This window comes from Micromonospora sp. SYSU B005, from assembly GCF_055362685.1.
Window position 1 is genome coordinate 1 of sequence record NZ_JAXCFU010000004.1, and the last position, 55,589, is coordinate 55,589.

The window sequence follows — 55,589 nt, forward strand, 5'->3', positions numbered from 1 at the left end:
CCACCACCAGCCGGATACCTCATGCCTCCGACCTACCGCCCACATCGACCCAGATCACGCAGACACGCCGACGGACGTCAGCCTTTCAACCTCTGTAGCTCAACTGGCAGAGCAGCGGACTCTTAATCCGCGGGTTCGGGGTTCGAGTCCCTGGCGGCGCACCAACGAGCAAGGCCCTGGCCTGGTGGTTCACACCGGGTCGGGGCCTTTTTCGCGTACGCCGAGAGTGGGTGGTGGCTCGGTGGGTGCTCGGGAGCCGTTGGACCGGGCCGGTGTTGCCCGGACTGAACGCGGGTCTCGTGTACGTCCGGCGCGCACCGCTGGTTCTTTTCCGGGCTTGATGGGGCCGGGCGTGTCCGGGGCGCGTCAGGCCAGAGCTTCCGGGGCGCGCCGCCGCCACCACGCGCTGAAGAAGGTGACCACGTGCGTCTTGATCTCGTCCGTGATGATCTCGTGCCCGTCGCCCATGAGCGGCCGGACGGCGTGCTTGTAGACCTCTGGATGGTGTTCGACCGAGGGGCAGGTGAAGATGGCCAGCATCCTCAAGACGCGCAGGGTGTCTGTTCCGAGGAGGGGAAAGTGAGCTTCCAGCAGCCTCGCCAGGGCTGACCACACCTTGTCCACGACAAGGCGGATGACGGCGTCGGTCACCAGCCGGGGCAGCCCCGAATCGAACCGCCGCGACAACGCGTCGGTGATGAACTGCTTGGCGGTATCCGTCAGCAGTTCGACGGTCTTGTTGATCTTTTCGATCAACTGGATCAGGGCCACCAGCAGGCCGCACCATGTGTGATCAGCCAGGCGCTTCTTGACCTCCCTGGCGTCAGCCTCATTCCGGACGAGGCTGTCTATGCCGGCTGAGATCTCGTCCCACGGGTTCTCCATGACCTGGTGGGCAAGGGTGTCCATCCGGCCAAGGTCTGATGACATCCATGTTGGCTCAACATCGCGTGGCAGTCGGCCGTTGATTCTGGTTCGGCCGTCGGCGGCCCACAGGTAGTCGGTGATGTCCAGGCGTGCGAGGTCAAAGTAGATTTCCCGGTTGTGGGCGTTGAACTTCTGGCGTCCGGATCGTCTGTCTTCCTCCACCTTCTCCTTGAGTTCACGCCGCCGGTCGTCACGCTTCTCTGGCCGGTCGGCGGCCAGAGATGTCCATCCTTGCCAGCCATGTTGGGAGCCCCCGCAGCCGGAGCATGTGCAGCCCGGCCTCTGGGCGTTTGCGCAGTTGGCTCTGTGGGTGTTGGTCATCATCCGCAAGTCGCCGCCCGGTCGTTTGCGCTCAATGTGACTAGCCAGTGACTCTATGTCAGGCAACGATGGATGCCAATGGATGTGTGACTGGGCCGGGGCAGCTCGACTCGAGGCCTCCACCCCTTGCGGGCGTTCTGCCTGGTGGGAGCCTATAGATCTGCTCCATCTGCTGGGCTGCGACGGATTATTGATAGACGGCTCTTCCCTCATCTGCATCACTCGCTTCCGTCCCAGACCGGCGACAAGGCTCGGGCTGGACAGGTCATGGCGCTCCGGAGCCTGCGCTGATCCCAGGAGGGGACACGCTGAGGGCTCATCGTGGGTCTTCCGGATGCCACCCCGAGCGTCGACTCTGGTTGGGCTGTCGACTCGACCGTCATTGACTTGATGTGTTGGCGCGGATGCGTTGTGCTGTCAGGTGGTCGTCGTCCGATCGGAGGTGGTCGTGGCCGCGCAGGTGGATCCCGAGTGGTGGAGTTCGGGGCTGTGGAACGGCCGACCGATCAGCGAGTTTCTTCAGCGGCGCGACATCACTGCGGTCTTCCGCTTCCTTCACTCCCGAGGCGTGTCCTACGGCAGGATCGCCGCTCTCGTAGGCCTCTCGCCTCACCGCGCTACGGAGATCGCCAAAGGCGTCCGGCAGGTCACGGCGTACGAGGTGCTGGAACGGATCGCCGTGGGTCTTCACATTCCGCGTCCGGCCATGGGGCTTGGCCGCGCCGAGGACAGCACTATGCCGCGTGACGTCAGCATCGAGACCGTGGCCGGTGAAGCGGATCGGTCGCCTGCCCGTATGGGGAGCAACGAGGCCGGAGGTCTGGTCAGACTCCGTCTGGGACTGGACGAGGCTCTGGCGGCGTCGAGTGTCGCCCCTCGGCAGCTTGAGCTGATCGAGCAAAGCGCTGGCGAGCACCTGCGGGTCTATCCCTCGGCTTCGCCACAGACGATGCTGGCGCTGCTGGCCGCCGACTGCCGAGAGGTGCAGATGCTGTCGCTTCGGCGCCAGCCGGCGGCGGTCCAGGCCCGGCTGTCCGGGGTGGCGGCGCTGCTGGCGACGATGTGCGCTGACGCGTTGATGAGGCTTGGGGATGTCGCCGAGGCTCGACGGTGGTACGGCACAGCGATCCACGCGGCGGACGACAGCGGGGAGGCTCGGTTCAGGGTGCTCGTGCGCGCCCAGGCGGCGATGCTGCCGTACTACTTCGGGGATCCCGCCCAGACCGTCGCTCTGGCTGATGCGGCTCTGGCGGCCACGTCGGTCGCGTCGTCGTCGGGTGCCCTGGCGGCTGCGGGCCGGGCTCGTGCCCTGGCCAGAATCGGTGCCACCGAGCAGGCGCGATCGGCCGTCGATCAGGCACGCCGGCTGTTCGATCAGGCCGGCGACGAGGACACCGACGTGGCGTTCAGGTTCCCGGCGAAGCGGCTGCTGTTCTACCTCTCCGGTGCGTACACCTGGCTCGGTGACACGGTGGAGGCGTACCGGGTCCAGGACGAGGCGTTGCGGCTCTACGGCACGGCTCCGGCCGTGCCGATCGATGCGGCGCTCATTGCCCTGGACCGGTCGATGTGCCTCGCGCGGGATCGGCGGGTGACCGAGGCACTGGTAACCGCGCGTGACGCCGTCGCGGACCTGCCCGAGACGCAGCGGACGGAGATCATCCTGACCCGGGCCAGCGACGTGACCACGGCGATTCCTGGAGAGAGCCAGCGGGGTGAGGTCGCCACCTTGACGGACTACATACGGGCCTGCCGCGAGCGCGCCCGTAGGCTGGGGGCCACAGCCGCACTCGGTCCCTAGGAGCCCCATGTTCGTCGAGGCGCGCACCCGACCGGTGCTCGCCGAGGTATGTCGTCTCCTCGGCTACGCCGACTCGAACGCGGCTCTGCTGCGGCACCACACCAACGCCGTCTACGCCGTCGGGGACGTCGTCATCAAGATCGCCCCTGGCGACCAGCACCTGGACCGGGTGCGCGCGATGGTGGCCGTGGTCGACTGGCTGGTGGACCGAGATTTCCCCACGGTCGGCCTTCACCCGAGCCTGTCCCAGCCGTTGGAGGTGGGCGGGCACGCCGTCACTGTCTGGCAGCGTCTGGACCCCGCACACGACCATCCCATCACCGTCTCCGAGCTCGGAAGCCTTCTCCGGGATCTGCATTCCCTGCCTCTTCCGCAGCTGCCATTGCCCGTGCTGCGGCCGATCCATGGCATCGAGCTATCCGTGACCCGTTCGGAGATCCTGAACGGCAAGGAACAGGATCTGCTGCTGGGCCGGCTCGAGGCGCTGGCCGCCGGCTGGGAGGCGATGCGGTTTCCCCGTGGCACGAGCCTGATCCAGTCAGATCCGCAGATTCGCAACGCGCTCCGGCGTTTCGACGGCACGCCCGTACTCGCCGACTGGGACGGCGCCGCCCTTGGGCCCCGCGAGTGGGACATCGCCACGGTCGCTGTCCACTGCCGCCGGTTCGATCCGCCCGGCTCCGATGCCTTCGCCGGCTTCACCGCCGCCTACGGCTGGGATGCCACCTGCTGGCCGGGGTTCGAGGAGCTGTGCCAGCTTCGCGAGCTGCAGATGATCGCTACCAACGCCCGAAAGTCCCGCCCCGGGACCGAGGCCGCCGACGAGGTGCACCACCGGATTGCAGGACTTGTCCACGGCGGGCCGGAACTCCGCCGCTGGCACATCCTCTGAAATGAATCTCGTAAGGACGGCGTAGTACCGCCTGTCTTCCTCGCATCGGTCGGGGCCGACCACAGTGAGGCCCACCGTGGCCCACCACGCTGGGTCTGTCTCGGGCCCGTGCCGCCCGCGATCGTGGACGTCAGGAACACGTCGGCGGAACGGTCCAGGACGATCCGGATCCCATGGCGTCGGCGGGTCAGCGGCAATGTCACGCCAGGGAGCCCTAGATGGACGTGTCGATCGGCGACAGGTCGGAATGCGACCCGACGCACCGGCAAGTGCTCGCGCCGGACACTCCGTCGACCGTACGGATGAATCCCCGTTCGCGTACCGCCATGAGGGCTGCGCGGGTGGGTGATCGGCGGTCTGCTCCCAGCCGCCGTGATGCGGCGGCGGGCTCGCCATTCCCCCGGCGAGCCCGCCGCTCATCGTCCCTGGTGGGGGTGGCGGCATGACGGTCTACGTCTCGCGTAACGCCATGGCCAGCCAGTCCCGGCACCCCGAGCCCAGGATGACGGCCTCGCCGGGGCAGGTGTGGCCCGCTGATCCGCCGCTGCTCACCTTCGTGTGGCGTCGGCGGTTCGAGCAGCAGGCCCGCGAGGGCGGTCGCCGATGACCGGGCCGCAGCGCCGTCTCGCGGTCAACCGGCTCGCGCCAGCCGAGGTGGAGCATCTGCCGATGCGCCCGCTATGGCTGTGCCGCCGGTGCGGGCAGCCGTGGCCCTGCGGCGCAGCGAAGCTCGCGCTCCTGGCCGAGTACCGCGAAGTGCCGGTGAGCCTGTTCCTCTACCTGGCCGGCTGCCTGCACGACGCGATCGACGATTTGCACCGGCTGAACCCGAGCGTCACGGGAAGCGCCGGGGACATGTTCGACCGGTTCCTCGGCTGGCCGGCCCGGCACGCCTACCGCGTCAGTACCCCCACGGACTTCAGGATCGAGGAGGCCCCCTCGTGAACGGCATCGGCCTCATCAAGCCCACCGGCCAACCGGCGATCGCCGGCGGCTTCCACACCCTGGTCGTGCAGCCGACGAGCTTCTGTAACCTCGACTGCACCTACTGCTACCTGCCCGACCGACGATCCCTCCGCCTGATGAGCGGCGCGGTCGCGCATGCCTGCGCCGAGTCGATAGCCCAGCAGGACAGCAGTCATCCAGTGAGTGTCGTGTGGCACGGGGGTGAACCCACCGCCACACCCATCGGGCTGTTCCGGGAGCTGCTGACTCCGTTCGAGGAGTTGCGGCGCGCGGGGCTGGTGCGTCACGAGATCCAGACGAACGCGACGCTGATCAACCGCCAGTGGTGCGAGCTGTTCACCGCTTACGGTTTCGAGGTCGGGGTCAGCATCGACGGACCGGGCGCGTTGAACCGTAACCGCCTCGACCGGGCCGGCAACCCGACGGACGCCCGGACTCTGCGCGGCATGCAGATGCTGGCCGACACGGGGCTGAGGTACTCGGTGATCTGTGTGGTCACCCCGGAAACCATCGACCACGCGGACGCCCTCGTCGATTTCTTCACCGGCCTGCCCGGCTGCGAGTCGGTGGGCTTCAACCTCGAAGAGCAGGAGGGTGCCGACCGGGCACCGGTGTCGGAGGACGCCGCGTACCGGTTCTGGCAGCGCCTCATCGCACGTCGCGTCGGCGGCAGCCCACTGCGGATCCGCGACGTGGACCGGCTCGCCGACTACCTCGCCGCCACCCGAGTCGGACACATCGACCAGGCGCCGTACGAGCCGATCCCGACCGTCTCTTGGGACGGGCAGGTGGTGCTGCTGTCACCGGAGCTGCTCGGCATCACCGAGCCGCGATACGGCGACTTCATCGCCGGCAACGTCCTCCATCAACCGATCACCGCCATGCTCGCCCGCGCCGCCGACCTGGACTACGTCGCCGAGTTCGTCACTGCCCTCAACGACTGCGCCGACCACTGCACCTTCTACGACTTCTGCCGTGGCGCCCAGGCCGGCAACCGCTACTTCGAGCACGCCACGTTCACCGCCCGAGAAACGACCTACTGCCGAACCACCCGCCAGGCCCTCGTCCGCGCCGCCGCAGATCACCTCACCCCTCAAGGAGGAGCACCATGACCAACGCACTCGCGGTTCTCGTCAACGCCGCACCCGAGCAACTCGCCCGCCTCGGCGTCGACCCGCAGCGGTCGATAGCGGCGATCGACGCGGCGAGGTTCGACAACCGCCCGACCTGGGCGAACAAGGGTAAGTTCGACAGTCGACCCGGCTGGGACAACTGGAACAAGAAAAAGTAGCCCCAGCCACGGGGCGCGCGGGGTGGCGTGCCCACCCCGCGCCCACACAGGTTGAGGACACATGCGCACCACCACGATCGGCGACCTGAAGATCCTGCTGCCGGACCTCGAACCGGACGACCTCGACACCACCACGGACCTGGCCGACGGCCTCATCGAGGCCCTCGTCAACGGCGCGGCGTGGCGCGGCTCGCACCTTGAGGACGCCAGTATCCGCAGCAGCCTGATCACCGGCGTAGACCTGAGCGAGAGCACCTGGGAAGCCGGCAGCCTCTACGGCTGCGAGATCACCCGCACCGACTTCTCCGGCGCGACCCTGACCGGCATCACCATCGAACGCTGCGCGATCACCGGCTCCCGGTTCACCGGCACCAGACTCACCGACGTACGCCTCAAGGATGTTCTGTTCGACGGCTGCCGCTTCGACTACGCCACACTTCAGCGCGTCACCGCCGCCGCCTCGGTCGCGTTCACCGACTGCGCTCTCACCAACGGCGCGTGGTCTTCCTGCCGACTACCGCGGATCGCGCTGCGGTCATGTGATCTTGCCGGTCTGGAACTGGATTCCTGCCTCCTCGACGGGGCCGACCTGCGGGGCAGCCGGCTCCACGGCCTCAAGGCGCCGCTGGACAACCTGCGCGGTGTCACGCTCGGCGAGGGCCAACTTCCTGACCTCGCCCAGCTGACCATCGCCGCCTTCAACCTCGCCGTCCGCAAAGACTGATGACGAAAGCCAGGGTCCGGCTACTCCGTACCAGGGCCTTTTCGTCGTGCCCGCTCTCCAGCGGCGGCGTGGCAGACCCCGGACCCATCGACGGCCGGACGGAATAGATCATATTCTGATCCGTCGAAGGAGGCCGTCGTGTCCACCACCCGGAGCGTGCTCACCCCGGCCACCTCGGCCGGTCCGGCCGGCCTGCGCCCCCGGGTCTGGACCGCCCTGATCGTGCTCGGCCTCGTCGGGCAGATGGCCTGGACCATCGAGAACATCTACCTGAACCTGTTCGTGTACGACACGATCACCGACGACCCCAACGTGATCGCCACGATGGTCGCCGCCAGCGCCGTGACCGCCACTGTCGCCACCCTGCTGCTCGGCGCCCTCTCCGACCGGACCGGCCGGCGCCGGTCGTTCATCGCCGGCGGCTACCTGCTGTGGGGCGTCTCCACCGCCGCCTTCGGCTTCCTCACAGTGGGTTTCGTGGAGGACATCGCGCCCGTGGCGAACGTCGTGCTGGTCACGGCGATCGCGGTCGTCACGCTGGACTGCCTGATGTCCTTCCTCGGCTCGGGGGCCAACGACGCGGCGTTCCAGGCGTGGGTCACCGACGTGACCGAGCCGGCGAACCGCGGCCGGGTCGAGTCGGTGCTCGCCGTCATGCCGCTGGTCTCGATGCTGGTGATCTTCGGCGGGTTCGACGGGCTGGCCCGCGCCGGGAACTGGCAGCTGTTCTTCGTGATCGTCGGCGCGATCATGGCGGTGGCCGGGGTGCTGGCCTGGTTCCTGGTCGAGGACAGCCCGTCAGTCGTGCGGCACGAGGGCGGGTACCTGCGCGCCGTCGTCCACGGTCTGCGCCCGGCCGCCGTCCGGGCCAACCCGGGGCTCTACCTCGCCCTGGCGGCCTGGTCGATCTGGGGGATCTCCACGCAGGTGTTCCTGCCGTATCTGATCATCTACCTCCAGCGGTACCTGCGGATCGAGGGGTACGCGATCGTCCTGGCCGTCGTCCTCGTCACGGCGTCGGCGGTGAGCGTGGTCGGCGGGCGGCTCATCGACCGCGTCGGCAAGGTGCGCTTCCTGCTGCCGGCGGTAGTGGTCTACGGCACCGGCCTGGCCCTGATGTTCTTCGCCCGCGGCATGGTTCCCGTGATCGCCGCCGGGATCGTGATGATGTCGGGCTTCATGCTGGTCCTCGCCCCGATCGGCGCCATCGTGCGCGACCACTCGCCACCGGACCGGGCCGGTCATGTGCAGGGGCTGCGGATGGTCTTCGCCATCCTCGTCCCGATGCTCATCGGCCCCTACCTCGGCGCCGCCGTGATCACCGGCGCCGGCGAGGTCTACGAGGATCTCGGCGTGGTGAAGCAGGTTCCGACGCCGGGCATCTTCCTCATGGCGCTCGCAGTGCTGGTCCTCATCGCGGTGCCGGCCGTGGCGCTGCGGCGGCGGGAGCGGGAGGCCCGGGCATGACGCTGCTGACCCCATGGGGTGCCACGCTCGACGCGGAGCGTGTCCTGCCCGAGTATCCCCGCCCGCAGTTCGCCCGGGACAGCTGTCTGAACCTCAACGGCCGGTGGGAGTACGCGATCACCGCTTCCCCCGCCGAGCCGGAACGCTACGACGGGGAGATCATCGTTCCGTTCTCCCCGGAGTCCGCGCTCTCCGGCGTCGGGCGGCAGCTCCAGCCGGGCGAGACGCTCTGGTACCGCCGTCCGCTGACCCTGCCGGCGGGCTTCCACGCTGCCGGCTCTCGGCTGCTGCTGCACTTCGGCGCGGTCGACCAGACCTGCCAGGTCTACCTGAACGACGTCCCGGTCGGCGGCCACACCGGCGGGTATCTGCCGTTCACCTGCGACATCACCGACGCGCTCCGCGAGGACGCCAACGTCCTGGTCGTGGCGGTCCAGGACGACAGCGACACCGGCCACCACTCCCGGGGCAAGCAGCGGCTGCGCCGCGGCGGCATCTGGTACACCGCCCAGTCCGGGATCTGGCAGACGGTGTGGGCCGAGAGCGTGCCCGCCGTACACCTGCGGCACCTCACCCTGACGCCGCTCCTCGACGAGGGGTGCGTCGAGGTGACGGCGCACGCGACGGCGGATGCCGGCGACGCCGGCATCCGGATCCTGGCCGACGGGATCGCGGTGGCCGAGGCCACCGCGCCGGTCGGCGTGGCGGTGCGCATCCCGATCCCCGAGGTACGGCAGTGGAGCCCCGAGGATCCGTTCCTCTACGACGTGACCGCCGAGCTGGGCGCGGACCGGGTCCGCAGCTACTTCGGCATGCGCTCGTTCGGTGTCGGACCGGACGGGGACGGCGTGCCCCGCCTGCTGCTCAACGGCCGGCCGTACTTCCACGCCGGGATCCTCGACCAGGGCTACTGGTCGGACGGCATGTACACGGCGCCCTCCGACGAGGCGATGATCGCCGACATCGCCACGATGAAGCGGCTCGGGTTCACCATGCTGCGCAAGCACATCAAGATCGAGCCGCTGCGCTGGTATTACCACTGCGACCGGCTGGGGATGCTGGTCTGGCAGGACATGGTCAACGGCGGCAGCGGTTACCACCCGCTGGTCGTCACCGCGCCCGCGGTGACGCCGCTGCGGCTGCCCGACCGGGGCCGGTGGCGGCGCTGGTTCGGCCGTGCCGACGCAGGCGGACGGGACCGGTTCCGGGCCGAGCTGCGCGACACCGTCGAGCATCTGCGCAACGTGGTGAGCCTCGCCGTGTGGGTGCCCTTCAACGAGGGCTGGGGGCAGTTCGACGCGGCCCGGATCGCCCGCGACGTCGCCGAACTCGACAGCACCCGTACTGTCGACCACGCCAGCGGCTGGCATGACCAGCGCGGGGGCGACCTGCGCAGCCTGCACGTCTACTTCCGCCGGTTCCGCGTGCCGCGGCGACGCGGTGACCGCCGGGTGCTGGTGCTGTCGGAGTACGGCGGCTACAACCTGCGCGTCGACGGGCACGCGTTCAGCCGCAAGGATTTCGGCTACCGGCGGTGCCGCAGCGCCGAGGAACTGGCGGAGGCGTTCACGCGGCTGCACACCGAGCAGATCGTGCCCGCGATCCGGGCCGGTCTGAGCGCGACCGTCTACACCCAGCTGTCCGACGTGGAGGACGAACTCAACGGTCTGCTCACCTACGACCGGCGCGTGGTCAAGCTTCCCGAGGACGTGGTGCGGCAGGTCAACGCCCAGCTGCGTCACCAGCGGTTCTGAGCTTCCTCCGCCCAGCCGACCAGGCCGTCCAGAGCCACCCGCTCGCCGTCGTCCGCCTGGGCCCAGCCGGAGAAGTGCCCGAAGCACTGGTGGGTCTCGCTGGCCACGACGCCGAGGTTGGTGCGGGAGACCTTCTCGTGGAACGGGTGGAACTCCACCTCGACCCGATCACCGCTGATCCGCCACGGCCGCAGCCAGTCGCTGCGGTCGTAGCTCCAGCGCAGTTCGGCGCCGAGCTTGTGCAGCCGGCCGCCGGTGAACAGCGCGTTCTCGGTCGAGCCGGTGCCGTCGGTCCACTTGCCGCCGAGCTGGATCGACACGTCCGGTCCGCTGCCCGCCGCCCAGTTCCACGTGATCGCGTACGGCCACTTGCCCCGGCCGTGGTCGAGCACGGCGAACGAGTCGTCCTCGGCCACGGTGTGCGTCGTGCCGTTCACCCGCAGCGAGCCGCGCACCGGGCGGCCGACGTCCTTGACCGTGTACTGGAACCGTCGCGTGCTCCACGGGACCACGACGCCGAGCGACTCGTGGCCGGGCGGGAGTGGCACCACGAGGTCGATCTCGATGCCCGGTGCGGTGGCACGGATCGTGCTGCCCTCGGCGGTCTGGCCGATGTCGATCGACAGGCCGTCCCCTCGTGCGCACACGGTGCCCGCGCCGCTGACCGGCGGCATGACGACGCCACGGGCGAACGGGACCACGACGACGTCCTTGCCGGTCTCGACCTTCGTGGCGCGGTCGAGCACGTAGACGCCGTGCACCCCGGCGTAGTCCAGCGACGACGCGACGAGGCCGACGATGTGGGTCGGCGTCACGATCCCCCAGTACTCCCAGCGCTTGGCTCTTCCCCAGCCGCGCAGGTTCGCCCGGTGCAGCGGCCGGCGGGTCCAGCCGATCGCGGCGGGGTTGAGTCGCCCGTCCGGCATGCACAGGTCGACCGGCTCGACGATCTCCTTCTCGTGCGTCATCGGGGGAGCGTAGCGACCGCCCGCGACGGTGGTCCGAGCCCGCCCTCAGTAGTCGATGTTGATGGCGGCGACCTGGCGGCTGCCGTTGAAGACGATCGCCGGGCCGGCGAAGCGGGAACTGGCGTACGTCAGCGCCGTCTTGTGCCCGGGGCTGTTGAACCAGGCCTCGATCATCTGCTCCGGCGAGGAGTTGCCCGACGAGGCGAACAGCACCTCGTGCCCGCAGTGCTTCAACCCGCTGCCGGCGTTCAGGTTCTGCCGTACGCAGGACTCCGCCTCGCGGTGCTGCGCCGCGCCGAGCTTGACCTCGTTCAGCCCGAGTGCGCGACGCCGCTCGTTGAGCAGCACCAGCAGCCGGCGTTCCGGGGCGGACAGGCCGGTGGACGTGGCGGCGGACCTGGAGGGCGACGACGACGGGGTCGGCTTGGGCGACTTGCTGGGCTTCGCCGACCTGCTGGGGGTGGGGCTCGGGCGGGCAGCGGTCGGGGACGGCTCCACCGCGGCCGGCGAGGGCGTGAGAGCCGGTGCGGCGGTCGCGGCCGAGGGCTGCGCGGCTGCCGCACTCGCCGGCTGCGTCTTCGGCTCGCTGTTGTGGTTGGCGAGGACGAGCGCGCCACCTCCGGCCACCGCGACGGCGGCGACGACGCCGACCAGGACCTTGGACAACGAGAGCCCCGACCGCGCTCCGGCGGTCACGGCGTGGAGGCCGGGCGAGGCGGCCTGCGAGCCGGCGACGGTGTGCATCGTGTGGGTGACGTCCGAGGCGAGTGCGGCCGGGGGCGGCGTGAGCGCCAGGCCGGCCAGCAGCCGCTCGGCGGGTACCAGGTCGTTCGTCGCGTCCGGGCAGTGCGGGCAGTCCCGGACGTGCCGGGCGAACCGCTTGCGCCACACCGGCGCCGGCTGACGGTCCCAGCCGGCGGCCGTGTCGGCCAGGGCGGCGCAACCGGGCCGGGCGGTGAGCGCCCGCACCACCAGCCGGGCGGTGTCCAGTTGCGCCTTCATCCGGGACACCCGGACGGTCACGTGGTGCGGCGCCAGGTTCAGGGCGTCGACCAGGTCGGCGCGGGTGAGGTGGCCGGCCTCGACCAGCCACCAGAGGGACAGCAGGTGACGGTGGTCGTCGTCCAGCCAGCGTGTGGCCAGGACGACCTCCCGGCGCTGGTCGGAGAGGCGGAGCTGGGTCAGGGTCAGGTCCTCGAAGTCCGCGCGCGGGTCGATCACGTTGTCGATGTCCTCCGGCGGCGCCGGTGCGGTGTGCCGGCGCTGCGTGTGGGTGCGGATCTCGTTCATGGTGACGGCGACCAGCCACGACCGGAAGAGCCGCGGCTCGCGTACGCCCGCCAGCCCGCGTACGACGTTCAGCATCGTGTTCTGCACCACGTCGTCGACGTCGGCCGACCGGTTCAGCGCCCGGCCCACGATGTTGTAGACCAGCGGCAGACAGTGCGAGACCAGCTCGTCCATCGCCGCCCGGTCGCCGCGGCGAGCCGCGTCCACCACCGCCGACATGCCGGCCCTGCTCGGGTACGCGTGATAGGACACGCTCACAACCTCGCCTTCGCGGAACGATCTCGTACACCGTGGAGACTGTCCGATACGCGCTCAGGTCACACAAATGCGTGCGCTGTCGGAGGAGAGCGCTATCTTCTCCGCCATGCCGATGATCACAATCGCCGATGAAGTGACCGGGGCGCCGAGCGGGCCGGTGTGGACCATGAAGGTCTTCGAGGACGAGGTACGTCTCGACGAGCTGATCCGCCGCCGGGTGTTCCTGGAGATCGCCGAGTCCGGCGTGGACGCCGATCCGGAGGAGCGCACCCGGACGACGCTCGACGCCTTCGGCCGCAACGCCTTCGTGGTGCTCGTCGACGACCGTCAGGTCACCGCCTTGGACGAGAAGGTCCGCCTGCACGCGGGATCCCGCGTCACCTTCCTCAAGCTCGTCCCGCTGGTGGGTGGCTGAATGACGACGTACGACCCCGAGTCGGCCCTGCGCGATGTGGCCGCCACCGCCAAGAAATGGTGGGGCCCGAGCGCCGAGAACCTCAACGAGACCGGCAAGCAGGAATTCGTCGACCGGGTGGTGGCGGTGTGCTGCTGGGCGCCGGCGGGGACGGCTCCGTCGCTGCTCGCTGCGCTCAAAGATCCGCACGGGCCCTACGATCTCGCTGCGCCGTTGGTCGAGCTGCTGCCGGAGGCCACCCGGAAGGTCGAGTCGGTCGCCGCCGCCGTGGCCGACCTGACCGGCGACGACGCGGATCACGACAGGCGGGTCGCTGCCGCCTCCACCCTGATCGACAGTCTGCCGGACCTGCCGTACCAGCACGAGAAGCCGTTGGACCGGGCCCGGGGCGAGGCGTGGCGCCGGACGACAGAACTCCTTGCCGCACAACCGGCGCCGGTGCGGCAGGTGGTGTTCGACGCGCTCACGGTGCCGGGGGAGAAGAGCGACGGCAGGGGCAAGCTGATCCGTGCCGCGCGCTCCGGCGGCGGGCTCGACGGCGCCGTCTGGCTCGATCGGCTCGGTGGTCAGGCCTGGCTGGGATTCGGTTACTGGAGCTCGCAGCTCCAGGGCTTCACCTGGGAGTCCATCAAGGCGACGGCGGCGGCCGGGCGTACGAATCCGGCGGCGCTGGCGACCTGGCGCCGGACCCGGCTCGAACGTTCGCTGAGCGACATCAGCGACGAGGCCGACCGGATGTGGCCGATCCCCAACGTCGGTGAGCAGTGGGCCGACCGCGCCGTCGCGGACATCGAGGCGATGCCGGCGGATCGCCGGTCCGCGTGGGAGGCGCTGCTGGCGCACTGTCGGGTCGAGGTGGACAAGGCGAAGCCGACGGCCGGTTGGCGCAAGCAGGCCCGGTCGCTGCTCGACGCGGTGGGCGTCGACGATTTCACCGCCCGGCTCGACGACTGGCTCCCGCTCGTCGGGCAGGCGCGCCGCCTGCCGCTGCGCATGACCACATGCTGCCCCGGCCACATCAAGGACATGCCACCACGGATGATCGACCGCTACAACGTCGGGCTGCTGTGGGGACTGATCTGGACGCGGACGATGTGCCCGCCGTCCGAGCAGACACTGCGCAGCCTCGGCCAGATCGCGGAACGGGCCGCCCGCAAGATCTCCGGCCACGGCCCGGCGAGCCCGAAACTGGCGAACGTCGCGGTGGCGGCGCTCGTCGACGCCGATCACCCGGCCGCGCTCGCCCAGCTGGCGCGGCTGTCCTCGCGGCTGACCTACAAGAGCACCCTGCGCCTGGTGGAGAAGGGGCTGACCCGGCACGCCGAGGCGCGCGGTGTCAGCCGGGAGGACGTCGAGGAGATGGCCCTGCCCGGCTTCGGGCTGCCGCTCGCGGACAAGCTGGGCGACTGCTCGTACGAGCTGGAGGTGCGCGGCGTCGACGCCCTACTGGTGTGGCGCAACGCCGACGGCAAGGTGGTCAAGGCCCCTCCGGCGCAGGTGCGCAAGGAACACGGCGACGAGGTGAAGGAGCTGAAGGCAACGGTCGCTGACGTCGCCGCCACGCTCGTCGCCACCCGCGACCGGCTGGAAGGGCTCCTGCGGCGCGACCGTTCGTGGACCGTCGAGCAGTGGCGCGAACGGTTCCTCGACCATCCGCTGGCCCGTACCCTGGCCCGGCGTCTCGTCTGGACCGTCGACGGCGTTGCCTGCTGCTGGGCCGGTGAGGCGCTGCGAACAGTGGACGACACAGTGGTCGAGCCGGCCGACGAGGCGACGGTCCGGCTGTGGCATCCGGTGCTCGACCCCGACGCGGTGGGGCCGTGGCGGGACTTCCTGGCCCGGCATGAGATCACCCAGCCGTTCAAGCAGGCACACCGGGAGCAGTACCTGCTCACCGACGCGGAGCGGGCCACGGGGACGTACTCCAACCGGTTCGCCGCGCACATCGTGCGTCAGCACCGGCTCAACGCGCTGCTGTCCCGGCGCGGCTGGTCGTACGTCCAGCACCGCAACGACGGGGCCTCGTACAACCTGCCCCGGCTGGCTCTCCCGGACTGGGGGTTGCGCGCCGAACTGGGTGTCGCCGGAATCGAGGACCGGGGCGACGACCTCGTGTTCGACACGATGGGGACCGACCAGCTGTTCTTCGTCCGGGGAGAGCGCCTGCCGGTTCCGCTGGCGGAGGTTCCGCCGGTCGTGCTGAGCGAGGTGATGCGCGACGTCGACCTGTTCGTGGCCGCGGCCGGGGTCGGATCCGACCCGGACTGGTACGACGGCGGCCCAGCGGGCCGGTACCGCGACTACTGGGCGCGGAACAGCTTCGGCGACCTCACTCCCACCGCCCGGACGCGCCGGGACGTGCTGGCCGACCTGATTCCCCGGCTGGCGATCGCCGATCGCTGCACGCTCACCGACAGGTTCCTGGAGGTACGCGGCGACCTGCACACGTACCGCATTCACTGCGGCTCGGGCAACATCCTGATCGCACCGGACGAGCGGTACCTGTGCATCATCCCGGACTCGGCGAAGGCGAAGGAGCCGGAGATGTACCTCCCCTTCGAGGGTGACAGCCGGCTCACCGAGATCATCAGCAAGGCGTTGCTGCTGGCCGCCGACAAGAAGATCAAGGATCCGGTGATCCTGCGCCAGCTGTGAGGCAGCCGGCGGGCGCCGGGCCCAGGGTCAGCCTGGTGCCCGCTTCGGCAGCAACAGCTCCTCGTGGTCGAGTTCGCGTTCCAGCACGCGCAGTTCCTCGTCCGGCAGCCGGCCGGAGTCGCGCCACCGCAGCAACTCCTCGCGCTGCGCTTCGAGGACGGTCCGGCGGACCCGCAGCGCCGTCTCGTACTCCGGTGAGGTGGGCAGCTCCGACGATCCGCTCTGCTGGATCAGGTCGAGCCGCCCTCGGTAGCGGGCCAGCCGGGTCTGCAACTGGGCCCGCGTGGTGTCGACGGCGACAGTGCTGTCCGGCTCCTCGGCGGCGACGGTGTCGAGCCGGGCCAGGGCGGCCTCGACCGCTGCGGAGCGGGCCTCGTTGCGTACCCGGGCCTGGTCGGCCTCGTTGGCGCGCAGGCCGAGCATCCGCACGAGCGGCGCGAACGTCAGGCCCTGCCCGACCAGCGTCACCAGGACGACCACGAACGTGCAGAACAACAGCAGGTCACGATCGGGGAAGGGGTCTCCGTTGCGGGTGGTCAACGGCAGCGTGAAGATCGCGGCGAGGCTGATCACGCCACGCGTACCGGACCAGCTCAGGGCCACCACCTCGCGGGCGGTCAGGCCGCGTTCCCTGCGGTCGACGCCGCCGAGCCGGTGTGCGGCGTCAGGGTCGTCGGTGTCGTCCTGTTCGGCGACGCCGCCGAGCCGGGTGTGCAGCGACCGGGGGAGCCACTGGGTCAGGATCAGCCAGGCGGGGCGCAGGAGCAGCACCACGCCGACCGACACGGCGACGGCGATGACGATTGTCGACGTCTCGTACTGGCGCAGGCCCCGCACGACGGCGGGGAGCTGCTGGCCGATCAGCAGGAAGACGAAGCCTTCGAGGAGGAAGTCGACGAGCCGCCACACGGCGTTGGTCTGGAGGCGGGCGGCCCCGGAGCCGAACTGCGGTGTCTGGTGGCCGACGATCAGGCCGGCGACCACCACGGCGAGCACGCCGGAGACGTGCAGCGCCTCGCCGAGCAGGTACGCCACGAACGGTGTCGCGAGCGAGATCGCGTTGGACAGCAGCGGGTCCGCGGTGAGCGGCCGGACCAGCCGTTTCGCCCGGGCGACGACCACGCCCACCGCGATGCCGCCTGCTGCCGCCAGCACGAACTTCCCGATCGCGGCGGGGAACGAGAACGTGCCGCCCACGGCGGCGGCCACCGCGACGCTGAGCATGGTCAGCGCGGTGGCGTCGTTCAGCAGCCCTTCGCCCTGGATGATCGTGACCATCTTCGGCGGCAGGTTGACTCGGCGGCCCACGGCCAGGGCGGCGACCGGGTCGGGCGGGGCGATCGCGGCGCCGACAGCGATGCCTGCGGCCAGCGTCGCGCCGGCCACGAACAGGTGGAACCCGACGCCCACGAGCAGTCCGGTGAGGAGCACCAGAACCACGGAGAGGCTGACCACGATCCGCAGGTTGCGGCGGATGTCCAGCAGGGAGGAGTCGAGCGCGGCGCTGTAGAGCAGCGGTGGCAGCACGACCATGAGCACGAGGTCGGGGTCGAGGCCGACGTTGGGGCCGGGGAGCAGCGCGTACGCGATGCCGATGAGTGGCAGCAGCGCGGCTGCCGGCAGACCGGTCCGGGAGGCCACCCACCGCACGGCGATGACGACCGCGACGGCGGCGAGCACGAACAGCAGTGTCGAATGGGTGCTCACCCCGACCGACAGTACCCGCGTCGAGATCATCATGCGACGCGGACGGCACCGTCAACCGAGGGTTGACGGCCCCGAGATCGTCAACCTATGGTTGACGCATGGAGGAGACCGAACCGCTCAAGATGACCCATCCGGTACGACTCGACGACCTCATCGACGGCATCAAGAAGGCGCACACCGACGCGCTCGACCAACTGGCCGGCGCCGTTCTCGTCGCCGACCACCTGGGCGACGTGGCCGACCACCTGATCGGGCACTTCGTCGACCAGGCGCGCCGCTCCGGCGCCTCGTGGACAGAGATCGGCCGCAGCATGGGCGTGACGAAGCAGGCTGCCCAGAAGCGTTCCGCCGCCAAGGCGGAGACCGCCGCCGCGCTCGACCCGAACTCGGGATTCGGCCGGTTCACCCCGCGCGCCCGCAACGTGGTCCTGGCCTCGCAGGAGGAGGCGCGGACCGCGGGCAACGCCGAGATCACCCCGGGACACGTCGCGCTCGGGCTGCTCGCCGAGCCGGAGGGGCTGGCCGCCGCGGCGATCGTGGCCAACGGCGTACCCCTGGAGCGGCTGCGGGAGGTCGTCACCGCGACGCTGCCGGCGAAGGCCGACCCGGTCCCGGACCTGATCCCCTACGACGCGCGGGCCAAGAAGGTCCTGGAGCTGACGTTCCGGGAGGCGCTGCGGATGGGGCACAACTACATCGGTACGGAGCACATCCTGCTCGCCCTGCTGGAGGAGGAGGGCGACGACGGCGTGCTGCGCGGTCTCGGTCTGGAGAAGTCCGCGCTGGAGTCGGCGTTCGAGGCGGCGCTCGCCGAGATCAGCCGGAAAGGGGCCTGACCCCGCGCCGGGCACGCGTCACGGGGGCGCGTGCCCGGCGTCCGGGCCGTCAGCCGGCGACGGGGAAGCCGTACCGGGCGGCGTGCTCCGGGTCGGCCGGGTCGACCTGGCGGATGCCGGCGTCGGCCAGGCGCTTGTTCACCTCGTCGAGGTGCTCCCGGACCAGCCGGGCCTCCTCCTCGGTGACCCGGCCGCGGTGCGGGCGCCCGGCGTGCTCGATGGTGCCGTAGTCGATCTTCTCGGTGGCGCGCCGGGCCTTGGGCGGCTTGACCCGCTCGGCGGTCCGCAGCAGCTGCGCCATCGGTACGTCGGTCGCCATCGCGTCGAACTCGCTGGCGGTCAGCACGACCCGGCGCGGCTCACCGTGGCCGTGCCGGTCGTAGATCTCCACCACCGCGACGTCGAGCGCCGCGTCGTCGATGCTCTCCACCTCGACCGCGGTGGCGTCCAGCTGCACGGGGCCGGCGACCAGGTCCGGGTGCTCCAGGACGACGACCTTGACCACCTCGTCGTCGGGGCTGAGCACCTGACCGGTGAAGTCGGAGACGTGGATCGTCTTCTTGCCCATGCGCGGAGCTTCTCCTGTCGTAGGCCGGAAATCGGACCACAAGACGCTACCGCACAGGTGTGCGAAGGCCGGTACGCCGCCCGGCCGGTGTGTCGCCGCCCGCCCTCAGAGCGTCGTGAGGCCACGCCAGGAGGCGGTGCCTGCCGGTTGCGCGTTCAGTTCGGCCCAGGAGAGTCCCCGGTCACGGGCCTCGCGGTACGCCGGCTGCGCCGGGAACCGTCCGGCGTCTGCGGCGGCCCGCCAGCCGCGCTCCGGGTCCTGCTGGAATCGGTCATTCGGTTCGTGAGGCATGACCACTACCGTCCCAGAGAAACTTGTCCATGTATGAAAATGAATATGACGCAGGGTCGATGCCTTCGGTTCCGTGAAGCGCCGGAGTTCCTGCGGCCGGTGGCGGAGGCAGGAATCGGCGTCCGTCGCTGGCGTGCCGACCCTCTACCCATCGGCCGCACGTCTCAACCCCGGCGCGATCGCGGAATTCGGCGGACACGGGCGCGGCTTCCCGGCGTACCATGATCACGTGCTCGACCGGCGGGTCTTCCTTCATCTGGCGACCTGGTTGGGGCAGTGGCCGGCGGGCCCCGGGCTGCACGTGGTCCGGTCCTACCGCCGCGCCCGCCCGGCCTGGGACGGGCGGCTGCGCCCGGCCGTCGCGGTGACAGCGGACGGCAGCACCGTCCTCTCGGTGGCCGCCGACCGGGTCGAGGCGGTCCGGACCCTGGTGCGCGACCGGCCGCTCGGGGAGTGGCTGCCCGACCTGCCGGGCGCGGTCGGCACGCCCGAGTTCATCGCGCACACCTCGGTCTTTCGCTGGTGCACCGACCCGGCGCCGCTGCCGGAGGTGGGGGAGTGGGTGCCGCCCACGCTGCCCGGGCTGCCGCCGTGGCTGCGGCTGTTCGACAGGGAGGTGCTGGTGGTCCGGGGCGCCGACGGTGCGTACCAGGCCGGCGTGGGGATCAAGCGGCACGACGCGTACGGGCACGAGCTGGCGGTGGGCACGGTGCCGGCGGCGCGCGGGCGCGGCCTGGCCCGGCGGCTGGTCGCGCAGGCGGCCCGCCGGGTGCTCGACGAGGGGGCGATCCCCACCTACCTGCACGACCCGGGCAACGCGGCGTCCGGCCGGGTGGCCGAGGCGGCCGGGTTCCCGGATCGCGGCCTCACCGCGTTCGGCGTGTTCCCCCGCTGAGCCGGCCTGGCGCGGACCGTGGATCCCGGGCCGGATCCACGGTCCGCTGCTCTCCCCCAGGCCCCGACATCGGTAACGCTATGTGTTAGTGCCGGTGGTCAACAAGGGGTGTGCCACTGTCCGGTTACGGACTCTGACCTGCGTAATCGCTGGCAGGCGCGGCGGCGAGGTCAGTGACGCAGCGTGTGGATCAGGGCGAGCGCCTGACGGGTGACGGGCCGCAGTACGCGCAGCCGGGACAGCCCCACCAGCCGGTCCACGAGCGGCACCACGCCGTCGATGAGCTGCCGGGTCTTCACCTGCCCCGCCGAGCGGTCGTGCACCCAGTAGAGCACCACCCCCATGTAGCCGAGCCAGAGCAGGTCGGGCAGTGCCTCGCGCAGCTCCTCGTCGAGCTTGACGGTGGACCCGGTGAGCGCCTCGCGGAACAGCGCGACGGACATGTCCCGGGGCTCCGACGACTCGGCGGAGAACGGGCTGAGCGGCGAGGTCGGCTCGGCCGCAGTCTTGAAGAAGGCACCAGCGAACGCGTGGTACGGGCTCAGCACGTCGATGCCCGCGTGCAGCACCCCGGCCAGTCGCGGGCCGAAGTCGCGCTCCCGGGCGAGCACCGGATCGGCCGCCTTCCGGTGCTCACGCTGGGTGCCCGCGTAGAACTCCTGGACCAGGTGCTCCTTGGAGCCGAAGTAGTAGTAGGCGTTGCCCACCGCCACGCCCGCCTCCTGGGCGACCGCGCGCATCGTCGTGCGGGCGTATCCGCGCTCGCGGAACAGCCGCATCGCGGTGTCCAGGATCAGCTGGCGGGTCTGCTCACCCCGGGCCGTCGACCCCTGCCCACCCGCAGCTGTCGTCGGCGCACTCTGCTCGGTCATCGTCGTCACCGTATCCCGGTTCCCGGATCCGCTCGCGGACCGCGGAGGCCGCCGCCACCACCTTGCGGGCCAGCGGCAGCAGGTGTGGACGGGCCAGCCGCTCGGCCGTACCGCGATGCTCGGTGAGCGCCCACAGGCAGGCGAACCAGGCGCCGTCGCCGCGGTAGACCGCGCCGGTGTCGGCCACCACCGTCAGGTCGCGCAACGTCGCGTCGTGGTCCAGCCCGGGGAAGCGCCGCCGGGCCTCGGCGGAGCCGGCCGGCACGAACTCCAGCGGTACGAGCTGGGCGCGCGAGGCGAGCCAGCGCCGGGCGGCCCGGCACATCGGGCAGTCCGCGTCGAACAGGACGGTGAACCCGCGGATCCCACCGGCCCCGTGCCCGGTGGGATCCTGCGGGTGCCCGCCCGGGGCGGACGTCACCGGGCCGGCGGGTTCGGGCTCGCCGGTACCGGTCCGCCCTGCGGCGGGAGCATCCTGACCGGCGGCAGCGGCGGGTGAGTGGCCTGCTGCCGCAGGCGGCCGCGCCGGTAGCGGCCGAGCGCGAAGACGTTGAAGAAGTGCAGCGCGCCGAGCACCAGCAGGACGAACCCCACCTTCATGGAGAGCTGCTCCAGCGCCTGGCTGGTGTCGCCGACCGGACCGGACTCCTTCATCGCCACCGTGACGTAGCCGAGGTTGAGCAGGTAGAAGCCGACCACCAGCAGGCTGTTGACGGCCTCGGCCAGCCGGCTGTCGGCGAACACGTCCTGCAGGAAAACCAGCCCGTTGCGGGACAGTGCCCGTGCCACCCAGACGGTGAGGCCGATGCTCACCGTCAGGTAGGCCAGGTACATCCAGACCTTCACGTCCATCCCCGTAGCCTCTCTTGAACGTGTTCAAATCACTGGCGCCCTGAGCGTACGACAGATTTTGAACGTGTTCAAGAGAGCGGCCCGCCGCCCTTCCGGGCAGCGGGCCGCGTGGAGGTGCGGGTCAGGCGGTCAGGCCGAGCGCGTCGGCGGCGGCCCGGCCGTTGGCGTGACTGGCGCCGTGGGTGGCGACGAACGCGCGCGCGCCCGCCGGCCGCCACGCGCCCGGCCAGCCCATCTCGACCACAGTCACCCGATGCGTGGCGGCCAGCGCCTCGACCAGCTCACGCGCGCCGGGCAGCCGGTGCAGGTGCCGCCCGACCAGCACGACCGGCCGGTCCCCGGCCAGCCGCCGCAACTGCTCCGGGTCGGTCTCGCCCGCCACCGCGCGAGCCTGCTCGACCCCGGCGGCCAGGTGCGGGCCGAGCCCCCACGGCACCCGCCCCTCGGCGATGGTGGAGGTGGCGTGCACCTGCACCACCAGCGGCGCGGTGTCGCGGACGAGGTCGCCCTCCACCCGTACCGCCCGCAGCGCGGCGGCGTAGCCGAGGCCGTCGGCGGCGGGCGGCGGGGCGTCGGCGGGGCCGGTGGTGGCGGCGAGCGCGGCGGTCCGGCCGGCCGCCTCCTCGACCCGCTCGCGCGCCAGCCGTCCGTCGGCCATCGCCGCGACGATCTCGGCGGCGACCGACTCGACCAGCTCGGCGTCCACCCGGGCGCCGATGCAGAGCAGGTCCGCGCCGGCGGCCAGGGCCCGGACCGCGCCCGCGCCGACCCCGCCCGCGGCGAGCACCGCACCCTTCATCTCCAGCGCGTCCGTGATCACCGCGCCGGTGAAGCCGTACTCGACGCGCAGCAGGTCGTGCAGGACCGCGCGGCTGAACGTGGCCGGGCCGTCGCCGGTCAGCGCCGGCACGCGGATGTGCGCGGTCATCACCGCGCGGACGCCCGCGTCCACCACGGCGGCGAACGGCGGCAGGTCGCGTTCCCGCAGGACGGCCGGCGGCACGTCGACAGTGGGCAGCTCGTGGTGCGAGTCCGCGACGGTGGCGCCGTGCCCGGGGAAGTGCTTGGCGCAGGCGGCCACACCTGTCGACTGGAGACCGGCGACGGCGGCGGCCGAGTGGACGGCGACCCGCTTCGGGTCCGCCCCGAACGAGCGGGTGCCGATCACCGGGTTCTCGTCGGCGGTGTTCACGTCGACGGTGGGGGCCAGGTCGACGGTGATGCCCAGCGCGGCCAGTTCCGCGCCGATCGCCGCGTACACCCGGCGGGTCAGGTCGGGGTCGTCCACCGCGCCGAGCGCGGCGTTCCCGGGGTACGGGCTGCCGGTGGCGTGCGCCAGCCGGGTGACGTCGCCGCCCTCCTCGTCGATCGCGACGATCACGTCGGGGCGGCCGGCGCGCAGTGCCGCCGTGGACGCCGCCACCTGGGCCGGGTCGTGGATGTTGGTGCCGAACAGGGTGTGCCCGGCGAGCCCCTCGGCGAGCAGGTCGACCGCCCAGTCCGGCGGGACCGGTCCCGGGTACGCCGCCAGCAGCGTGCCCAGCGCGAGCCGGCGCAGTCCTGGATCCAGACCCACGAGTATCCCCTTTCCCTGCCGGGTCGTCCGACCTCCGCGGATGGGGGTGGCCGATACGCTAACGGGCGCCCCTCGGCAGGCGTTTTGTGGTTAGAAAACTTTACTGAAAATTGAGGACGACGGCATGAGTGCGACCCGGCTGCCCGGCACCCCCCGACTCCTGCGGGCGCTCAACGATCGTGCGGCGCTGGAGCTGCTGCTCGAACGTGGCCCGCTGACCCGGGCCCGCATCGGTGAGCTGACCGGGCTGTCCAAGGTCACCGCGTCCCAGCTCGTCGAGCGGCTGGAGGAGCGCGGCCTGGTCGCCCGGGTCGGCGAGCAGGCCGGCGGGCGGGGCCCGAACGCCCAGCTCTACGCCGTCCGGCCGAGCAGCGCGTACGTGGTGGGCGTCGAGGTGGGCGCGGAGCGGGTGGTCGCCGCGTGCGCCGACATCACCGGCGCGGTGGCCGGCCGGGTCGAGCAGTCCACCAAGGACACCGACGACCCGGTCGGCGTGGTGCACAACGCCGTGGTCCAGGCGGCGGCCAGTGCCGGTGCGGAGCTGTCCGCCGTCCGGCGCGTCGTGCTCGGCACCCCCGGCCTGGTCGACCCGCAGACCGGCGACATCACGTTCGCGTTCAACCTGCCGCGCTGGCACAGCGGCCTGCTCGCCGCGCTGCGCGAGGACCTGGACACCCCCGTCGTGTTCGAGAACGACGTGAACCTCGCCGCGGTGGCCGAGGCGCAGTCCGGGGCGGCCCGTGGCACCGCCGACTTCGTGCTGGTCTGGGTGGACGCGGGCGTCGGCCTGGCCATCATGCTGGGCGGCCGGCTGCACCACGGCAGCAGCGGCGCGGCCGGCGAGATCGGCTACCTGCCGGTGCCCGGCGCGCCCATCCCGCGCGACGTGTCCAAGCGGGCCAAGCCGGCGTTCCAGCAGCTCGTCGGCGCCGACGCGGTACGCGCGGTGGCCGCCGAGCACGGTTTCGCCAGCCCGGACGCGGCGGAGCAGGGCGTGGCGGCGGCCCGGGCCGCCGAGGTGGTCCGCGCGGCCATCGCCGCCGGCACCGCCGGTGGGCCGATGCTCGACGAGCTGGCCCGGCGGCTGGCGCTCGGTGTGGCGAGCACCTGCGTGGTGCTGGACCCGCCGCTCGTGGTGCTCGCCGGGGCGGTCGGCCAGGCCGGCGGGGCGGCGCTGGCCGAGCGGGTGCAGCACGAGGTCGCCGCGATCACGCTGGTCCGGCCCCGGGTGGTGACCACCGGGCTGACCGAGGAGCCGATCCTGCGCGGCGCGCTGCGGACCGCGCTGGACGCGGTACGCGACGAGGTGTTCGGCTCGACGGTCGGCTGACCGCGTCGTGCACCCTGGCGCCATGTGAAGGAATCCTTCATCATGGCGCCAGGGTTCGCAAGGAGTTGCCGATATGCTGCTCCGGTCAGATCAGGTCGCGGCGACGGAACACCGTGAACGCCGCGGCCACCAGCGCGCCGGTGAGCCCGAACAGCACCACCACGCCCGACGTCCAGGTCAGCGTGTAGGAGCCGTCGCAGTAGCCGGAGATCCCGGGGCCGCAGGCGTTGTTGTCCCAGAGCCGTACCTCACCGGACAGCCAGGCCGCCAGATAGCTGGACAGCATGTACCGATCAGGCCGGCCGACCTCGAGGATCTGGAACACCAGCCGCGCACCCAGCTCCCACACCACCACGTACGCGGCCACCGTGCCCAGCGCCGCCGAGGTGTGCCGGCCCAGCGTGGCCACGGCGAACCCGAGCGCCGCGGCGAGCAGCACCAGCACCAGCCCGCGTACCCAGATCGCGCCAAGCGACGGCCAGAAGTCGCCACCGGTCCGCCCGACCAGGCCGGACGCCTGGCCGATCAACCAGAACGCCCCGAGGTACGCCGCCGACGCCAGCACCGACAGGCCGAGCAGCCCGCCCAGCAGCGTGCCGAGCTTCGCGGCCAGCACAGTGCGCCGCCGGGGCCGCCACAGCAGCAGGTTGACCACCCCGCCCGAGTTCAGGTCGGCCCCGATGTAGGAGGCGCCGACCAGGAACCCGAACAGCGTCAGGAACGCGATCAGGAAGTAGAGCAGTGGCTCGGCCTCCTTGGCGAAGACGAAGACACCGCTGAGGTAGTCGGCAGCGCTCGGCAGATCCTCGAGCTGGGCCGGATCGATCTGGGCGCAGTCGCGCGGCAGGTAGTCGCTCTCGCCCGGCGGGAGCGAGCCCTCCCGGATCCGCAGGCAGCGGTCGTACGTCATCTCCATCTGGCGCACGCTCTCCGCCGCCTGCGCCTGCGCCCGGCTCAGCTCCGCCGGGCTCGGCCGGTGCGAACCGGCGAGGGTGGTCACCACTGTCACCGCGAAGGCGACAGCCAGCAGCACCATCATGAGCTGCACGAAACGCCGGGCGGCCAGCCGCTCCAGCTCGGCACGGACCAGGTTCACGCGTCCACCTCCCGGGTCTCCCGGACGTCGAGGTCGATCACTCCGTCGCTCGGCGGCGCGCCGTCGACCTGCCGCGGCACCGCCACGTGCTCGTGGCCGCCGGTCAGCTCCAGGAAGACGCTCTCCAGGTCCGGCCGCAGCGGGACCAGCTCGCGTACCCACATGCCCTGCTCGCCGAGCGTCCGGCTGATCGTCTCCGGATCCTGCACACCGGTCACCACCAGGTGGTCCGGCGCGACGGCCACCGACAGGCCGGCTCGGCCCAGCAGCTCGCCGGCCCGCTCCGGGTCGGCCACCCGGACCCGCCACTGGTGCTGGTCGAAGCCGGCCAGCACGTCCTGCACCGGCCCGTACGCGACCCGCTGCCCCCGGCTCACGATCGTCACGTGGTCGCAGATCAACTGGATCTCGGCCAGGATGTGGCTGGACAGCAGCACCGTCACCCCGGCCTCGGCCAGCGACCGGGTCAGGTCGCGCATCTCCCGGATGCCGGCCGGGTCCAGCCCGTTCGCCGGCTCGTCCAGGATCAGCAGCTCCGGGTTCTTCAGCAGGGCCGACGCGACCGCCAGCCGCTGCTTCATGCCCAGCGAGTAGCCCTTGACCCGCTCGTCGCCCCGGTCGCGCAGCCCGACCTGCTCCAGCACCTCGTCCACCCGGCTGGTCGGCACACCGCCTGCGAGCGCCAGCAACCGCAGCGTCCGGTGCGCGGTGAAGTTGGCGAAGAACTGCGGGCTCTCCACGATCGCGCCGACCCGGCCGGCCACGTCCGGCAGGTGCTCGGGGGACTCGGCGCCCAGCACGCGCATCCGCCCGGAGTCCGGCCGGACCAGCCCCAGCAGCGCACGCAGCGTGGTGGTCTTCCCGGACCCGTTCGGCCCGAGGAAACCGTGCACCTGACCCGCCTCGACCAGCATGTCGAAGCCGTCGACGGCGACCCGGCGCCCCTGGCGCAGCGTGTGGAACGTCTTGCGGAGACCGGCGATCTCGATGACCGCGCTCATCCGCGCGCCTTCCGGCAGCGGTCGGGCATGAGTGTCCTTCCGGAAGTGGTGACCAACGACACGGCGCCCCACCCTATGGCGGCGGCGCCGCCCGTGGGGGGCGCCGGGCCGGGTGCGTGATTGGATGGAGCGGTGACTGGTGACCTGATCCCCGGCGCCCCGGGCGCCCCCGCCCCCTCGACCGTGGACGCGGATCTGGTGGTCAGCCTCGACGGGGTCGGCGTCAAGCGTTCCGGCACCGCGCTGGTGCACGACGTCGACTGGCGGGTCGAGCTGGACGAACGGTGGGTGGTGCTCGGGCCGAACGGCGCGGGCAAGACCACGCTGCTCAACCTGGCCGCCGGCCGGCTGCACCCGACCAGCGGCGTCGCGCACGTGCTCGGCGAGCGCATCGGCCGTACCGACGTCAACGAGCTGCGTACCCGCATCGGCCTGTCCACCGCGACGCTCGCCGAGCGGATCCCCGCCGAGGAGCGGGTCGTCGACGTGGTGGTGACCGCCGCCTGGTCGGTGGTCGGCCGCTGGCGGGAGAGCTACGACCGCACCGACGAGGCGCGCGCCGCCGCGCTGCTGCGCCAGCTCGGCGTCGGCCACCTCACCGACCGCACGTACGGCACGCTGTCCGAGGGCGAGCGCAAGCGCGTGCAGATCGCCCGCGCCCTGATGACCGACCCGGAGCTGCTGCTCCTCGACGAGCCGGCCGCCGGGCTCGACCTGGGCGGGCGCGAGGACCTGGTGGCCCGGCTGGCCGAGCTGGCGTACGACCCGGACGCGCCCGCCATGGTGCTCGTCACCCACCACGTCGAGGAGATCCCGCCGGGCTTCACCCACGCGCTGCTGCTGCGCGAGGGCGGCGTGGTGGCGCAGGGCCTGCTCGCCGACGTGCTCACCGCCGACAACCTGTCGAAGACGTTCGGCCTTCCGCTGGTGGTCACGCGGTCCGGCGACCGCTGGGCCGCCCGCGCCGCCTGAGCGACGGGACGACACCGTGCCGCAGACCCGGATCGCCGTCGTCGGCAGCGCCAACATGGACCTCGTCGGCATCGGCGCGGCGCTGCCCCGGCCCGGCGAGACGGTGCTGGGCGACGACTTCGTCATGCTGCCCGGCGGCAAGGGCGCCAACCAGGCGGTCGCCGCGGTACGCGCCGGCGCATCCTGCGTCTTCCTCGGCGCGATCGGCTCGGACTCGTTCGGCGTGACGCTGCGGGCCCGGATGACAGCGGCCGGCGTGGACACCGGCCACCTGCGGGTGGTCTACGGCCCGTCCGGCGTCGCGCTGGTCATGGTCGGCGGCGCGGGGGAGAACGCCATCCTGGTCACCCCCGGCGCGAACGCCGCGTTCACGTCGCTGACCGCAGACGAGCTCTCCGCCGTACGCGATGCGGATGTGCTCGTCGCGCAGCTGGAGGTGCCGGTCGAGACGGTGACCGAGGCGGCGCTGGCGGCCCGGTCGGCGGGCACCCGGGTGGTACTGAACGCGGCGCCGGCCCGATCGGTGCCGGCCGAGCTGCTGGCGGCGACCGATCTGCTCGTGGTGAACGAGCCGGAGGCGCAGGCGCTGACCGGTCGCGGCCGGGACGAGCCGGCGGCGCTGCTGGACCTGGTGCCCCGGGCGGTGCTGACGCTCGGCGGCGACGGCGCGTGGTACGTCGACCGGGACCGGCCGGCGACGCACGTGCCGGCGGTGCCGGTGGACGTGGTCGACTCGACCGCCGCCGGGGACGCGTTCACCGCCGCGCTCGCGGTGGCCTGGGGCGAGGGGCGGGACCTGGCCGACGCGGCGCGCTGGGCGGCGGCTGCCGGTGCGGCGTGCGTACGCAAGCTCGGCGCCTCGGTCGCGCTGCCCCACCGGGCGGAGATCGACGAGCTGTTCCCGGCCGGCTGAGCCTCAGCCGGCCGGTTCGTCGGTGAGGCGCTCGCCGCGCCGGCGCAGCATGCCGAGCCCGGGGATGCCGGCGACCGCGAGCTTGAGGTCGCGTGTGACGTCCAGCAGGTCGTGCAGATCCGGGCCGACCCGGTCCAGCGTGGCCAGGATCGGCAGCACGTCCGAGGTGAGATGGTCCTTGAGCTTCGGCAACTCGTCCACGAGCCGGATCGCGGCGGTCACCTCCTCCGGGCTGAGCTGCTCCACGAACCGCGCCGCCATCGGCGCGGCCCGCCGCAGCGTCGCCTCGTACGCGGCGAGCAACTCGTTCGCCACGCCGGTCGCCTTCTCCGCTGTCGCGAGCGTGCCCGCCGCCCGCGCGGTCACCGTCTCCGCCTCGGTCACCACACCGGCCGCGCCGCGGGCCACCCGGTCGGCCTCGCCGACCACCACGGCCGCCGCCTCGGAGACCCGCTGCGCCTCGCCGACCACGACAGTCGCCGCGGCGGCCACCTCGGTCGCCGTGTCGATCGCCGCGGTGGCGGCGGCGCTGATCACCGCCACCTCGCGGACCGCCGTCTCGGCGTCGGTGAGCACCCGGTCGGTGCGGTCGAGCGTGCCCTCGATCCGGTCGACCACCCCGTCGATCCGCCGGACCAGCGCCTCGACCTGGTCGAGGACGGCGAAGGCCCGAGCGGGCACCGAGGCCACCGTGGCGGCCGAGCCGAGCGCCTGGTCCAGTGCGGTACGGGTGAGGCCGAGCACGGCACCGGGCCGGGGAAGAGGGATCGCCATGACATCCAGTGTGCGGCGTCGCGGCCAGTGCCGCCCGACGGCAGCCGGGCGGCGAAGGTCACGCCAGCCGCCCGGTGCGGCGTAGGGTGCCGGCATGCCCACCCCCGGCCCGGCGTCGCGGCGACTGCTCGCCTGCGGCGTGGTCGCGCTGCTCGCCGTCGTCCTCGGCGCCCTGCTCCTGGCCCGCGCCGACGCCGGTCTGAGCACGCGGCGGGCGACGGTGGCGGGAGTGCCGCTGACCGAGGTCCGGGCGGACGGCGTGAGCGGCGACCGGCGGCCCGGGGTGGTGATCGCGCACGGCTTCGCCGGGTCGGCCCGGCTGATGCGGCCGCTCGCCGACTCGGTGGCCCGCCGGGGCGGCGTCGCGGTGCTGCTCGATTTCGCCGGCCACGGCGCCAGCCACGCCCGGCTGCCCGGCGCGGGCCGGGACGAGGAACGCAGCCGGGCGCTGCTGCGGCACGACCTGGATGTGGCGGTCGCCTGGCTGCGCGGGCGGCCCGGCGTCGACCCGGACCGGATCGTCCTTGTCGGGCACTCCATGGGCGCGGGTGCGGTCGTCCGGTACGCGGTCGCGCATCCGGAGATCGACCGGACCGTGGCGATCTCGCTGCCCGACGGCAGCGACGTACCGGCGGGCTGGCCGGGGAGGCTGACGCTCGTGGTGGGCGGGCTGGAGTTCGCCGGTTTCCGCCAGGCGGTCGACGAGGCGACGCGGGACGCGCCACCGGGCACCCGCACGCGGGTGGTGGCACCCGGCACCGAGCACGTGTCGGTGCTGTTCGCGCCGCGTACCCACGCCGCGGTGCTCGACGCGCTCCCGGACCGTACCGGTGGGCCGCCGCCGTCCCCGCTGACCCGGCCGGGCGGCGCCGGGCTGCTGCTGGCAGGGCTCGCGCTGGGCTTCGTGCCGCTTGCCGCGCTGCTGCCGCGCCGGGCGCGGGCGGGCGCCGGCGGTCCGCGTACCGGGCGGTGGCTCGCCGCGACGGTGCCGGCGGCCGGTGTGGGCGCCGTGCTCGCCGCGCTGCTGCCGACCGCCCGGCTACCGCTCGCCGTGGGCGGATACGTGGCGGTGTTCCTGCTGCTCACCGGCGTGCTGCTGGCCGCCGCGGCGCGCTTCGCGAAACCCCGCCGGCCGCCGGCGACCGGTGGTGGCGTCCGGTCCGCTGTCGTCGCCGTCGTGCTCCTCGGGTACGCGGTGCTCGCCGTCGCGCTGCCGCTTCATCTCGGTCTCACCTCGACCGTGCCGGTCGGGGCCCGGTGGTGGCTGCTGCCCCTGGTGACGTTCTGCTGCCTGGCGTTCCTGCTCGGCGCCGAGCGGCTCGCGGACGGCCACGGCGTCCGGTACGCGGCCACCGGCGGGATCGCCGTGCTGGTGCTCGCCGTCGCCGCGGTCATCGGCCTGGCACCCGGGTTCGTACTGCTGGTGGTGCCGCTGTTCGCGGCGCTTGTGGCCTGGCAGGCGGCCTGGGCCGTGGTGCTGCGCCGCCGGGCCGCGCCGTGGTGGCTGGCGCCGTCGGTAGGGGCGGTGGTGCTCGCCTGGCCGATCGCGACCACGCTGCCGCTGACCTGACCGGCGCCGGTCGGCTCAACGACGGTCGGTCTGCTGCTCCACGGCGCGTTGCACGGCCCGGTAGATCTGCCCGAACCGCAGCGCGTCGGGCGTGCGGACCAGCATCGTCTCCCGGCCGTGGTGCTGCACCCACAGTTCGTGCACCCGGTTGCCGCGCTCGTAGGAACGGTCCAGCCAGCCGAGCGGCACCTCCAGGAACGGGGTGAGCGCCAGTCCCACCACCACGAACGCGGCCAGGAAGATCAGGGCCAGTTTCCACTCGCCGCGGTCCTGCGCGGACCAGGCCAGCGAGAGCACGCAGACCACGGCGACCAGTGGTGGCAGCGACAGCAGCAGGACCAACACCCCGCGCCCCAGCACCCGCCCTCGGACGGCCAGTGTGGTGGTGCCGCGCGCGTGCCAGACGTACGTGACGTCGGCGAGCGCGACGGCCTGACCGCCCGCGTGGATGGCCTCGGAGGTGACCTGCACGGTGTCGTCCCGGTAATAGAGGACCATGAATCAGCCTAACCGCGTGTGTCGATGCCGGCGATGCGTGCGCCGGTAGGCTGGCGGCATGACGGACCGGAGCGGGGCCGGAACCGGCGGCGACGAGCAGGCGCGCAACGTCGAGGTGGTCAGGCGTTACCTGCGCACCTTCGTCACGAAGGACCTGGCCGAACTGGCCGAGGTGGTCGACGAGGACGTGGAGGTCTACGGCTCCGGCACCGCGGTACGCGGCCGGCGCTATCCCGAGGCGGCCGTGTGCTCGCCCGGCCTGACCGTGATCGACCAGGAGATCCGGGAGATCTTCGCGGCCGGAGACCGGGTGGTGGTGTCGCTGGCGCAGACGTACCGGCGGGACGCGACAGGGGCGACCACCGTGCAGAGCGCCTGCAAGATGTACCGCCTGGCCGGCGGCCGGATCGTCCAGTTCTGGGGCGAGCAGGACACCTACGGCCTGTTGCGCGGGCTGGGCCTGCTGCCGGACGAGCCGATCACGTTCTGACCCGTCGCGGCAGGACCGGTCGCGGAACGACCTGGCGCGGGACGACCCGGCGTGGCCGGCAGGCTCTCCATGGCCCGCTGCACCGCCCGGTAGACCTGCCCGAAGCGCATCGCGTCGCGGGTGTGCAGCAGCCGCACCGGGCGGCCCCGCCATTGCGCCCACATCTCCATCTCCCGGCTGCCCCGGGCGTACGAGCGGTCCAGGTGTTCGAAGAGGAAGTCCGCGAGCGGCCCGACGGCGAGGCCGACCAGCACCGAGATGCCCACGATGGCGACGGTGACCGCCGCCGAGCGTTGCAGCCACACGGCCAGCGCGATGCCCAGTACGGCGGCCACCAGCGGTCCGGCGAGCGCGGCCCCGATCGCGCCGCGCCCGGCGAGCACCCGCCAGGAGCGGTCGCCCCGCCGGTGCCACACAGCGGTCAGTTCGGCCAGCGGGTAGCTGCGCCCGTCCACCCGTACCGCGGTGGAGGTGACCTGGACGGAGCGGTCGTCGTAGTAGGTGATCATGGCCTCACTCCCGGTGGCGGGGCGGCGGCGACTCCGGCGACGACCTGGGGAGTCGCCGACACCACACTGTCTACCCCAACGAGGCGAGTCGTAAGGTTGGCACGCGACTTCGACGAGGAAGTGAGGGCAGCGTGGGCGAGTTCGTCAGGCTGGAAGTGAAGGACGGCATCGGCACCATCCGGCTGGAGCGGCCGCCGATGAACGCGCTCAACACCCAGGTGCAGGAGGAGTTGCGCGCCGCCGCCTCGGCGGCCACCGCCGACGCCGAGGTCCGCGCCGTGATCGTGTACGGCGGCGAGAAGGTCTTCGCGGCCGGTGCGGACATCAAGGAGATGGCCGACATGTCCTACGTGGACATGGCGGAGCGCGCGGCCGACCTGTCCAGCGCGCTCGGCGCGATCGCCCGCATCCCCAAGCCGGTCGTCGCCGCGATCACCGGGTACGCGCTGGGCGGCGGCTGCGAGCTGGCGCTGGCCTGCGACTGGCGGATCGTCGCCGAGGACGCCAAGCTCGGCCAGCCGGAGATCAAGCTGGGCATCATCCCGGGCGCCGGCGGCACCCAGCGGCTGGCCCGCCTGGTCGGCCCGGCCCGCGCCAAGGACCTGATCATGACCGGGCGGATGGTCGACGCCGCCGAGGCGCTGCGCATCGGCCTGGCCGACCGGGTGGTCCCGGCCGCCGAGGTCTACGACGCCGCCGTGGCGTACGTGAAGCCGTTCCTGACCGGGCCGGTGCAGGCGTTGCGCGCGGCGAAGGCGGCTGTCGACGGCGGTCTGGACATGGACCTCACCTCGGGCCTGGCCTGGGAGAGCCAGCTCTTCGCGGCGCTGTTCGCCACCGACGACCGGCGCGAGGGCATGGCCGCGTTCGTGGAGAAGCGCAAGCCGGGCTTCACCGGTCGCTGACGCGAGAGCTGTTCACATCCGCGATACCGGCCAGTAGCGTGACCCCGGTCGGTCGACGAAGGGGAATGGCATGACGGAACGGGTCGAGGGCCACGGGGGCGATCTGGCGCTCGCGGCACTACGCGCGCACGGCGTACGGGAGATGTTCACGCTGTCCGGCGGGCACGTCTTCCCGCTCTACGACGCCGCCCACAAGGCGGGTTTCCCCCTCTACGACGTGCGGCACGAGCAGTCCGCCGTGTTCGCCGCGGAGGCGGTCGCCAAGCTCCAGCGCCGCCCCGGCCTGGCCGTGCTCACCGCCGGCCCCGGCGTCACCAACGGGGTCTCCGGCCTGACCAGCGCGTTCTTCAACGCCTCGCCGGTGCTGGTGCTCGGTGGGCGGGCGCCGCAGTTCCGCTGGGGCTCGGGCAGCCTCCAGGAGATGGACCACCTGCCGCTCGTCGCGCCGGTGACCAAGCACGCCGAGACGGTGTTCAGCGCCGACGACATCCCGCGCGCGGTGTCGGCGGCGCTGACCACCGCGCTCACCCCGCACCGCGGCCCGGTCTTCCTGGACTTCCCGCTGGAGGCGGTCTTCTCCGTCGGTGACGCCGACCTGCCGGCGGTCACGCCGCCGGCGCCGATCGAGCCGGACCCGGACGAGGTGGCGAAGGCGGCCCGCCTGATCGCCGGCGCGTCCCGGCCCGTGATCATCGCCGGTTCCGACGTGTACGCGGGCGACGCCGTCGACGCGCTGCGCGCCGCCGCCGAGGCGCTGCGGGTGCCGGTGTTCACAAACGGGATGGGCCGGGGCGCGCTGCCGCCGGAGCACCCGCTCGCCTTCGCCAAGGCCCGCCGGGTCGCGCTCAAGGGCGCCGACGTGGTCGTGGTGATCGGCACCCCGCTGGACTTCCGCCTCTCCTTCGGCGACTTCGGCGACGCCCAGGTGGTGCACGTCGTGGACGCACCGAGCCAGCGGGCCGGGCACGTGCAGCCGGCCGCCGCGCCGGCCGGTGACCTGCGGCTGATCCTCGGCGCGTTCGCCGACCACACCGGTGACCGGGCCGACCACGCCGACTGGATCGCCGAGCTGCGGACCGCCGAGGACGCTACGAAGGCCCGCGACGCGGAGGAGATGGCCGCCGAGAGCGACCCGATCCGCCCGGCCCGGATCTACGGCGAGCTGCGCAGGGCGCTCGCGCCGGACGCCATCACCATCGGTGACGGCGGCGACTTCGTGTCGTACGCCGGCCGGTACCTGGAGCCGGCCCAGCCCGGCACCTGGCTCGACCCCGGCCCGTACGGGTGCCTCGGCACCGGCATGGGCTACGCGATGGGCGCCCGGGTCAGTCACCCGGACCGGCAGATCTGCGTGCTGATGGGCGACGGGGCGGCCGGCTTCTCGCTGATGGACGTGGAGTCGCTGGTCCGGCAGAAGCTGCCGGTGGTGATCGTGGTCGGCAACAACGGCATCTGGGGGCTGGAGAAGCACCCGATGCGGGCGATGTACGGCTACGACGTGGCCGCCGACCTCCAGCCCGGCCTGCGCTACGACAAGGTGGTCGAGGCGCTCGGCGGCGCGGGCGAGACGGTGGAGAAGGCCGCCGACCTCGGGCCCGCGCTGGGGCGCGCGTTCGACTCGGGCGTGCCGTACCTGGTGAACGTGCTGACCGACCCCGCCGACGCGTACCCCCGTTCGTCGAACCTGGCCTGACCACGGCGCGTGCGGGCCGTCCGCCGGGTGACCGGCGGGCGGCCCGCGGCGCGTGTCAGACCTCGGGGCGGTCCCTGTCGTCCGGGCGGCGCAGTTCCTCCTCGCGGCGGCGCAGGTCCTCCTCCCACAGCCGCAGCCGTTCCTGGTCCTCGCGGCGGGACCGCTCGTCGAGCGAGGCGAGGAACTCCGGGTCGTCGTCCGGGGCGAGCGGACGGCGGGCGGGCGCGGCGGGACGGGCCGTGCCGGTGACGCCGGCGGTCCCGGCCGGGCGCTCGCGGCCCACGAGGAACCAGGCGATCGAGCCGACCAGCGGGAAGAAGAGAATGATCAGCACCCAGATCATCCGGGGCAGCGCCTTGACCTTCTCCTCGTCGGCGGAGAGGCAGCTGATCAGCGCGCACACGGCGAGGACGATCTGGACCAGGAAGAGCAGCACGTAGAGGCGGGCCATGCCTCATGATGGCTCACCGCCGCTCGTCAGCGCACCCCGCCGAGTACGTGCGCCACGCCGAGCACCGCCAGTCCGGCCGCGCCGAGCGCGGTCAGCGGCACCGACCATCTGTCGAACCGGCGCGGTCCGGTGCCGGTGGCCCGGTGCCACGTCACCACGAGCACGGCGAGCCAGACCACTACCGCGAGCCCGGCCGGCGCCGCGTCCGCGGGCCGGCCGCCGAACGCCGGCCGGAGCTGGAGCAGCAGCACCGCGGTGAGCGTGAGCAGCGTCCGCCGCCACGCCAGCCGGGTGCGCTCGGGTTGCAGGCCGGGGTCACGGGTCACCGCGCGCCGCCCACCAGCACGGCGGCCACCAGCAGCAGCGCGCCGACCGCGACGACGAGCGCCAGGACGGCCGGGAAGCGGGACGCGGGCAACTCCTCGTTCAGCCGCATGGCGCGTTCGGTGCGCGCCCAGTGGTCGACCGCCCGGATCGAGACGGTGGCGCCGAGCAGCAGCAGCGCGACCGCGAGCGCCTCGCGCAGGTGGGCCAGGCGCAGCGGCGGCAGGAACTGCGCCGCGGCCAGCCCGCCCGCCACCAGCGCGAGACCTGTTCGCAGCCAGGCCAGGAACGTCCGTTCGTTCGCCAGCGAGAAGCGGTAGTCCGGCGGGGTGCCGACCGAACGGAGTTCACGCGGGTCGAACCAGCTCTTGATCGACTCCCACACGCTGCCGATTATCCGCTTTGCCCCGCGCCTAGCCTGGGGGGATGACCGATCTTGACGCGCGCGAGCTGCGTGACGCCTACGACAGCCAGATCCGACCGGAGCTGCCGGACCCGCTGCCGGACGGGGTGACTGTGGAGCGCGACGGCCCGCTGTTCCGCGTGCTCGGGCTCGACCACCGCGGCTTCCTCACCTACCGGACGCTCGACGGCCTGGCCGGCGCCGAGCTGGACGCGCTGATCGCCCGGCAGGTCGAGGTCTTCCGGGCCCGGGGCGAGGCGGTCGAGTGGAAGCTCGCCGGTCACGACGAGCCGGCCGACCTGGCCGACCGGCTGCGCGCCGCCGGGTTCGTCCCGGAGGACCAGGAGACAGTCGTGGTCGGTCCGGTCGCGCCGCTCGCTGCCGCCGTCCCGGTGCTCCCCGAGGGGGTACGCCTGCGCGAGGTCACCGGCCGGGCCGACCTGGAGCGGATCGCCGCCATGGAGGAGGAGGTCTGGCAGGAGGACCGCAGCCACCTGGTGTACGGGCTGGCCCGGGAGATCGAGGCGGATCCGCAGTCGATCACGATCGTGGTGGCCGAGGCGGGGGAGACGGTGGTCAGCGCGGGCTGGATCCGCTACCAGCGCGGCACCGGCTTCGCCAGCCTCTGGGGCGGCTCGACGCTGCCGCAGTGGCGCAAGAAGGGCATCTACCGCGCGCTGGTGGCGTACCGGGCGCGACTGGCGCAGCAGCGCGGCAAGGCGTTGCTGCAGGTGGACTGCTCGCCGGACAGCCGGCCCATCCTGGAGCGGCTCGGGCTCGTTGCGGTCACCACCTCCACGCCCTACGTCTACACTCCGTGATCATGGAACGGTTGACGGCGGACGAGCGGCTCACCCTGAAGACCGGCGCGTTCGGTGCCGTGTTCCTGGTCTCCAACGCCGTACCGGGGGTGCTGGCGATGGTGCGGGAGAGCTTCGCCGCCTCCGGCGCACTCGGCGAGGTGGGGGGCGTGGTGAAGGAGGCGCTGACCACCGGCCCGCTGCCGCAGCTCCCTCGGGACTCGGTCCTGGAGGTCGAGTCGGTGGTGCTGCCCGCGCTGGGCCGGTCGGTGGAGATCCTGCGCGCCAAGTCGCCGGGGGACGTCGAGACGTACCGGTCGGTGGTGCTGGACGCGGCGGATCGGGTGGCGCAGGCGCACCGGGGGATCGAGCCGGCCGAGGCGGCGGCGATCGAGAAGATCCGGCAGGCGCTGGCCGCGGCGGCGTGACGGTGGTGAGTTGCGTCACTCCGGGCCGCCGGGGTGGCCATGCTACTTGCGGGTAACATTGCCTCGTGGGGAAGTGCACAGCTGCCCGCGGTTGACCCACGTTGCGTCACGCGGGAGGCTGCGCCCGTGACCGGGCGAGTGATCGCTACACCAAACAGGAGGGTCGTCGAAGCGCGATGAACATCGTCGTACTCGTCAAGCAGGTGCCTGATTCGGGCGCGGACCGCAACCTGCGTTCTGACGACAACACCGTCGACCGCGGTTCGGCGAACAACGTCATCAACGAGATGGACGAGTACGCCATCGAGGAGGCGTTGAAGATCAAGGAGGCGCACGGCGGCGAGGTCACCGTCCTGACGATGGGTCCGGACCGGGCGACCGAGTCGATCCGTAAGGCGCTGTCCATGGGTCCGGACAAGGCCGTCCACGTCGTCGACGACGCCTTGCACGGCTCCTGCGCGGTGGCCACGTCGAAGGTGCTTGCCGCCGCCCTCGGTCAGCTGGGCGCCGATCTGGTCATCTGTGGTGCCGAGTCGACCGACGGCCGGGTCCAGGTCATGCCGCACATGATCGCCGAGCGGTTGGGTGTGGCTGCTCTGACCGGTGCGCGCAAGCTCACCGTCGACGGGTCGGGTCTGACCGTGGAGCGGCAGACCGAGGAGGGCTACGAGGTGGTCACCGCCTCGACCCCGGCCGTGGTGTCCGTCTGGGACACCATCAACGAGCCGCGTTACCCGTCCTTCAAGGGCATCATGGCGGCCAAGAAGAAGCCGGTGCAGACGCTGTCCCTGGGTGACCTGGGCGTGGCCCCGGCTGAGGTGGGCTTCGACGGCGCTACCAGCGCCGTGGTGGAGCACTCCAAGCGTCCGCCGCGCTCCGGCGGCGAGAAGATCACCGACGAGGGCGAGGGCGGCGTGAAGCTGGTCGAGTTCCTCGCCACCGAGAAGTTCGTGTGAGAGGTCACTGACATGTCTGAGGTTCTCGTCGTCGTCGAAGCCACGAAGGAATTCGGCGTCAAGAAGGTCACCCTGGAGATGCTCACCCTCGCCCGCGAGCTGGGCTCCCCGAGCGCTGTCGTCCTCGGTGGCGCCGGCGCTGCCGAGGCGCTGAGCGCCAAGCTCGGTGAGTACGGCGCGGAGAAGATCTACGCCGCCGAGGGTGAGGAGATCGACGGCTACCTGGTGGCCCCCAAGGCGACTGTGGTCGCCGAGTTGGTCAAGCGCGTCCAGCCGGCCGCCGTGCTGCTCGCCTCGTCGCAGGAGGGCAAGGAGATCGCCGCTCGCCTGGCGGTCAAGCTGGACAACGGCATCCTGACCGACGTGGTCGGCCTGGCCGCCGACGGCACCGCCACCCAGGTGGCGTTCGCCGGCTCCACCATCGTCAAGTCCAAGGTCACCAAGGGCCTGCCGCTGGTCACCGTCCGGCCGAACTCGCTCAACCCGGCCCCGGCCGCCGCGACCCCGGCGGTCGAGCAGCTCACCGTGTCGGTCACCGACGCGGACAAGCTGGCCAAGGTCGTCGAGCGGGTCGCCGAGCAGAAGGGCTCCCGCCCCGAGCTGACCGAGGCGTCGGTCGTCGTGTCCGGCGGTCGTGGTGTCGGCAACGCCGACAACTTCAAGCTGGTCGAGGAGATGGCCGACCTGCTCGGCGGCGCGGTCGGCGCGTCCCGCGCGGCAGTCGACTCCGGCTACTACCCGCACCAGTTCCAGGTGGGCCAGACCGGCAAGACGGTCTCCCCGCAGCTCTACGTCGCGCTGGGCATCTCCGGTGCGATCCAGCACCGGGCCGGCATGCAGACCTCGAAGACCATCGTCGCGGTGAACAAGGACGCCGAGGCGCCGATCTTCGAGCTGGCCGACTACGGCGTGGTCGGCGACCTGTTCAAGGTCGTCCCGCAGGCCGCCGAGGAGATCCGCAAGCGCAAGTGAGCGTCGCGTGAAAGAAGGCCGCCGCCCGGTGCACCGGGCGGCGGCCTTTTCTCGTAGGGAGCTGATCGGCGGGCCGGGGAGCTGAGCCGGCCCGCCGATCAGCCCGTCAGGGTGCCCCTCAGCAGGCTGTCGCCGGAGTGGGCGGGCTTGTTGTCGTACTGCTCCGCGCTGACGTCGACCACGGTGTAGGTACGCAGGTCGACGTTCGGGGGGATAGGCAGGAGCGCGTCCCCTGATCCGTTGCTCAGCGTACCCACGGAGAACATCTTCATCGTGTTCGGATCGATCAGCCAGACCTCGTAGTACCCCGGAACGCTCGGGAGATTCGCCACGTGCAGATGCAACCGGTTGTCACCGAGCACCCGGGCGTCGCCGGAGGCGTCCTTCGGCGTCGCACCGAACGCGGCGAGCGGCGCGCTGGCCACCACCGACGGCTGCGGATCGGCCGGCTCGCCGCCGCCACCGCCGAGCACCGCGGCCGTACCGGCCACGCCGATCACCGCGGCGGCGGTGGCGGTGACCGCCGTGGTCGCCCACCCCGGCCAGCGCCGGCTTTGCCGCGGACGACGTGCCACGACGGGTACGGCGGCCGGCTCCACCGGGTCGGCCGGGCGCGGCAGGCGCCGATCGGTCAACGCCGGCAGCTCCTCGGCGGCCCGGATCTCGGCCACGATGCCCTGCCAGATGTGCTCCGGCGGGTCGGGCAGCTCGGCCAGGCCCTGGGTGCCGGCGCCGAGCCCGGCGACGTGCTGGAGCGACTCCATCTCGCCCCGGCAGTGGTCGCAGGTGTTCAGATGGGTGGCCTCGCCGTCAGCCGCCTCGCTCTCACCGAGCGCCAGAAAGACCAGCCGGTCGTGGTCCAGGTGCTGCACCGTCCACCTCCCATCTGCGTTTCAGGCTCTGCATGCCGCGTCTGATGTGACTCTTGACGGTGCCGAGCGGCACTCCGGTCACCGCCGCGATCTGCTGGTGTGTCAGGTCGTCGTAGAACGCCAGCTCCAGCATCCGGCGTTGTTCGTCGGGGAGCCGGGCCAGCTCGTCGGCGACCACCAGCCGGTCGACCACCGTGTCCGGGTCGGGGCCGGTGGAGACCGGTTCCGGCAGTTGCTTCACCGTCTCGACCACCCGGGTCTCCCGGGCCGAGGCCCGGATCCGGTCGACCACCTTGCGCCGCCCGATTCCGAGCAGCCAGCCGACCAGTGAGCCTTTCGCCGGGTCGAACGTCTCCCGGCCGAGCCAGGCGGCGACGAACGTCGCCTGGGTCACGTCCTCGGCGTCACTGCGATTCACGAGCGTCGTGGTGGCCAGGTGCAGCACCGCTCGCCCGTACCTGTCGTACGCCTCTCGCAGGGCCGCCTCGTCGCCGTCGCGGAACCGGGTGGCGAGGTCGTCCTCGCCCGGCGGTTCGGGGCCCTGTCTGGCCGCCGTCACCGGGCGGCTCGCCTTCCGTGGGGCATGCCCGACTGTAACTCCCACAGCCCTCGCCCCACTCTCCCGGTGTGTCGGTCACGACCCTCGTCACCTCTCCTTCGTCGCCGGAGGGTCCGGCGGATGCGCCCGGAGACGGGAAAAAGAAATCGGATCCGGGCGCATCCGGGGGAGACGGAGCCGGCGTAACCCGTTCTGCAAGCCAGGCCTGACGAATCAGCACCAACCACCAGGAGGCAGACAATGCAGTACGCGATGTTCCGTCGGGTCGCCGCGGGCGGCGCGGTGGCCGCCCTCACCTTCGCCGGCGTCGGCGCCGCCACCATGAGCCCGGCCTACGCCGCCTCGTCGAAGGTCTCCGTGGTCCACGGCATCCCGGACACCCCGGTCGACGTGTACGTCAACGGCGAGAAGACGCTGAACAACTTCAAGCCCGGCGACGTGGCCGGCCCGCTCACCCTGCCCGAGGGGGAGTACGACATCGCCCTGACCAAGCCCGGTGAGGCGGTCGACAAGGCGATCCTGAAGGTGGACGACGCGAAGGTGCCGGGCGGGGCGAACATCAGCCTCGCCGCCCACCTGAGCGCCGCCGGCGAGCCGCAGATCACCCCGTTCGTCAACGACGTGTCCAAGGTGGGCGCCGGCAAGGCCCGGCTGATCGTCCGGCACACCGCCGCCGCCCCGGCCGTCGACGTGCGGGCCGGCGGCAAGCCGGTCTTCGAGGGCCTGACCAACCCGAAGGAGGCGAAGGCGGACGTGGCAGCCGGCTCGGTCAAGGCGGACGTGGTGCTCGCCGGCACCGACACCGTCGCCATCGGCCCGGCCGACCTGAACCTGAAGGAGGGCACCGCCACCATCGTCTACGCGATCGGCTCGGCCGAGGCGAAGAACCTGAGTGTGGTCGCCCAGACCATCAACGGCCTGCACTCGGCGCCGGGCGGCGTGCCCAGCGGCACCGGCGGCCAGGCCGGCACCGGCGTGGACACCTGGTGGTACGTGCTGGCCGGGGCCGGCGTGCTGCTCCTGGTCGGCGGCGGGGCGCGGGTGGCGGCAACCGCCCGGGCCGGTCGCCGGTGACGGTGCGCAACCGCGGGGCGCTGGCGGCGATGGCCGCCGGCGCCGCCGCGCTCATCCTGGCGACAGTGGTGGCGTGCGGATCCGAGCCCGCCGAGGACGTCGGCGGCGACGAGGTGACGGCCCTGGCCAGCGCCACGCCCACGCCGACACCGGCGGCGACCGGCGGCGGTTCGGTCCCGGTGAACCCGGGGACGCTGCCGGCCGGCAGCGAGATCGTGCCGCCGGTGAAGCTGAGCATCCCGCCGATCCGGGTCACCGCCACCGTGAACCCGGTGGGCGTCAACGAGCGCACCGACGAGTTCGAGGTGCCGCCCAGCGTGGACCAGGTCGGCTGGTACCGCTACGGCCCCGGCCTGGAGGCCGGCGCCGGCTCGGTGGTGATCGCCGGGCACGTGGACAGCGCCGAGCAGGGCAAGGGGGCGTTCTTCCGGCTGCGTGAGCTGGGCCAGGGGGACGAGCTGACCGCCACCGGCTCGGACGGCCGCGAGCGCGCCTACCGGGTGGTGGCCCGGGAGGAGTACCGGAAGTCGAAGATCCCGCTGGAGCGGTACTTCGCCCGCGACGGGAAGCCCCGTCTCACGCTGATCACCTGCGGCGGGCCGTTCGACGCGAAGACCCGCAGCTACCGGGACAACATCGTGATCACAGCCGTTCCCGCGTGATCACGGGCGTTCCGCGTGAGCGGCCGGACCGCCCCGGGTGGGACGGGGCGGTCCGGCCCCCGGCGCCGGGTACGCAGGCCGTTAGGCTGAACGGTGATGGCATACCTTGATCACGCGGCGACGACCCCGATGCTGGACGAGGCACTCGAGGCGTACGTCGCCGTCGCCCGCGAGGTGGGCAACGCGTCGTCGTTGCACGCGGCGGGTCGCCGGGCCCGGCGACGGGTGGAGGAGTCCCGCGAGCGGGTGGCCGCCGCGCTCGGTGCCCGCCCCTCCGAGGTGATCTTCACCGGCGGCGGCACGGAGAGCGACAACCTCGCCGTGAAGGGCGTCTTCTGGGCCCGCCGCGACGCCCGGGCCGAGCGGGTCCGGGTCGTCTCCAGCGCGGTCGAGCACCATGCCGTGCTCGACGCGGTGGACTGGCTGGTCGAGCACGAGGGCGCGGAGGCCGGCTGGCTCCCGGTCGACGCGGCCGGGCGGCTCGACCCGGAACGCCTGCGCGCCGAGCTGGCCGAGCACGGCGAGCGCGTCGCGGTGGTCACCGCCATGTGGGCGAACAACGAGGTGGGCACCGTCCAGCCGGTGGCCGAGCTGGCCGCCGTCGCCGCCGAGCACGGGGTGCCGTTCCACACCGACGCCATCCAGGCGGTCGGGCAGGTACCTGTCGACTTCGCCGCCAGCGGCGTGTCGGCGCTCACCGTGACCGGGCACAAGCTCGGCGGCCCGACCGGCGTGGGCGCGCTGCTGCTGGCCCGCGACGTCCCGGCCACCCCGCTGCTGCACGGCGGCGGCCAGGAACGCGACGTACGCTCCGGGACGCTCGACACCGCGGGCATCGTCGCGTTCGCGGTCGCCGTCGAGGCCGCGGTGAAGGGCCAGCAGGAGTACGCGGCCCGCGTCGCCGCGCTCCGCGACGAGCTGGTCGAGCGGGTCCGGCAGGCCGTCCCCGAGGTGATCTTCAACGGTGACCCGGCCGACCGGCTCCCCGGCAACGCGCACTTCTCCTTCCCCGGCTGCGAGGGAGACGCGCTGCTGCTGCTCCTGGACGCCCAGGGCATCGCCTGCTCGACCGGGTCGGCCTGCTCGGCCGGCGTGGCCCAGCCCTCGCACGTCCTGCTGGCGATGGGCGCCGACGACGACCGGGCCCGGTCCTCGCTGCGCTTCACGCTCGGCCACACGAGCACCGGCGCGGACGTGGACGCGCTGATCGCCGCGCTCCCGGCGGCGGTGGAGCGGGCCCGCCGCGCGGCCGCCCTCCGTACGCCCCGCTGACCCGGATACCCTCGGTGAGGACGAGGGGAGTGGGCCGGTGAGGGTTCTGGCGGCGATGTCGGGCGGGGTGGACTCCGCCGTCGCGGCGGCACGGGCGGTGGAGGCCGGGCACGACGTGACGGGCGTACACCTGGCGCTGGCCCGTAACCCGCAGACGTACCGCACCGGCGCCCGGGGCTGCTGCACGCTGGAGGACTCCCGGGACGCCCGGCGCGCCGCCGACGTGCTCGGCATCCCGTTCTACGTGTGGGACATGGCCGACCGGTTCCACGACGACGTGGTGGACGACTTCGTGGCCGAGTACGCCGCCGGGCGTACCCCGAATCCCTGCCTGCGCTGCAACGAGAAGATCAAGTTCGCGGCGGTGCTGGACCGGGCCGTGGCCCTGGGCTTCGACGCGGTGGTCACCGGCCACCACGCCCGGCTCGGCGCCGACGGCCTGCTGCGGCGCAGCGTGGACGCGGCCAAGGACCAGTCGTACGTGCTGGCGGTGCTGACCCGCGCGCAGCTCGACCGGTCGATCTTCCCGCTCGGCGACTCGACGAAGGCCGAGGTGCGCGCGGAGGCCGCCCGGCGCGGCCTCGCCGTGGCCGACAAGCCGGACTCGCACGACATCTGCTTCATCGCCGACGGCGACACCCGCGGCTTCCTGGCCGAGCGGCTCGGTGAGGCGCCGGGCCAGGTGGTGGACGCGCTCACCGGCGCGGTGGTGGGCAGCCACAGCGGCGCCTACCAGTACACCGTCGGGCAGCGGCGCGGCCTGCACCTGGACCGGCCGGCGCCGGACGGCCGGCCCCGCTACGTGCTGTCCATCACCCCGACCACGAACACCGTGACGGTCGGCCCGGCCGAGGCGCTGGAGGTCTCCGACGTCCGCGCGACCCGCCCGGTGTGGACCGGCGGGCCGCGCCCGGACGGGCCGGTCGAGTGCGAGGTGCAGCTCCGGGCGCACGGCGACGTGGTGCCGGCCGCCGTCGAGGTCGACGCCGACGGCCTGCGCGCGTCGCTGCGCCGCCCGGTGCGGGGTGTCGCCGCCGGCCAGGCGATCGTGGCCTACCGGCCGGACCCGGCCGGCGACGTGGTCCTCGGCTCCGCCACCATCACCGCCGCCTGACCTCGTACCGGCAGCGGATAGGCTGCGGCCGTGACTGAGCAGGCGTGGCCCTGGCCCACCGGCGCGGCGACCGGCATCGGGTCGCTGCCCGGCACCGACATCGCCGAGGCGCAGCGGATCGTGCTCGGCGAACTTCCCGCCCTGCCGCACCTGCCCGAGCTGCCCGCGCGAGGGCCGGGCGCGGACCTGGTCGGCCGCACCGCCGGCCTGCTCGTCGAACTGCCCGTCGAGCTGTACGCGGCCCGCTGGCGGATCGCCCCGCGCCCCGGCCGTGACCTGCGCCGCGCCCGCGACCTGATGGAACGCGACCTCGACCAGCTCGCCGAGCAGGCCGAGGAGTACGCCGGACCGGTAAAGGTCCAGGCGGCCGGCCCGTTCACCCTCGCCGCCGCGCTGGAGCTGCCGATCGGCGGCCGGATGCTGCGCGACCCGGGCGCGGTACGCGACCTCGCCGGCTCGCTCGGCGAAGGGCTGCGCGGGCACGTCGAGGCGGTGACCCGGCGGCTGCCCCGCGCCTCGGTGCTGCTCCAGCTCGACGAGCCCTCCCTGCCGACCGTGCTGGCCGGGCGGGTGCCCACCGAGAGTGGCTTCGGCACCCACCGTCCGGTGGAGACCGAGGTGGCGCGGGCGCTGCTGCGCGACGTGATCGAGGCGGCCGGCGTACCGGCGCTCGTGCACTGCTGCGCGCCGGACGTACCGCTGGAGCTGATCCGCTCCGCCGGCGCGGTGGGCGTCGCGCTCGACCTGTCGCTGGTCACCGACCTCGACCCGCTCGGCGAGGCGATCGACGCCGGGCTCGGGCTGCTGGCCGGCGCCGCGCCGACGCTGCCGCCGCCGTCCGGCCGGGCGCCGACGTCGGCCCAGGTCGCCGACCGGGTGCGGCGGGTCTGGGACCAGCTCGGCTTCCCCCGCCGCCGGCTGGCCGAGCAGGTGGTGGTCACTCCCGCGTGCGGCCTGGCCGGCGCCACCCCGGGGTACGCCCGCGCGGTGCTCACCGCCTGCCGCGACGCGGGCCGGCGGCTCGCCGAGGACTGACTTTTTTCCGTCGTACCCGCCGGGCACGATGACCGGCATGATTGGACGACTGCGTTCCACGGTGATCGACTGTCCCGATCCGCGCGCGCTCGCCGCCTTCTACTCCGAGCTGCTCGGCCTGCCCGTGGTGGAGGAGAACTCCGACGGCGACGAGTGGGTGGTGCTCGGCGGCCCACCCGGGCATCAGCCGCGGGTGGCCTTGCAACGGGCGCCCGGCCTGCGCACCCCCGACTGGCCCGATCCGGCCCGGCCGCAGCAGTTCCACCTCGACGTGAGCGTCGACGACATCGAGGCGGCCGAAAAGGCGGTGCTGGCGCTCGGCGCACGGCGGCTGCCGGGTGAGGGGGAGGGCTTCCGGGTCTACGCCGACCCGGTCGGCCACCCGTTCTGCCTCTGCTGGGACTGATCTTCCGCGGCTTGCGTGGTGGAGGCATGATCGCCACCGTGACCGCCTCCACCGCCACCGGCCGCGCCGCCGGTTCGCTGTTCGGCCTGGCCTACGGCGACGCCCTGGGCAAGCCGACCGAGTTCCTCACCGTCACCGAGATCGTCCGGCGCTACGGTCCGGCCGGTCCGCGCGAGCTGACCGGCGACCCGGCCCTGGTCACCGACGACACCCAGATGGCGCTCGCCGTGGCGTGGGCGCTGCACGACGCGCCCGCGTACACGGCCGAGGTGGTGGAGCCGCTGCTGCGGCAGCGCTTCGTCGACTGGTCGGTCAGCCCGGAGAACAACCGCGCCCCCGGCATGACCTGCCTGCGGGCCTGCGCCGAGCTGGCCCGGGGCGCCCGCTGGCAGGAGGCCACGGTCGCCGGCTCGAAGGGCTGCGGCGCGAACATGCGCGTCACCCCGGTCGGGCTGCTCGACGTCGACCTGGACACGATGGCCGGGCTGGCCCAGCTCCAGGCCGGCCTGACCCACGGCCACCCGACCGGGCTGGCGGCGAGCGAGCTGACCGCGTACGCGGTGCGGCTGCTGCGCGACGGCGCGGCGCTGCCGGAACTGCCCGGCCTGCTCACCGAGCGGGCCCGGGAGCAGCGCACCGTCTACCGGGACGACTGGCTCGGTGACCTGTGGCAGCGGCCCGGCGAGAGCAGCGCGGCCGAGTTCGTCGCCCGGGGCTGGGACGACTGCCTGTACGTGCTCGGCCGGCTGGAGGCGGCGCTGGCCCGCCCGGACGACGGCGGCGACCCGTGCCGGTTCACCGGCGAGGGGTGGATCGCCGAGGAGGCGCTCGCCACCGCGCTGCTCTGCGCGCTGCGCCACCGCGACGACCCGGTCGGCGCGCTGGCCCGTGGTGCCACCACGGCCGGTGACTCGGACTCCATCGCCGCGCTGGCCGGCGCGTTCGTCGGCGCCGCGTACGGCACGGCCGCCTGGCCCGCCGGGTGGGCCGGCCGGATCGAGTACGCGGGCCAGCTCACCGCGCTCGCCGCCGCGTTCGACGGGGAGGCGCCGCGCTGAGGTGCGGACGCCGCCGGGGTCAGCCGGTGAGGTGGCTCAGCCGGCGGACGCCACGCCACAGGTCCGGGTCGCAGGTGCCGGCCCGGTCGGCGAACGCGCTCAGCGACACCGGGATCGGCTCGCTCACGTCGAGGTAGCTGTCGTGGTCGGCGCCCGGATCCCAGTCCCGGGTCGGGATCGGCAGGTGGTCGTCCCGGTCCGACTTGTCCTGGCTGGTGATCTTCAGTACCTCGGCGTCCCGGCCGTCGACGCGCAGCACCAGGCAGGGGCGCACCTTCGAACCGGTCCCGTCGGCGTAGGGCACGTCGGCCCACCAGATCTCCCCGGGCCGGGGCTCGTTCCGGTCCGCCCGCCCGGCGCCACGCGGCCTCGGCGGCGTCGCGGTGCGGTCACCCCGCGGCCCGGTGCCGGTCCGGTCACGCCTCCTGTCCGCCCGGTCGCGCGTCCCGGCGCGGTCGGCCGCGCGGCGGCGCCACTCGTTCCACAGCCAGCCGGCCGCGACGCAGGCCACGATCACCAGCGCCCAGACCACCCCGTCGCGCATCCGCCGCCCGCCTCCCGACCGTTGTCGCCCACTACCGCCGACGCGATCGTCGCACGGCCGGGGCGGACCCGCCGGGTGGCGCGGCGGGCACCGGTCCGCCCTGCTCGGCGCGGGTGACCGGACGACTGTCACAGCCGACCGCTACGGTTCTCGGGTAGCACCGACACGGGAGGTCGACAGCGGTGTCCGAAGGCGGCGGCGTGTCCGAAGAAGCGGTTCCCCCAGCGGTCGACGCCGCCCAGGACGCGGCGGCGGGTGCCGAGCCGACCCCGGCGGCCCGGGAGCGGCACGCCACGCTCAGCCAGGAGCTGACCGAACACCAGTACCGCTACTACGTCCTCGACGCGCCGACCGTCACCGACGCCGAGTTCGACAAGCAACTGCGGGAGCTCGAGGCGCTGGAGGCCGAATACCCGGCGCTGCGCACCCCCGACTCGCCCACCCAGCGGGTCGGCGGCACCTTCTCCACCGACTTCACCCCGGTCGCGCACGCCGAACGGATGCTCTCGCTCGACAACGCCTTCGCCGACGAGGAACTGGCCGCCTGGTCCGAGCGGGTCGAGCGGGACGCCGGCGGCCCGGTGCCCTACCTGTGCGAGCTGAAGGTCGACGGGCTCGCCATCAACCTGACCTACGAGAAGGGCCGGCTGGTGCGCGCCGCCACCCGGGGCGACGGCCGCACCGGCGAGGACGTCACCGCCAACGTGCGCAGCATCAAGGGCGTGCCGGCCCGGCTGACCCCGGCCGACGACTTCCCGGACGTGCCCGACCTCCTGGAGGTGCGCGGCGAGATCTACTTCCCGGTGGCCGCGTTCGCCGACCTGAACGCGAGCCTGGTCGAGCAGGGCAAGGCGCCGTTCGCCAACCCGCGCAACGCCGCCGCCGGCAGCCTGCGGCAGAAGGACCCCCGCGTGACCGCCTCCCGCCCGCTGCGCCTGGTGGTGCACGGCATCGGTGCGCGCACCGGGTTCCGGCCGGCCGCGCAGTCCGAGTCGTACGCCGCGCTCAAGGCGTGGGGGCTGCCCACGAGCGACCGGTGGCGGGTGGTGGACGACCTGGCCGGCGTCGCGGAATACATCGCCTACTACGGCAAGCACCGGCACGACGTCGAGCACGAGATCGACGGCGTGGTGGTCAAGGTCGACCCGGTCTCCATCCAGGGCCGCCTCGGCTCGACCAGCCGCGCGCCCCGCTGGGCGATCGCCTTCAAATACCCGCCGGAGGAGGTGAACACCAAGCTGCTCGACATCGAGGTGGAGGTCGGGCGCACCGGCCGGGTCACCCCGCGCGCCGTGCTCGAACCGGTCCGGGTGGCCGGCTCCACCGTCGCCTACGCCACCCTGCACAACGCCCGCGAGGTCGAGCGCAAGGGCGTGCTCATCGGCGACACGGTGGTGCTGCGCAAGGCCGGCGACGTGATCCCCGAGGTGCTCGGCCCGGTGGTCGAGCTGCGCCCGGCCGACGCCCGCCCGTTCGTCATGCCGACCACCTGTCCGGCCTGCGGCACTCCGCTCGCGCCGGCCAAGGAGAGCGACGTCGACATCCGCTGCCCCAACGGGCGGGCCTGCCCCGGTCAGATCCGCGAGCGGGTCTTCTACCTGGCCAGCCGCAAGGTGCTCGACATCGAGGTGCTCGGCGAGAGGGGCGCGGCGGCGCTGCTGGACGCCCAGATCATCACCAACGAGGGCGACCTGTTCCAGCTCGACGCCGAGCAGTTGAGCCGGTCGCCGTTCTTCGTCAACAAGGACGGCAGCCTGGGCAGCAACGCCACCAAGTTGCTCGACAACCTCGCCGAGGCCAAGGAACGCGACCTGTGGCGCGTGCTGGTGGCACTGTCCATCCGGCACGTCGGCCCGACCGCCGCCCAGGCGCTCGCCCGGCACTTCCGGTCGGTCGCCGCGATCGAGGCCGCCGGTGAGGAGGAGCTGTCCTCGGTGGACGGCGTCGGCCCGACCATCGCGGCGAGCGTGAAGGAGTGGTTCGCCGTCGACTGGCACCGCGACGTGGTGCGCAAATGGGCCGAGGCGGGCGTACGGATGGCCGAGGAGGCCGCCGACGAGGGGCCGCGACCGCTCGACGGCGTCACGGTGGTGGTCACCGGCACGCTGAGCGGGTTCAGCCGCGACCAAGCGGCCGAGGCGATCCAGGTCCGGGGCGGCAAGGTGACCGGCTCGGTCTCCAAGAAGACCGGTTTCGTGGTGGTCGGCGACAACCCCGGCTCCAAGGCCGACAAGGCCGCCACCCTGAAACTGCCGATCCTCGACGAGGACGGCTTCCGGGTGCTGCTCGACTCCGGCCCGGAGGCGGCCCGCGAGGTGGCCCGGGTGGAGGACTGACGGGGCTGGTCACGGCGATCGTTCGCGGATACCAAGTTAATTACGACTCCGACCGATTCGTGACTGTCGTGTCGGGGAAATCGCCTCGGAGGGCGTTTCATTGGCGTACGACGCGTGACGGCGCGCGCCAGGACATTCCCCGGGAGGTGCGATGGAGACCGGCGACCCGCGTAACTCCGTCCCGCCCGGGCGGAGCGGGCCGTTCTTCGGCTTCGTCGCCGCGATCGGCGCGGTCGCCCTGCTGGTCTCGGCCGGGCCGCTCGTCGCGCTCACCGACCGGCTGACCGAACTGCCGGCCGCGTTCTGGACCATGGCGGTGCTCGCCGTCGCCTGCGACGCCCGCCCGTTCGTCCCGCCCGGCCGCCGGCAGACGTCTGCGGTGTTCCCGTCGACCTGCTTCACCTTCGCGATCCTGCTCGGCTGGGGCTTCGGCCCGGCCGTCGCGGTGCAGGCCGTCGCCGTGGCGGTCAGCGGCTGGCGACTCGGGTACGCCCCCTGGCGCACCGGCTTCAACGCCGCGCAGTACGCGTGCGCGCTCGCCGCCGCGTACGCGGTCACCCGGCTCGGTCCGGGCGAGCTGTTCGGCGGCGGCCGGCTGCACTGGACCGACGTGGCGGCGGTGGGCGGCGCGACGCTCGCCTGGTTCGTGGTCAACTACGGGCTGGTCAGCTCCGCGGTCCGGCTGCGGTTCGGCGACAGGTGGTGGCCGAGCGTCCGCAGCGGCCTGGCGTACGAGCTGCTGTCCACCGGTTCGCTGCTGCTGCTCGCGCCGGTGCTGGTGGCCGCCGCCCGGGCCAGCGCGGCGCTGATCCCGCTGGTGCTGGTGCCGCTGTTCGCCGTCTACCGGATGGCCCGGCTCTCCGAGGAACGGGAACAGCTCGCCGACGTGGACCCGCTCACCGGGCTGCCCAACCGCAAGGCGCTGCTGACCGAGGTGGCCGAGCAGGTGCACCTGCACGGCGAGCGGGCCGCTCGGGGTGCGCCGGACGCGCACCTGGCGCTGCTGCTGCTCGACCTCGACCGGTTCAAGCACGTCAACGACGCGCTCGGGCACGCGGTGGGGGACCGCCTGCTGGTCGAGGTGAGCGCCCGGCTGATGGGCGCCGTGGGCGCCGGTGACATGGTGGCGCGGCTCGGCGGCGACGAGTTCGCCATCGTCGTACCCCGGCTCGCCGACATCGACCAGGCCCGCGAGCGGGCCGACCGGGTGGTCGCCGCGCTCGCCGAACCGGTGCCGCTGGACGGGCTGCCGCTGGACGTGGGCGGCGCCATCGGCATCGCGCTCTACCCCGACCACGGCGAGGACTTCGCCACCCTGATGCGTCACGCCGACGTGGCCATGTACGACGCGAAGCACCGCAACGACACGGTGGCGGTGTACGCGCCGGAGTCCGACCACAACTCGGCCGAGCGCCTCAGTCTGCTGGCCGACCTGCGCCGGGTGCTGGAGTCCGGCCCGTCCGCGCAGGGCGGGGAGACGGTGGGCGTACGCGGGGGTGACGGCGCGGCCCTGACCCCGGCGCTGCCGGTGCGCGCCGACCGCCCGGCCCGCAACCAGCGCCCGGCGCGCGACGGCGGCCGGGGACGGTCCGGCGACGGGCCGAACCGGTGGCTGCGGCGACGCCGCGACCGCGCGGAGGAGCGGCACGACGACGACCTGATCGAGCAGATCCTCACCGGCGCCGACCCGATCCGCCGCCGGGCCGCCCGGGCCGGCGCCGGCACGGGCGCGGGTCCGCTCGTGGTCGGCGACGCGGAGTTCGCGCCGGAGACCGCCGACGCCGACGTCACCCAGGACGCGGAGGCGGCCGTGAGCACCGGCGCGCCGGGCGTCATCGGGCCGACCGCCGACGGGAGCACCGCGGCCGAGGCGGACGAGCCGGCCGGGCACCCGGGTGAGATCACCATGTACTACCAGCCGCAGATCGCCATCGCCACCGGCGAGGTGGTGGGTGTCGAGGCGCTGCTGCGCTGGCGGCACCCGCGCCGGGGCATGGTCGACCCGGGCGAGCTGATCCAGGTCGCCGAGCAGAGCGCGGTGATGCGGCTGCTCACCCGCCGCGTGGTCGACGACGTGGTGGAGCAGCTCGCCAAGTGGTCCGCAGCCGGGCTCACGCTGCGGGCCGCGCTCAACGTCAGCGTCCGGGACCTGCACACCGGCGAGATCGCCGACCAGATCGCCGACCGGCTGACCCGGTACGGCGTGCCGCCCGAGCGCCTCCAGGTGGAGATCACCGAGGGGGCGCTGATGGCCGACCCGCGACGGGTGCTCGCCAGCATCACCCAACTGCACCGCATCGGCGTCGGCATCGCGCTCGACGACTTCGGCACCGGCTACTCGTCGCTGCAACACCTGCGCCGGCTCCCGCTGTCCGAGGTGAAGGTGGACAGGTCGTTCGTCCTCGGGATGGCCGAGGACCCGGACGACGCGGCGATCGTCCGCTCGATGATCGAGCTGGCCGGCGCGCTCGGGCTGCGGGTGGTGGCCGAGGGCGTGGAGGACGAGCGCACCTGGCGGCTGCTGCACGCCGCCGGGTGCGACGTGGCGCAGGGCTGGTTCCACGCCCGGCCGATGCCGGCCGAGGACCTGGTGGCCTGGCTGTCCCGCTACCGTCCGGTGCGCCCGGCGGAGGCGGTGAGCCGCGGCGGTCCGGCGCCGGAGGGGGAGTCGAAGGCGTCGTCGTGACGGCGGGACAATAGACTCGCTCCGGTCACCGCGCGTCATCGAGCACGCCTGCACGCGCGGCCGGTCCGTCGCAGACGTCTCAGGACAGCCACGAAGGGGGCACTGATGGCCGCCATCTCCCGCGAGGAGGTCGCGCACCTCGCGCGACTGTCGCGGCTCGCCGTCACGGATGAGGAACTGGACACCTTCGCCGGCCAGCTGGATGTGATCCTCCAGTCGGTCGCGCAGGTCGGCGAGGTCGCCGCGGCGGACATCCCGCCGACGTCCCACTCCGTGCCGCTGACGAACGTGCTCCGCGAGGACGTGGTGCGGCCGGGCCTGACCCCGCAGGAGGCGCTGTCGGGCGCCCCCGACGCCGAGGAGCAGCGGTTCCGCGTCCCGCGGATCCTGGACGAGGATGTGGCCTCATGAGCGAGCGCAGCGAGCGAATCATCAGGCTCAGCGTGGTTGTCGGTCGTGACGGCACGGAGCGAAGCGGAGTGCCGGCATGACCGACCTGAGCAAGCTGACCGCCGTTGAGATCGCCGGACTGGTGGCGAGCGGCGAGACCTCCGCGGTCGAAGTCACCCAGGCGCACCTGGACCGCATCGCCGCCGTCGACGACCGGGTGCACGCGTTCCTGCACGTCGACACCGAGGGGGCGCTGGCGGCCGCGCGTGCCGTGGACGAGCGCCGCGCCGCCGGTGACGAACTGGGCCCGCTCGCCGGTGTGCCGGTCGCGGTGAAGGACGTGCTCACCACCAAGGGCGTGCCGACCACTGTCGGGTCGAAGATCCTGGAGGGCTGGCGCCCGCCGTACGACGCGACGATCGTCGAGCGGCTGCGCGACGCCGGCACGGTGATGCTCGGCAAGACGAACATGGACGAGTTCGCGATGGGCTCCTCCACCGAATACTCCGCGTACGGGCCGACCCGTAACCCGTGGGACACCGACCGGATCCCGGGCGGCTCCGGCGGTGGCAGCGCGGCGGCGCTGGCCGCGTACGAGGCGCCGCTGTCGATCGGCTCGGACACCGGCGGCTCGATCCGCCAGCCCGGCGCGGTCACCGGCACCGTCGGCGCGAAGCCCACCTACGGCGGCACCTCCCGCTACGGCCTGGTCGCGTTCTCCTCGTCGCTGGACACGCCCGGCCCGTGCGCGCGTACCGTGCTCGACGCCGCGTTGCTGCACCAGGTGATCGGCGGTCACGACCCACGCGACTCCACCTCGATCCCGGCCCCGGTGCCGGACGTGGTGGCCGCGGCGCGGCTCGGCGCCACCGGCGACCTGACCGGCGTGAAGCTCGGCGTGGTCACCGAGTTCACCGGCGAGGGCGCGGAGCCGGGCGTGATGGCCGCGTTCCGCGAGTCGGTCGAGGCGCTGGCGAAGCTGGGCGCCGAGATCGTCGAGATCTCCTGCCCGCACTTCAAGTACGCGCTGCCGGCGTACTACCTGATCGCGCCCAGCGAGTGCTCCTCCAACCTGGCCCGGTTCGACGGCGTCCGGTTCGGCCTGCGGGTCGGCGACGACGGCAACCGGTCGCTGGAGGAGGTCATGTCGCTGACCCGCGAGGCCGGCTTCGGCCCCGAGGTCAAGCGGCGCATCATGATCGGCACGTACGCGCTCTCGTCGGGCTACTACGACGCCTACTACGGCCAGGCGCAGAAGGTCCGCACGCTCATCACGCGGGACTTCACCAGCGCGTTCGAGCAGGTCGACGCGCTGATCTCGCCGACCACGCCGTTCGTGGCGTTCCCGATCGGGTCGCGTACCGCCGACCCGTACCAGATGTACCTGGCCGACCTGTTCACCATCCCGACGAACCTGTACGGCGGCCCGGCCATCTCGGTGCCGTGCGGCCTGTCCGAGGGGCTGCCGGTCGGCTTCCAGATCATGGCGCCGACCATGGCCGACGATCGGATGTACCGGGTCGCGGCCGCGCTGGAGGGCGCCGTCGGCACGCTCACCCCGCCGGCGCTCTGAACCACGGGTACGGAGGCGGCCCGGCCGCCTCCGTACCGACACGGTGATCACCGATCAGTGGATTGCCCGGGGTCACTGGCACTGGTCGAATAGACTCCGAGTCTGCTGGTTCGACTGGACTGCGGCCCGCTGGCGGACGCGAGCGGTTCCGACCGAGAGCTGGATGTGCGATGGGGACACTTCGTCCGGTCATGGCCCTGACGATGGTCGTCGCGCTGCTGCTGGGCGCCGGGCAACCGGCCGCCGCGCAACCGGGCACCGCCGCCACCGAGGCCGTCACCATCACCTCGGGCAAGCCCCGGTCGGTCATGGTCATCGGGCAGGTCTACGCGATCCACACCGTCGAGGCGACGGGTGGCACGGCGCCGTACCGGTTGTCGGTGGCCTCGGGCGGTCTGCCGCCGGGGATGCTCGTGGTCGGTACGTCCCTCGGTGGCGCGCCGACGACGCCCGGCACGTACACGTTCACGTTGCGGATGACCGACAAGAACGACCTCTTCGGCGAGCAGACGGCGACCATCGAGGTACGCGAGCAGAAGGTCGTCATCACGTCGGGCAAGCCCCGGTCGCCCATGTACCTCGGCCGGGTGTACGCGA

At 72.7% G+C, this 55,589-nt stretch carries 57 protein-coding genes and 1 tRNA gene (1 of these 58 running past the window's edge); 37 read left to right on the forward strand and 21 right to left on the reverse strand.

Features of this window, described 5'->3' with window-relative positions:
• Positions 1 to 96 precede the first annotated feature (96 nt).
• A tRNA-Lys gene (locus SM452_RS11555) sits at positions 97 to 164 on the forward strand.
• Between the two features lie 202 nt (positions 165 to 366).
• Here SM452_RS11555 and SM452_RS11560 read toward each other — a convergent pair.
• Entirely contained in the window at positions 367 to 1,089 is a 723-nt protein-coding gene (locus SM452_RS11560; protein WP_463839902.1) for a hypothetical protein, read from the reverse strand.
• A 601-nt stretch (positions 1,090 to 1,690) separates the two neighbouring features.
• Here SM452_RS11560 and SM452_RS11565 point away from each other — a divergent pair.
• The 9 genes from SM452_RS11565 (at position 1,691) to SM452_RS11605 (ending at position 10,143) form a co-directional block, all read left to right on the forward strand.
• Positions 1,691 to 3,049 carry a hypothetical protein gene (locus SM452_RS11565; RefSeq protein ID WP_338044221.1) on the forward strand — a complete coding sequence of 453 codons (1,359 nt, stop codon included), beginning with the start codon at positions 1,691 to 1,693 and terminating at the stop codon, positions 3,047 to 3,049.
• A 7-nt stretch (positions 3,050 to 3,056) separates the two neighbouring features.
• Positions 3,057 to 3,941, forward strand: coding sequence for a phosphotransferase (locus SM452_RS11570; RefSeq protein ID WP_120571362.1), 885 nt, complete (start codon positions 3,057 to 3,059; stop codon positions 3,939 to 3,941).
• A gap of 442 nt (positions 3,942 to 4,383) precedes the next feature.
• On the forward strand, positions 4,384 to 4,548 hold the full coding sequence (gene amcA / locus SM452_RS11575; protein ID WP_162959157.1) for a multiple cyclophane-containing RiPP AmcA: 165 nt from the start codon (positions 4,384 to 4,386) through the stop codon (positions 4,546 to 4,548).
• Entirely contained in the window at positions 4,545 to 4,886 is a 342-nt protein-coding gene (locus SM452_RS11580; RefSeq protein WP_120571361.1) for a hypothetical protein, read from the forward strand. The genes amcA (SM452_RS11575) and SM452_RS11580 overlap by 4 nt, the downstream gene beginning before the upstream one ends.
• On the forward strand, positions 4,883 to 6,019 hold the full coding sequence (gene amcB, locus SM452_RS11585) for a cyclophane-forming radical SAM peptide maturase AmcB (protein ID WP_120571360.1): 1,137 nt from the start codon (positions 4,883 to 4,885) through the stop codon (positions 6,017 to 6,019). Before SM452_RS11580 ends, amcB begins: the two co-directional genes overlap by 4 nt.
• Positions 6,016 to 6,198, forward strand: coding sequence for a multiple cyclophane-containing RiPP AmcA (amcA, locus tag SM452_RS11590; RefSeq protein WP_120571359.1), 183 nt, complete (start codon positions 6,016 to 6,018; stop codon positions 6,196 to 6,198). The genes amcB and amcA (SM452_RS11590) overlap by 4 nt, the downstream gene beginning before the upstream one ends.
• Before the next feature lie 61 nt (positions 6,199 to 6,259).
• Positions 6,260 to 6,922 carry a pentapeptide repeat-containing protein gene (locus SM452_RS11595; protein ID WP_120571358.1) on the forward strand — a complete coding sequence of 221 codons (663 nt, stop codon included), beginning with the start codon at positions 6,260 to 6,262 and terminating at the stop codon, positions 6,920 to 6,922.
• Positions 6,923 to 7,060: 138 nt separating this feature from the next.
• Positions 7,061 to 8,389 carry an MFS transporter gene (locus tag SM452_RS11600; RefSeq protein WP_463839903.1) on the forward strand — a complete coding sequence of 443 codons (1,329 nt, stop codon included), beginning with the start codon at positions 7,061 to 7,063 and terminating at the stop codon, positions 8,387 to 8,389.
• Positions 8,386 to 10,143: a glycoside hydrolase family 2 protein gene (locus SM452_RS11605; protein WP_120571356.1), complete on the forward strand. Its 1,758-nt coding sequence runs from the start codon at positions 8,386 to 8,388 to the stop codon at positions 10,141 to 10,143. Before SM452_RS11600 ends, SM452_RS11605 begins: the two co-directional genes overlap by 4 nt.
• Here the strand turns inward: SM452_RS11605 and SM452_RS11610 are convergent.
• Positions 10,128 to 11,111 carry a DUF2804 domain-containing protein gene (locus SM452_RS11610; RefSeq protein ID WP_463839904.1) on the reverse strand — a complete coding sequence of 328 codons (984 nt, stop codon included), beginning with the start codon at positions 11,109 to 11,111 and terminating at the stop codon, positions 10,128 to 10,130. The two genes, SM452_RS11605 and SM452_RS11610, sit on opposite strands and share 16 nt — an antisense overlap.
• 45 nt (positions 11,112 to 11,156) lie before the next feature.
• Positions 11,157 to 12,653, reverse strand: coding sequence for a sigma-70 family RNA polymerase sigma factor (locus tag SM452_RS11615; protein ID WP_463839905.1), 1,497 nt, complete (start codon positions 12,651 to 12,653; stop codon positions 11,157 to 11,159).
• 112 nt (positions 12,654 to 12,765) lie between these two features.
• On the opposite strand from SM452_RS11615, the gene SM452_RS11620 reads away from it, so the two are divergent.
• Together SM452_RS11620 and SM452_RS11625 are read left to right on the forward strand one after the other, a co-directional pair.
• A complete protein-coding gene (locus SM452_RS11620) occupies positions 12,766 to 13,074 on the forward strand; it encodes a hypothetical protein (protein ID WP_252449498.1) in 309 nt (102 codons plus the stop codon).
• The gene (locus tag SM452_RS11625) at positions 13,075 to 15,729 is read left to right on the forward strand and encodes a DUF4132 domain-containing protein (RefSeq protein WP_463839906.1); all 2,655 of its coding nucleotides are present in this window, start codon (positions 13,075 to 13,077) and stop codon (positions 15,727 to 15,729) included.
• Positions 15,730 to 15,756: 27 nt separating this feature from the next.
• On the opposite strand, the gene SM452_RS11630 is transcribed toward SM452_RS11625, so the two are convergent.
• Positions 15,757 to 17,469 (reverse strand): Na+/H+ antiporter, encoded by a 1,713-nt coding sequence (locus SM452_RS11630; RefSeq protein WP_463839907.1) that lies wholly within the window; start codon positions 17,467 to 17,469, stop codon positions 15,757 to 15,759.
• Positions 17,470 to 17,534: 65 nt separating this feature from the next.
• Between SM452_RS11630 and SM452_RS11635 the strand changes: the two genes are divergently transcribed.
• Positions 17,535 to 18,272, forward strand: a complete 738-nt coding sequence (locus SM452_RS11635; RefSeq protein ID WP_262016104.1) for a Clp protease N-terminal domain-containing protein — start codon at positions 17,535 to 17,537, stop codon at positions 18,270 to 18,272.
• 49 nt (positions 18,273 to 18,321) lie between these two features.
• Here the strand turns inward: SM452_RS11635 and SM452_RS11640 are convergent, their stop codons facing one another.
• Both SM452_RS11640 and SM452_RS11645 read right to left on the reverse strand, forming a co-directional pair.
• On the reverse strand, positions 18,322 to 18,840 hold the full coding sequence (locus SM452_RS11640) for a hypothetical protein (protein ID WP_262016105.1): 519 nt from the start codon (positions 18,838 to 18,840) through the stop codon (positions 18,322 to 18,324).
• A 105-nt stretch (positions 18,841 to 18,945) separates the two neighbouring features.
• Positions 18,946 to 19,131: a DNA repair protein gene (locus tag SM452_RS11645; RefSeq protein WP_355507450.1), complete on the reverse strand. Its 186-nt coding sequence runs from the start codon at positions 19,129 to 19,131 to the stop codon at positions 18,946 to 18,948.
• A 229-nt stretch (positions 19,132 to 19,360) separates the two neighbouring features.
• On the opposite strand from SM452_RS11645, the gene SM452_RS11650 reads away from it, so the two are divergent.
• Positions 19,361 to 20,026 carry a GNAT family N-acetyltransferase gene (locus SM452_RS11650; RefSeq protein WP_463839908.1) on the forward strand — a complete coding sequence of 222 codons (666 nt, stop codon included), beginning with the start codon at positions 19,361 to 19,363 and terminating at the stop codon, positions 20,024 to 20,026.
• A gap of 170 nt (positions 20,027 to 20,196) precedes the next feature.
• Here SM452_RS11650 and SM452_RS11655 read toward each other — a convergent pair whose 3' ends face one another.
• The 4 genes from SM452_RS11655 to SM452_RS11670 all read right to left on the reverse strand — a co-directional run bounded on the left by SM452_RS11655 (position 20,197) and on the right by SM452_RS11670 (position 23,326).
• Complete coding sequence (locus SM452_RS11655; RefSeq protein WP_463839909.1) at positions 20,197 to 20,898, reverse strand: TetR/AcrR family transcriptional regulator; 702 nt, start codon at positions 20,896 to 20,898, stop codon at positions 20,197 to 20,199.
• Positions 20,837 to 21,319, reverse strand: a complete 483-nt coding sequence (locus SM452_RS11660; RefSeq protein WP_463839910.1) for a thiol-disulfide oxidoreductase DCC family protein — start codon at positions 21,317 to 21,319, stop codon at positions 20,837 to 20,839. Before SM452_RS11660 ends, SM452_RS11655 begins: the two co-directional genes overlap by 62 nt.
• Positions 21,316 to 21,750, reverse strand: a complete 435-nt coding sequence (locus SM452_RS11665) for a hypothetical protein (protein ID WP_355507456.1) — start codon at positions 21,748 to 21,750, stop codon at positions 21,316 to 21,318. Before SM452_RS11665 ends, SM452_RS11660 begins: the two co-directional genes overlap by 4 nt.
• Before the next feature lie 121 nt (positions 21,751 to 21,871).
• On the reverse strand, positions 21,872 to 23,326 hold the full coding sequence (locus tag SM452_RS11670; protein ID WP_463839911.1) for a glycoside hydrolase family 3 protein: 1,455 nt from the start codon (positions 23,324 to 23,326) through the stop codon (positions 21,872 to 21,874).
• A gap of 124 nt (positions 23,327 to 23,450) precedes the next feature.
• Between SM452_RS11670 and SM452_RS11675 the strand changes: the two genes are divergently transcribed.
• The gene (locus tag SM452_RS11675; RefSeq protein ID WP_366621789.1) at positions 23,451 to 24,656 is read left to right on the forward strand and encodes an ROK family transcriptional regulator; all 1,206 of its coding nucleotides are present in this window, start codon (positions 23,451 to 23,453) and stop codon (positions 24,654 to 24,656) included.
• An 85-nt stretch (positions 24,657 to 24,741) separates the two neighbouring features.
• Here the strand turns inward: SM452_RS11675 and SM452_RS11680 are convergent, their stop codons facing one another.
• Positions 24,742 to 25,752 (reverse strand): ABC transporter permease subunit, encoded by a 1,011-nt coding sequence (locus SM452_RS11680; RefSeq protein WP_463839912.1) that lies wholly within the window; start codon positions 25,750 to 25,752, stop codon positions 24,742 to 24,744.
• Positions 25,749 to 26,753, reverse strand: a complete 1,005-nt coding sequence (locus SM452_RS11685; protein WP_262016113.1) for an ATP-binding cassette domain-containing protein — start codon at positions 26,751 to 26,753, stop codon at positions 25,749 to 25,751. The genes SM452_RS11680 and SM452_RS11685 overlap by 4 nt, the downstream gene beginning before the upstream one ends.
• A gap of 132 nt (positions 26,754 to 26,885) precedes the next feature.
• Here SM452_RS11685 and SM452_RS11690 point away from each other — a divergent pair, with 132 nt between their 5' ends.
• Positions 26,886 to 27,725, forward strand: a complete 840-nt coding sequence (locus SM452_RS11690; protein ID WP_410054966.1) for an ABC transporter ATP-binding protein — start codon at positions 26,886 to 26,888, stop codon at positions 27,723 to 27,725.
• 16 nt (positions 27,726 to 27,741) lie between these two features.
• Positions 27,742 to 28,638, forward strand: a complete 897-nt coding sequence (locus SM452_RS11695) for a ribokinase (protein ID WP_463839913.1) — start codon at positions 27,742 to 27,744, stop codon at positions 28,636 to 28,638.
• Positions 28,639 to 28,641: 3 nt separating this feature from the next.
• Here the strand turns inward: SM452_RS11695 and SM452_RS11700 are convergent, their stop codons facing one another.
• Positions 28,642 to 29,412 carry a hypothetical protein gene (locus tag SM452_RS11700; protein ID WP_262016116.1) on the reverse strand — a complete coding sequence of 257 codons (771 nt, stop codon included), beginning with the start codon at positions 29,410 to 29,412 and terminating at the stop codon, positions 28,642 to 28,644.
• A gap of 94 nt (positions 29,413 to 29,506) precedes the next feature.
• Here SM452_RS11700 and SM452_RS11705 point away from each other — a divergent pair, with 94 nt between their 5' ends.
• Positions 29,507 to 30,982, forward strand: coding sequence for an alpha/beta fold hydrolase (locus tag SM452_RS11705; protein ID WP_463839914.1), 1,476 nt, complete (start codon positions 29,507 to 29,509; stop codon positions 30,980 to 30,982).
• A 15-nt stretch (positions 30,983 to 30,997) separates the two neighbouring features.
• Here SM452_RS11705 and SM452_RS11710 read toward each other — a convergent pair whose 3' ends face one another.
• Positions 30,998 to 31,480, reverse strand: a complete 483-nt coding sequence (locus tag SM452_RS11710; protein WP_463839915.1) for a DUF6232 family protein — start codon at positions 31,478 to 31,480, stop codon at positions 30,998 to 31,000.
• 58 nt (positions 31,481 to 31,538) lie between these two features.
• On the opposite strand from SM452_RS11710, the gene SM452_RS11715 reads away from it, so the two are divergent.
• Positions 31,539 to 31,970 (forward strand): nuclear transport factor 2 family protein, encoded by a 432-nt coding sequence (locus SM452_RS11715; RefSeq protein ID WP_463839916.1) that lies wholly within the window; start codon positions 31,539 to 31,541, stop codon positions 31,968 to 31,970.
• Here the strand turns inward: SM452_RS11715 and SM452_RS11720 are convergent.
• Positions 31,916 to 32,479 carry a DUF6232 family protein gene (locus SM452_RS11720; protein ID WP_463839917.1) on the reverse strand — a complete coding sequence of 188 codons (564 nt, stop codon included), beginning with the start codon at positions 32,477 to 32,479 and terminating at the stop codon, positions 31,916 to 31,918. The two genes, SM452_RS11715 and SM452_RS11720, sit on opposite strands and share 55 nt — an antisense overlap.
• A gap of 131 nt (positions 32,480 to 32,610) precedes the next feature.
• Between SM452_RS11720 and SM452_RS11725 the strand changes: the two genes are divergently transcribed.
• Both SM452_RS11725 and SM452_RS11730 read left to right on the forward strand, forming a co-directional pair.
• Positions 32,611 to 33,384 (forward strand): enoyl-CoA hydratase/isomerase family protein, encoded by a 774-nt coding sequence (locus SM452_RS11725; protein ID WP_120571337.1) that lies wholly within the window; start codon positions 32,611 to 32,613, stop codon positions 33,382 to 33,384.
• A gap of 70 nt (positions 33,385 to 33,454) precedes the next feature.
• Positions 33,455 to 35,077, forward strand: a complete 1,623-nt coding sequence (locus SM452_RS11730) for an acetolactate synthase (RefSeq protein ID WP_355507470.1) — start codon at positions 33,455 to 33,457, stop codon at positions 35,075 to 35,077.
• Positions 35,078 to 35,132: 55 nt separating this feature from the next.
• On the opposite strand, the gene SM452_RS11735 is transcribed toward SM452_RS11730, so the two are convergent.
• Genes SM452_RS11735 through SM452_RS11745 form a run of 3 tightly spaced genes read right to left on the reverse strand, consistent with a single transcriptional unit; the run spans position 35,133 to position 36,237 of the window.
• Positions 35,133 to 35,528, reverse strand: a complete 396-nt coding sequence (locus SM452_RS11735; protein WP_135243658.1) for a PLD nuclease N-terminal domain-containing protein — start codon at positions 35,526 to 35,528, stop codon at positions 35,133 to 35,135.
• Between the two features lie 26 nt (positions 35,529 to 35,554).
• Complete coding sequence (locus tag SM452_RS11740) at positions 35,555 to 35,854, reverse strand: DUF202 domain-containing protein (RefSeq protein WP_135243659.1); 300 nt, start codon at positions 35,852 to 35,854, stop codon at positions 35,555 to 35,557.
• A complete protein-coding gene (locus SM452_RS11745) occupies positions 35,851 to 36,237 on the reverse strand; it encodes a YidH family protein (RefSeq protein WP_262016124.1) in 387 nt (128 codons plus the stop codon). Before SM452_RS11745 ends, SM452_RS11740 begins: the two co-directional genes overlap by 4 nt.
• 41 nt (positions 36,238 to 36,278) lie before the next feature.
• On the opposite strand from SM452_RS11745, the gene SM452_RS11750 reads away from it, so the two are divergent.
• The 4 genes from SM452_RS11750 (at position 36,279) to SM452_RS11765 (ending at position 39,411) form a co-directional block, all read left to right on the forward strand.
• Positions 36,279 to 37,076, forward strand: a complete 798-nt coding sequence (locus tag SM452_RS11750; protein ID WP_262016125.1) for a GNAT family N-acetyltransferase — start codon at positions 36,279 to 36,281, stop codon at positions 37,074 to 37,076.
• 2 nt (positions 37,077 to 37,078) lie between these two features.
• Entirely contained in the window at positions 37,079 to 37,483 is a 405-nt protein-coding gene (locus tag SM452_RS11755; RefSeq protein WP_262016126.1) for a hypothetical protein, read from the forward strand.
• A 176-nt stretch (positions 37,484 to 37,659) separates the two neighbouring features.
• Positions 37,660 to 38,439 (forward strand): electron transfer flavoprotein subunit beta/FixA family protein, encoded by a 780-nt coding sequence (locus SM452_RS11760; protein WP_355507475.1) that lies wholly within the window; start codon positions 37,660 to 37,662, stop codon positions 38,437 to 38,439.
• A 12-nt stretch (positions 38,440 to 38,451) separates the two neighbouring features.
• On the forward strand, positions 38,452 to 39,411 hold the full coding sequence (locus tag SM452_RS11765; protein WP_194799621.1) for an electron transfer flavoprotein subunit alpha/FixB family protein: 960 nt from the start codon (positions 38,452 to 38,454) through the stop codon (positions 39,409 to 39,411).
• A gap of 98 nt (positions 39,412 to 39,509) precedes the next feature.
• Here SM452_RS11765 and SM452_RS11770 read toward each other — a convergent pair whose 3' ends face one another.
• Positions 39,510 to 40,283 carry an anti-sigma factor gene (locus SM452_RS11770; RefSeq protein WP_463839918.1) on the reverse strand — a complete coding sequence of 258 codons (774 nt, stop codon included), beginning with the start codon at positions 40,281 to 40,283 and terminating at the stop codon, positions 39,510 to 39,512.
• A complete protein-coding gene (locus SM452_RS11775; RefSeq protein WP_013284457.1) occupies positions 40,237 to 40,842 on the reverse strand; it encodes an RNA polymerase sigma factor in 606 nt (201 codons plus the stop codon). The genes SM452_RS11770 and SM452_RS11775 overlap by 47 nt, the downstream gene beginning before the upstream one ends.
• Positions 40,843 to 41,082: 240 nt before the next feature.
• Here SM452_RS11775 and SM452_RS11780 point away from each other — a divergent pair, with 240 nt between their 5' ends.
• The 7 genes from SM452_RS11780 (at position 41,083) to SM452_RS11810 (ending at position 47,463) form a co-directional block, all read left to right on the forward strand.
• Positions 41,083 to 41,916, forward strand: a complete 834-nt coding sequence (locus tag SM452_RS11780) for a DUF4397 domain-containing protein (protein WP_262014700.1) — start codon at positions 41,083 to 41,085, stop codon at positions 41,914 to 41,916.
• A complete protein-coding gene (locus tag SM452_RS11785) occupies positions 41,913 to 42,578 on the forward strand; it encodes a class F sortase (protein WP_262014701.1) in 666 nt (221 codons plus the stop codon). The genes SM452_RS11780 and SM452_RS11785 overlap by 4 nt, the downstream gene beginning before the upstream one ends.
• Before the next feature lie 96 nt (positions 42,579 to 42,674).
• Positions 42,675 to 43,850, forward strand: coding sequence for a cysteine desulfurase family protein (locus SM452_RS11790; RefSeq protein ID WP_355507484.1), 1,176 nt, complete (start codon positions 42,675 to 42,677; stop codon positions 43,848 to 43,850).
• Positions 43,851 to 43,887: 37 nt separating this feature from the next.
• The gene (gene mnmA / locus SM452_RS11795) at positions 43,888 to 44,964 is read left to right on the forward strand and encodes a tRNA 2-thiouridine(34) synthase MnmA (RefSeq protein ID WP_013284461.1); all 1,077 of its coding nucleotides are present in this window, start codon (positions 43,888 to 43,890) and stop codon (positions 44,962 to 44,964) included.
• A 30-nt stretch (positions 44,965 to 44,994) separates the two neighbouring features.
• A complete protein-coding gene (locus tag SM452_RS11800; protein WP_262014703.1) occupies positions 44,995 to 45,999 on the forward strand; it encodes a methionine synthase in 1,005 nt (334 codons plus the stop codon).
• A 37-nt stretch (positions 46,000 to 46,036) separates the two neighbouring features.
• Positions 46,037 to 46,405 (forward strand): VOC family protein, encoded by a 369-nt coding sequence (locus SM452_RS11805; protein ID WP_030270144.1) that lies wholly within the window; start codon positions 46,037 to 46,039, stop codon positions 46,403 to 46,405.
• 26 nt (positions 46,406 to 46,431) lie between these two features.
• Positions 46,432 to 47,463 (forward strand): ADP-ribosylglycohydrolase family protein, encoded by a 1,032-nt coding sequence (locus SM452_RS11810; protein WP_463839919.1) that lies wholly within the window; start codon positions 46,432 to 46,434, stop codon positions 47,461 to 47,463.
• A 19-nt stretch (positions 47,464 to 47,482) separates the two neighbouring features.
• On the opposite strand, the gene SM452_RS11815 is transcribed toward SM452_RS11810, so the two are convergent.
• A complete protein-coding gene (locus SM452_RS11815) occupies positions 47,483 to 48,007 on the reverse strand; it encodes a type II toxin-antitoxin system PemK/MazF family toxin (protein WP_262014705.1) in 525 nt (174 codons plus the stop codon).
• 182 nt (positions 48,008 to 48,189) lie between these two features.
• On the opposite strand from SM452_RS11815, the gene ligA reads away from it, so the two are divergent.
• From ligA to SM452_RS11840, 5 genes are all read left to right on the forward strand, one after another.
• The gene (gene ligA, locus SM452_RS11820; RefSeq protein ID WP_410054939.1) at positions 48,190 to 50,343 is read left to right on the forward strand and encodes an NAD-dependent DNA ligase LigA; all 2,154 of its coding nucleotides are present in this window, start codon (positions 48,190 to 48,192) and stop codon (positions 50,341 to 50,343) included.
• A gap of 151 nt (positions 50,344 to 50,494) precedes the next feature.
• A complete protein-coding gene (locus SM452_RS11825) occupies positions 50,495 to 53,029 on the forward strand; it encodes a putative bifunctional diguanylate cyclase/phosphodiesterase (RefSeq protein ID WP_463839920.1) in 2,535 nt (844 codons plus the stop codon).
• A gap of 105 nt (positions 53,030 to 53,134) precedes the next feature.
• Complete coding sequence (gene gatC, locus SM452_RS11830; protein ID WP_135243672.1) at positions 53,135 to 53,440, forward strand: Asp-tRNA(Asn)/Glu-tRNA(Gln) amidotransferase subunit GatC; 306 nt, start codon at positions 53,135 to 53,137, stop codon at positions 53,438 to 53,440.
• 76 nt (positions 53,441 to 53,516) lie between these two features.
• A complete protein-coding gene (gene gatA, locus SM452_RS11835) occupies positions 53,517 to 54,992 on the forward strand; it encodes an Asp-tRNA(Asn)/Glu-tRNA(Gln) amidotransferase subunit GatA (RefSeq protein WP_355507495.1) in 1,476 nt (491 codons plus the stop codon).
• Positions 54,993 to 55,183: 191 nt separating this feature from the next.
• On the forward strand, positions 55,184 to 55,589 hold the 5' portion of the coding sequence (locus tag SM452_RS11840; protein ID WP_355507498.1) for a putative Ig domain-containing protein. The gene runs 746 nt beyond the window's last position; the window shows 406 of its 1,152 coding nt (coding positions 1-406); it begins with the start codon at positions 55,184 to 55,186; its stop codon lies off the right edge, out of view.

Coding starts and splice junctions, on each gene's coding strand:
- SM452_RS11570 (WP_120571362.1), top strand. CDS start 3,057: ATGTTCGTCGAGGCGCGCACCCGACCGGTGCTCGCCGAGGTATGTCGT.
- amcA (WP_162959157.1), top strand. CDS start 4,384: ATGACGGTCTACGTCTCGCGTAACGCCATGGCCAGCCAGTCCCGGCAC.
- SM452_RS11580 (WP_120571361.1), top strand. CDS start 4,545: ATGACCGGGCCGCAGCGCCGTCTCGCGGTCAACCGGCTCGCGCCAGCC.
- amcA (WP_120571359.1), top strand. CDS start 6,016: ATGACCAACGCACTCGCGGTTCTCGTCAACGCCGCACCCGAGCAACTC.
- SM452_RS11595 (WP_120571358.1), top strand. CDS start 6,260: ATGCGCACCACCACGATCGGCGACCTGAAGATCCTGCTGCCGGACCTC.
- SM452_RS11605 (WP_120571356.1), top strand. CDS start 8,386: ATGACGCTGCTGACCCCATGGGGTGCCACGCTCGACGCGGAGCGTGTC.
- SM452_RS11610 (WP_463839904.1), bottom strand. CDS start 11,111: ATGACGCACGAGAAGGAGATCGTCGAGCCGGTCGACCTGTGCATGCCG.
- SM452_RS11620 (WP_252449498.1), top strand. CDS start 12,766: ATGCCGATGATCACAATCGCCGATGAAGTGACCGGGGCGCCGAGCGGG.
- SM452_RS11625 (WP_463839906.1), top strand. CDS start 13,075: ATGACGACGTACGACCCCGAGTCGGCCCTGCGCGATGTGGCCGCCACC.
- SM452_RS11630 (WP_463839907.1), bottom strand. CDS start 17,469: ATGATGATCTCGACGCGGGTACTGTCGGTCGGGGTGAGCACCCATTCG.
- SM452_RS11635 (WP_262016104.1), top strand. CDS start 17,535: ATGGAGGAGACCGAACCGCTCAAGATGACCCATCCGGTACGACTCGAC.
- SM452_RS11640 (WP_262016105.1), bottom strand. CDS start 18,840: ATGGGCAAGAAGACGATCCACGTCTCCGACTTCACCGGTCAGGTGCTC.
- SM452_RS11645 (WP_355507450.1), bottom strand. CDS start 19,131: ATGCCTCACGAACCGAATGACCGATTCCAGCAGGACCCGGAGCGCGGC.
- SM452_RS11655 (WP_463839909.1), bottom strand. CDS start 20,898: ATGACCGAGCAGAGTGCGCCGACGACAGCTGCGGGTGGGCAGGGGTCG.
- SM452_RS11665 (WP_355507456.1), bottom strand. CDS start 21,750: ATGGACGTGAAGGTCTGGATGTACCTGGCCTACCTGACGGTGAGCATC.
- SM452_RS11675 (WP_366621789.1), top strand. CDS start 23,451: ATGAGTGCGACCCGGCTGCCCGGCACCCCCCGACTCCTGCGGGCGCTC.
- SM452_RS11685 (WP_262016113.1), bottom strand. CDS start 26,753: ATGAGCGCGGTCATCGAGATCGCCGGTCTCCGCAAGACGTTCCACACG.
- SM452_RS11700 (WP_262016116.1), bottom strand. CDS start 29,412: ATGGCGATCCCTCTTCCCCGGCCCGGTGCCGTGCTCGGCCTCACCCGT.
- SM452_RS11705 (WP_463839914.1), top strand. CDS start 29,507: ATGCCCACCCCCGGCCCGGCGTCGCGGCGACTGCTCGCCTGCGGCGTG.
- SM452_RS11710 (WP_463839915.1), bottom strand. CDS start 31,480: ATGGTCCTCTATTACCGGGACGACACCGTGCAGGTCACCTCCGAGGCC.
- SM452_RS11715 (WP_463839916.1), top strand. CDS start 31,539: ATGACGGACCGGAGCGGGGCCGGAACCGGCGGCGACGAGCAGGCGCGC.
- SM452_RS11720 (WP_463839917.1), bottom strand. CDS start 32,479: ATGATCACCTACTACGACGACCGCTCCGTCCAGGTCACCTCCACCGCG.
- SM452_RS11730 (WP_355507470.1), top strand. CDS start 33,455: ATGACGGAACGGGTCGAGGGCCACGGGGGCGATCTGGCGCTCGCGGCA.
- SM452_RS11735 (WP_135243658.1), bottom strand. CDS start 35,528: ATGGCCCGCCTCTACGTGCTGCTCTTCCTGGTCCAGATCGTCCTCGCC.
- SM452_RS11750 (WP_262016125.1), top strand. CDS start 36,279: ATGACCGATCTTGACGCGCGCGAGCTGCGTGACGCCTACGACAGCCAG.
- SM452_RS11755 (WP_262016126.1), top strand. CDS start 37,079: ATGGAACGGTTGACGGCGGACGAGCGGCTCACCCTGAAGACCGGCGCG.
- SM452_RS11760 (WP_355507475.1), top strand. CDS start 37,660: ATGAACATCGTCGTACTCGTCAAGCAGGTGCCTGATTCGGGCGCGGAC.
- SM452_RS11765 (WP_194799621.1), top strand. CDS start 38,452: ATGTCTGAGGTTCTCGTCGTCGTCGAAGCCACGAAGGAATTCGGCGTC.
- SM452_RS11780 (WP_262014700.1), top strand. CDS start 41,083: ATGCAGTACGCGATGTTCCGTCGGGTCGCCGCGGGCGGCGCGGTGGCC.
- SM452_RS11790 (WP_355507484.1), top strand. CDS start 42,675: ATGGCATACCTTGATCACGCGGCGACGACCCCGATGCTGGACGAGGCA.
- SM452_RS11805 (WP_030270144.1), top strand. CDS start 46,037: ATGATTGGACGACTGCGTTCCACGGTGATCGACTGTCCCGATCCGCGC.
- SM452_RS11810 (WP_463839919.1), top strand. CDS start 46,432: ATGATCGCCACCGTGACCGCCTCCACCGCCACCGGCCGCGCCGCCGGT.
- SM452_RS11815 (WP_262014705.1), bottom strand. CDS start 48,007: ATGCGCGACGGGGTGGTCTGGGCGCTGGTGATCGTGGCCTGCGTCGCG.
- SM452_RS11825 (WP_463839920.1), top strand. CDS start 50,495: ATGGAGACCGGCGACCCGCGTAACTCCGTCCCGCCCGGGCGGAGCGGG.
- gatC (WP_135243672.1), top strand. CDS start 53,135: ATGGCCGCCATCTCCCGCGAGGAGGTCGCGCACCTCGCGCGACTGTCG.
- gatA (WP_355507495.1), top strand. CDS start 53,517: ATGACCGACCTGAGCAAGCTGACCGCCGTTGAGATCGCCGGACTGGTG.